At 56.0% G+C, this 57,671-nt stretch carries 47 protein-coding genes (1 of these 47 running past the window's edge); 19 read left to right on the top strand and 28 right to left on the bottom strand.

Translation table 11 applies throughout. The features are described from left to right. Together AAC076_RS08920 and AAC076_RS08915 are read right to left on the bottom strand one after the other, a co-directional pair. Nucleotides 1-384, bottom strand: the 5' portion of a protein-coding gene (locus AAC076_RS08920) for a prenyltransferase (RefSeq protein WP_339844610.1). The gene continues 510 nt to the left of window position 1, outside the view; 384 of the gene's 894 nt are visible here — the first part of the coding sequence; its start codon is at nt 382-384; its stop codon lies off the left edge, out of view. A gap of 90 nt (nt 385-474) precedes the next feature. Beyond that, a complete protein-coding gene (locus tag AAC076_RS08915; protein WP_339844607.1) occupies nt 475-1,440 on the bottom strand; it encodes a putative zinc-binding metallopeptidase in 966 nt (321 codons plus the stop codon). Between the two features lie 129 nt (nt 1,441-1,569). Between AAC076_RS08915 and AAC076_RS08910 the strand changes: the two genes are divergently transcribed. Continuing rightward, nucleotides 1,570-2,748: a magnesium transporter gene (locus AAC076_RS08910; RefSeq protein ID WP_339844604.1), complete on the top strand. Its 1,179-nt coding sequence runs from the start codon at nt 1,570-1,572 to the stop codon at nt 2,746-2,748. A gap of 72 nt (nt 2,749-2,820) precedes the next feature. On the opposite strand, the gene AAC076_RS08905 is transcribed toward AAC076_RS08910, so the two are convergent. The 7 genes from AAC076_RS08905 to AAC076_RS08875 form a co-directional block, all read right to left on the bottom strand. After that, nucleotides 2,821-3,201 carry a phosphopantetheine adenylyltransferase gene (locus tag AAC076_RS08905; protein ID WP_339844601.1) on the bottom strand — a complete coding sequence of 127 codons (381 nt, stop codon included), beginning with the start codon at nt 3,199-3,201 and terminating at the stop codon, nt 2,821-2,823. A gap of 155 nt (nt 3,202-3,356) precedes the next feature. Next, nucleotides 3,357-3,755, bottom strand: a complete 399-nt coding sequence (locus tag AAC076_RS08900) for an MAPEG family protein (RefSeq protein WP_339844599.1) — start codon at nt 3,753-3,755, stop codon at nt 3,357-3,359. Nucleotides 3,756-3,899: 144 nt separating this feature from the next. Further along, a complete protein-coding gene (locus AAC076_RS08895; RefSeq protein WP_339844598.1) occupies nt 3,900-4,391 on the bottom strand; it encodes a hypothetical protein in 492 nt (163 codons plus the stop codon). A gap of 146 nt (nt 4,392-4,537) precedes the next feature. Continuing rightward, complete coding sequence (locus AAC076_RS08890) at nt 4,538-5,023, bottom strand: hypothetical protein (RefSeq protein ID WP_339844596.1); 486 nt, start codon at nt 5,021-5,023, stop codon at nt 4,538-4,540. Nucleotides 5,024-5,632: 609 nt separating this feature from the next. Then, a complete protein-coding gene (locus tag AAC076_RS08885; RefSeq protein ID WP_339844593.1) occupies nt 5,633-6,082 on the bottom strand; it encodes an SMI1/KNR4 family protein in 450 nt (149 codons plus the stop codon). A 120-nt stretch (nt 6,083-6,202) separates the two neighbouring features. Continuing rightward, nucleotides 6,203-6,529, bottom strand: a complete 327-nt coding sequence (locus AAC076_RS08880) for a hypothetical protein (RefSeq protein ID WP_339844591.1) — start codon at nt 6,527-6,529, stop codon at nt 6,203-6,205. A gap of 203 nt (nt 6,530-6,732) precedes the next feature. Beyond that, nucleotides 6,733-7,032, bottom strand: a complete 300-nt coding sequence (locus AAC076_RS08875) for a hypothetical protein (protein WP_339844590.1) — start codon at nt 7,030-7,032, stop codon at nt 6,733-6,735. Nucleotides 7,033-7,610: 578 nt separating this feature from the next. Here AAC076_RS08875 and AAC076_RS08870 point away from each other — a divergent pair. Then, entirely contained in the window at nt 7,611-8,516 is a 906-nt protein-coding gene (locus AAC076_RS08870) for an SDR family oxidoreductase (protein WP_339844588.1), read from the top strand. A 169-nt stretch (nt 8,517-8,685) separates the two neighbouring features. On the opposite strand, the gene AAC076_RS08865 is transcribed toward AAC076_RS08870, so the two are convergent. After that, nucleotides 8,686-9,312 carry an SOS response-associated peptidase gene (locus AAC076_RS08865; RefSeq protein WP_339844587.1) on the bottom strand — a complete coding sequence of 209 codons (627 nt, stop codon included), beginning with the start codon at nt 9,310-9,312 and terminating at the stop codon, nt 8,686-8,688. A gap of 97 nt (nt 9,313-9,409) precedes the next feature. Continuing rightward, entirely contained in the window at nt 9,410-10,573 is a 1,164-nt protein-coding gene (locus AAC076_RS08860) for a type III PLP-dependent enzyme (protein WP_339844585.1), read from the bottom strand. Between the two features lie 567 nt (nt 10,574-11,140). On the opposite strand from AAC076_RS08860, the gene atzF reads away from it, so the two are divergent. The 7 genes from atzF to urtE all read left to right on the top strand — a co-directional run bounded on the left by atzF (nt 11,141) and on the right by urtE (nt 19,570). Next, nucleotides 11,141-12,922, top strand: coding sequence for an allophanate hydrolase (atzF, locus tag AAC076_RS08855; RefSeq protein ID WP_339844583.1), 1,782 nt, complete (start codon nt 11,141-11,143; stop codon nt 12,920-12,922). A 7-nt stretch (nt 12,923-12,929) separates the two neighbouring features. Then, entirely contained in the window at nt 12,930-13,709 is a 780-nt protein-coding gene (locus AAC076_RS08850) for a GntR family transcriptional regulator (RefSeq protein ID WP_339844581.1), read from the top strand. 165 nt (nt 13,710-13,874) lie between these two features. Next, a complete protein-coding gene (gene urtA / locus AAC076_RS08845; protein WP_339844733.1) occupies nt 13,875-15,116 on the top strand; it encodes an urea ABC transporter substrate-binding protein in 1,242 nt (413 codons plus the stop codon). A gap of 98 nt (nt 15,117-15,214) precedes the next feature. Continuing rightward, on the top strand, nt 15,215-16,894 hold the full coding sequence (gene urtB / locus AAC076_RS08840) for an urea ABC transporter permease subunit UrtB (RefSeq protein WP_339844579.1): 1,680 nt from the start codon (nt 15,215-15,217) through the stop codon (nt 16,892-16,894). A gap of 46 nt (nt 16,895-16,940) precedes the next feature. Further along, complete coding sequence (urtC, locus tag AAC076_RS08835) at nt 16,941-18,035, top strand: urea ABC transporter permease subunit UrtC (protein WP_339844577.1); 1,095 nt, start codon at nt 16,941-16,943, stop codon at nt 18,033-18,035. After that, entirely contained in the window at nt 18,035-18,871 is an 837-nt protein-coding gene (gene urtD, locus AAC076_RS08830; RefSeq protein WP_339844575.1) for an urea ABC transporter ATP-binding protein UrtD, read from the top strand. The genes urtC and urtD overlap by 1 nt, the downstream gene beginning before the upstream one ends. Before the next feature lie 3 nt (nt 18,872-18,874). After that, entirely contained in the window at nt 18,875-19,570 is a 696-nt protein-coding gene (urtE, locus tag AAC076_RS08825) for an urea ABC transporter ATP-binding subunit UrtE (protein WP_339844574.1), read from the top strand. Nucleotides 19,571-19,721: 151 nt separating this feature from the next. Here the strand turns inward: urtE and pelG are convergent, their stop codons facing one another. Genes pelG through AAC076_RS08790 form a run of 7 tightly spaced genes read right to left on the bottom strand, consistent with a single transcriptional unit; the run spans nt 19,722 to nt 31,908 of the window. Next, nucleotides 19,722-21,092: an exopolysaccharide Pel transporter PelG gene (gene pelG, locus AAC076_RS08820; protein WP_339844572.1), complete on the bottom strand. Its 1,371-nt coding sequence runs from the start codon at nt 21,090-21,092 to the stop codon at nt 19,722-19,724. Then, nucleotides 21,092-22,630: a GT4 family glycosyltransferase PelF gene (gene pelF / locus AAC076_RS08815; protein ID WP_339844569.1), complete on the bottom strand. Its 1,539-nt coding sequence runs from the start codon at nt 22,628-22,630 to the stop codon at nt 21,092-21,094. Before pelF ends, pelG begins: the two co-directional genes overlap by 1 nt. After that, the gene (locus AAC076_RS08810) at nt 22,627-23,616 is read right to left on the bottom strand and encodes a HEAT repeat domain-containing protein (protein ID WP_339844566.1); all 990 of its coding nucleotides are present in this window, start codon (nt 23,614-23,616) and stop codon (nt 22,627-22,629) included. The genes pelF and AAC076_RS08810 overlap by 4 nt, the downstream gene beginning before the upstream one ends. Next, nucleotides 23,594-24,958, bottom strand: coding sequence for a PelD GGDEF domain-containing protein (locus tag AAC076_RS08805; protein WP_339844563.1), 1,365 nt, complete (start codon nt 24,956-24,958; stop codon nt 23,594-23,596). Before AAC076_RS08805 ends, AAC076_RS08810 begins: the two co-directional genes overlap by 23 nt. Next, on the bottom strand, nt 24,958-25,476 hold the full coding sequence (locus tag AAC076_RS08800; RefSeq protein ID WP_339844561.1) for a penicillin-binding protein activator LpoB: 519 nt from the start codon (nt 25,474-25,476) through the stop codon (nt 24,958-24,960). Before AAC076_RS08800 ends, AAC076_RS08805 begins: the two co-directional genes overlap by 1 nt. Before the next feature lie 29 nt (nt 25,477-25,505). Beyond that, nucleotides 25,506-29,096 (bottom strand): tetratricopeptide repeat protein, encoded by a 3,591-nt coding sequence (locus AAC076_RS08795; RefSeq protein WP_339844558.1) that lies wholly within the window; start codon nt 29,094-29,096, stop codon nt 25,506-25,508. Continuing rightward, nucleotides 29,074-31,908, bottom strand: coding sequence for a bifunctional glycoside hydrolase 114/ polysaccharide deacetylase family protein (locus AAC076_RS08790; protein ID WP_339844556.1), 2,835 nt, complete (start codon nt 31,906-31,908; stop codon nt 29,074-29,076). The genes AAC076_RS08795 and AAC076_RS08790 overlap by 23 nt, the downstream gene beginning before the upstream one ends. A 249-nt stretch (nt 31,909-32,157) precedes the next feature. On the opposite strand from AAC076_RS08790, the gene AAC076_RS08785 reads away from it, so the two are divergent. Next, nucleotides 32,158-36,033, top strand: a complete 3,876-nt coding sequence (locus AAC076_RS08785) for a DUF1631 family protein (RefSeq protein ID WP_339844553.1) — start codon at nt 32,158-32,160, stop codon at nt 36,031-36,033. A 3-nt stretch (nt 36,034-36,036) separates the two neighbouring features. On the opposite strand, the gene AAC076_RS08780 is transcribed toward AAC076_RS08785, so the two are convergent. From AAC076_RS08780 to AAC076_RS08770, 3 genes are read right to left on the bottom strand one after another with little or no spacing between them, the layout of a single operon-like run. After that, the gene (locus AAC076_RS08780; RefSeq protein WP_339844550.1) at nt 36,037-36,909 is read right to left on the bottom strand and encodes an ABC transporter ATP-binding protein; all 873 of its coding nucleotides are present in this window, start codon (nt 36,907-36,909) and stop codon (nt 36,037-36,039) included. A gap of 28 nt (nt 36,910-36,937) precedes the next feature. Continuing rightward, nucleotides 36,938-37,954 (bottom strand): ABC transporter permease, encoded by a 1,017-nt coding sequence (locus AAC076_RS08775; RefSeq protein WP_339844547.1) that lies wholly within the window; start codon nt 37,952-37,954, stop codon nt 36,938-36,940. A gap of 31 nt (nt 37,955-37,985) precedes the next feature. Further along, entirely contained in the window at nt 37,986-39,392 is a 1,407-nt protein-coding gene (locus tag AAC076_RS08770) for a CmpA/NrtA family ABC transporter substrate-binding protein (protein WP_339844545.1), read from the bottom strand. A 417-nt stretch (nt 39,393-39,809) separates the two neighbouring features. On the opposite strand from AAC076_RS08770, the gene glpD reads away from it, so the two are divergent. Further along, nucleotides 39,810-41,342 carry a glycerol-3-phosphate dehydrogenase gene (gene glpD / locus AAC076_RS08765; protein ID WP_339844544.1) on the top strand — a complete coding sequence of 511 codons (1,533 nt, stop codon included), beginning with the start codon at nt 39,810-39,812 and terminating at the stop codon, nt 41,340-41,342. A 50-nt stretch (nt 41,343-41,392) separates the two neighbouring features. Here glpD and AAC076_RS08760 read toward each other — a convergent pair whose 3' ends face one another. Then, entirely contained in the window at nt 41,393-42,652 is a 1,260-nt protein-coding gene (locus AAC076_RS08760; protein WP_339844543.1) for an alginate export family protein, read from the bottom strand. A gap of 58 nt (nt 42,653-42,710) precedes the next feature. Further along, nucleotides 42,711-42,902 carry a hypothetical protein gene (locus tag AAC076_RS08755; protein ID WP_339844542.1) on the bottom strand — a complete coding sequence of 64 codons (192 nt, stop codon included), beginning with the start codon at nt 42,900-42,902 and terminating at the stop codon, nt 42,711-42,713. A gap of 114 nt (nt 42,903-43,016) precedes the next feature. Here AAC076_RS08755 and AAC076_RS08750 point away from each other — a divergent pair, with 114 nt between their 5' ends. The 5 genes from AAC076_RS08750 (at nt 43,017) to AAC076_RS08730 (ending at nt 50,837) form a co-directional block, all read left to right on the top strand. Continuing rightward, a complete protein-coding gene (locus tag AAC076_RS08750; protein WP_339844541.1) occupies nt 43,017-44,600 on the top strand; it encodes a peptide chain release factor 3 in 1,584 nt (527 codons plus the stop codon). Nucleotides 44,601-44,753: 153 nt separating this feature from the next. Continuing rightward, nucleotides 44,754-48,662 (top strand): DUF1631 family protein, encoded by a 3,909-nt coding sequence (locus tag AAC076_RS08745; protein ID WP_339844539.1) that lies wholly within the window; start codon nt 44,754-44,756, stop codon nt 48,660-48,662. 3 nt (nt 48,663-48,665) lie between these two features. Continuing rightward, the gene (locus AAC076_RS08740) at nt 48,666-49,460 is read left to right on the top strand and encodes a TatD family hydrolase (RefSeq protein WP_339844537.1); all 795 of its coding nucleotides are present in this window, start codon (nt 48,666-48,668) and stop codon (nt 49,458-49,460) included. 49 nt (nt 49,461-49,509) lie between these two features. Beyond that, nucleotides 49,510-49,974 (top strand): hypothetical protein, encoded by a 465-nt coding sequence (locus AAC076_RS08735; RefSeq protein WP_339844534.1) that lies wholly within the window; start codon nt 49,510-49,512, stop codon nt 49,972-49,974. Between the two features lie 38 nt (nt 49,975-50,012). Continuing rightward, nucleotides 50,013-50,837, top strand: coding sequence for an SDR family oxidoreductase (locus AAC076_RS08730; RefSeq protein WP_339844532.1), 825 nt, complete (start codon nt 50,013-50,015; stop codon nt 50,835-50,837). A 15-nt stretch (nt 50,838-50,852) separates the two neighbouring features. Here the strand turns inward: AAC076_RS08730 and AAC076_RS08725 are convergent, their stop codons facing one another. The 3 genes from AAC076_RS08725 to AAC076_RS08715 all read right to left on the bottom strand — a co-directional run bounded on the left by AAC076_RS08725 (nt 50,853) and on the right by AAC076_RS08715 (nt 53,774). After that, nucleotides 50,853-51,875 (bottom strand): Glu/Leu/Phe/Val dehydrogenase dimerization domain-containing protein, encoded by a 1,023-nt coding sequence (locus AAC076_RS08725; RefSeq protein WP_339844529.1) that lies wholly within the window; start codon nt 51,873-51,875, stop codon nt 50,853-50,855. Between the two features lie 77 nt (nt 51,876-51,952). After that, nucleotides 51,953-52,507 carry a response regulator transcription factor gene (locus AAC076_RS08720; RefSeq protein WP_339844527.1) on the bottom strand — a complete coding sequence of 185 codons (555 nt, stop codon included), beginning with the start codon at nt 52,505-52,507 and terminating at the stop codon, nt 51,953-51,955. Then, a complete protein-coding gene (locus AAC076_RS08715; protein WP_339844730.1) occupies nt 52,500-53,774 on the bottom strand; it encodes an ATP-binding protein in 1,275 nt (424 codons plus the stop codon). The genes AAC076_RS08720 and AAC076_RS08715 overlap by 8 nt, the downstream gene beginning before the upstream one ends. A gap of 210 nt (nt 53,775-53,984) precedes the next feature. On the opposite strand from AAC076_RS08715, the gene AAC076_RS08710 reads away from it, so the two are divergent. Next, a complete protein-coding gene (locus AAC076_RS08710) occupies nt 53,985-54,689 on the top strand; it encodes an SIMPL domain-containing protein (protein WP_339844524.1) in 705 nt (234 codons plus the stop codon). A 43-nt stretch (nt 54,690-54,732) separates the two neighbouring features. Here AAC076_RS08710 and AAC076_RS08705 read toward each other — a convergent pair whose 3' ends face one another. Further along, nucleotides 54,733-54,948: a hypothetical protein gene (locus tag AAC076_RS08705; RefSeq protein ID WP_339844523.1), complete on the bottom strand. Its 216-nt coding sequence runs from the start codon at nt 54,946-54,948 to the stop codon at nt 54,733-54,735. A gap of 72 nt (nt 54,949-55,020) precedes the next feature. Then, complete coding sequence (locus tag AAC076_RS08700; RefSeq protein WP_339844520.1) at nt 55,021-55,698, bottom strand: energy-coupling factor ABC transporter permease; 678 nt, start codon at nt 55,696-55,698, stop codon at nt 55,021-55,023. A gap of 219 nt (nt 55,699-55,917) precedes the next feature. Here AAC076_RS08700 and AAC076_RS08695 point away from each other — a divergent pair, with 219 nt between their 5' ends. Together AAC076_RS08695 and AAC076_RS08690 are read left to right on the top strand one after the other, a co-directional pair. Further along, nucleotides 55,918-56,094: a DUF3094 family protein gene (locus tag AAC076_RS08695; protein WP_150278030.1), complete on the top strand. Its 177-nt coding sequence runs from the start codon at nt 55,918-55,920 to the stop codon at nt 56,092-56,094. Nucleotides 56,095-56,147: 53 nt separating this feature from the next. Continuing rightward, nucleotides 56,148-57,470: an NAD(P)/FAD-dependent oxidoreductase gene (locus tag AAC076_RS08690; RefSeq protein WP_339844517.1), complete on the top strand. Its 1,323-nt coding sequence runs from the start codon at nt 56,148-56,150 to the stop codon at nt 57,468-57,470. Nucleotides 57,471-57,671 lie beyond the last annotated feature (201 nt).

Raw genomic sequence — 57,671 nt, 5'->3', positions numbered from 1 at the left:
AACACCCAGCAGCCCCACAGGCAGGATCGCAGCACCGTAGTGCATAATAAAGTAGAGGCCGATCAGCACGACTAGAAGCAATGACAGGCCTGCGGACACACGCACAGCCACCGCTGCATCAGGGCAACGTATTAACGCTCCGCTGCCGCCGCTGAAGGGTGTTCGAGAAGTAAGCGCATCCAGCCCGCTACGGAAATCCTGGTACTCGTTCAGGGTATTCACGGCAATATGCGCGGCCAGCGCACCAGCCAATCCCAGCCACAAGTGGAGCCAGATCACTGGCGCGGAGCTCGCCAGCGCTATTGCCCCGCCCAGCAGCACGCAGGCGGGAGTCAACACCAGGAACGGTAAACGCATCGATTGGAATACGGCTTTAAACTTCACCAGGCAACCTCGTCGCTGAAGTCCGGGCGTGGACCCAAGGGTTTCAGCGGCGATACTACCGGAGGCGGTTATAAAGGATATTGCTGCAGGTCAAAGACCCAAAGCACCACGCCGGAGCCAGTCGTGCACGAAAGCGAGCTTTTGCCGGGCGTGCTCCGAGAGCACAAAGGGATATATATCCGACAATCCCATGGAGCGGTTCACGTGATTTACGCCCACGGTGAGCGTCGCAGCAATATGGATCAAGCGCTGAGCGTCGGGCTCCGAGTAGGGATCCCAGCCAGCGTCGGGTATCTGCGGTGAAGAGAGCCCGGTGGCCACAAAGCTGTCGGCTATATCGGTCAGATGGAGCAAGTGAGCTGCCGTCTCGGCCCAATCCTCATGGGGATGAGCGGAGGCATAACTGGTCAGGTAGAACTGCTTCCAGTTCTCCGGCGGACCGTTCTCGTAGTGGTGTTGCAGCGCCCCGTGATAATTGATCATCACGTCACCAAACATGCCCTTGAAAGCCTCCAGAAAGTCCTCGCGCAGACTCAAGCGCCACCAGAGCATATGGGCAATCTCATGCCGCATATGACCGATCATGGTGCGATAGGGCTCATCCAGAGCCTCACGGCGGGTTGTCACCAGAACAGGATCTACCTCCGCCACACTGATGGTTACGACCCCGTCGACATGCCCCATGGGCACCGGCGTTGCACCCTCAGCCAGCAAATGAAACACCGGTCGCGCCCCTGGATCCTCAGGTCTGAACCAGTGCCAGCGCCCCAGGTTGTCCAGCACCCAGCGTTTGGCCGCTTCGGTTTGCGCCCAATTGGGGATGGCATCGGCAATCGACGTATCAGGAGCCAGTCCCGTCATGCTGCAGGAGCGGCAGAACTCGCCTTCCGCTGGCGCTATCCAGTTACAGCCGATGATATCGCGATTGGCACAAAAGGGTGGCGTGGGCAGAAAATTCCGAGCTTGGGGGTCGTAAGCTACGGGCATTCCCTCAGCCGTGGCCAGATTGTCAAACCACAGAGAGCCGGCCCCAACTGGATTGGAAAAAACACGCATGAGCGGGCTCCAGAAAAAGCATTGGCCTACAGCATGGACCCTGAGCGGGTAACTACAAGTATTGGTATTGAATTATCCCGGCGGGACGCCTGCTATAGTCTGAATCAAACAGCAAGGGCAGGCCGAGACATGTCACAGAGTATGGAACTGACTGAGCGAATCAAACATATCCGCAAACTGACGCCACGGGATGCCGCCGAGGAGCTGGTTGGTCTGCCCGCAGACGACATCCAGTTCATCCTCTCACGCCTGCCAACCGAGCAGGCCATGCAGGTAGCCTCTCACCTGGGCGAAGTCGCCGCACCGGGAGAAACGGCCACGCGTGTTGTGCTGTCGGGCATTGAAGAAACCATTGGCGAGCTCATGACTCCCGCTACGGCAACACTCCCCTCCAGCTATACGGTCGCCGAAGCCCTGGCATTCATGGTGAAAAGCGCGGATGTCTCCGAGATCAGCTACATCTTTGTGGTCGAGGAAAACCGTCTGGTGGGCTTGGTGGGCATGCGTGATCTGATTCTCTCAAAACCCTCCGAAGCGCTCGCCAGCATCATGGTGCTCGAGCCCTTCGCGTTCCAGCAGAGCACACCGATCAAAAGCGCAGTGAGCGAAGTACTCTATCGCCACTACCGCATTTACCCGGTAGTGGATGATCAGCAGTGTGTGGTGGGTGAGGTGCGAGGCTGGAAGCTCTATGAACGTATTGTCTCGGAGCTCAGTACCCAGGCTGGCTCCCAGTATGGCGTAGCCAAGGAAGAGCAGATCAACACACCCGTACTGACAGCCTTCCGGATGCGCCATCCATGGCTGCAGGTAAACCTGATCACCGCCTTTGCAGCGGCTTTTGTAGTGGGCATGTTCGAGGGCACCATCGCACAGATCGTCGCCCTCGCCGCCTTCCTGCCTGTGCTCGCCGGCCAGAGCGGCAATACTGGCTGCCAGGCAATGGCGATTACCCTGCGCGGTATCACGCTAGGCAAAATACAAGACTATCCGCTCAGGCAGTTGCTGCGTAAGGAGATACTGCTGGGCGCGCTCAACGGGGCCGCTGTGGGCGTCATTGCCGGCACGGCCATGTATGCCTATGCCCTGCTCACAGACTCCGCGAACCCGGCCATGCTGGGTTTCGTCATTTTTATCGCCATGATCGGCGCCTGCATGGCCAGCGGCCTGTTTGGTGTTGCGGTGCCGTTGCTTCTTAAACGCTTTGGTGCAGACCCGGCCACGGCCAGCAGCATTTTTCTGACCACCTTTACCGACATCATCGGTATGGGTTTGATGTTATTTCTAGCCACATCACTGGTGCTCTAGGGCTAGCGCTCGAAGTGCGAATCAACGTCGGGCGCAAGGGGTCCGCAAGTCGAGGCAAACTGAATAGATTGATTAACTCTGGTTGCGACTAATCAGATGGATTACACCTGCGGCAATGAGCGCGACTATAGCGATAATGTCGGCGATAACGACCTTGCGAAGGGCGTCATTGTAACCACCCACTGACCATGCAATCGCGATGAAAGACACAACGCTGACAAAGCCAGCAATGATTGCCAGCGGCTTGAGCGATGGCTGAAAAGCCGCGTACACCAGGAAAAGGCCAAGCAAACCAAACAACACAGCCCGGTGACGCATCAGGATTTGGATATTGGGCTCGCCCAGCGAAACACCATACAGAACCGCAAGGCGCTCCACCCCAAGAACCCCGGAAACGGGCAAAAGATGAATGATCCCGACCAGCACCAGCAGACCTGTGACAACTTTTTCCATGTTTGACTTTCCTCCTTGAGGTGAAAGCCCGCGTCCGAGGCAACGCTCGTGCTAGGGACGAGCGTCAAAGCGACCATCGCTGCGAGCAGAGCTGATATCTCCAAGGACTCGCGGGGCATTCTACGCTTATCGCCACGACCTTTTAGTCGTCCAGCTCAAGTAGAGACTCCAATAACCAATAGCGCTGCCAGGCAGAGTAGCGAGATGCCAAAAATGACAGACCTCATAATTTGTAGATTTGTGTAGTAGAACAATGCGTACAAGGCTCTCGCGATGACAAAGCCCCAAACTGCATAGGCAGTGTATGTGGGAGCAGCATTGGAAAACATGCAGAAAATCGTTGCGAGAACCAGGATGGCAATGCTCTCGTTGGTGTTCGCAACGGTACGGCTAGTCCGAAAAAGCAGATCGCCGTGACCCGTGTTAACCAATGATCCAGGAACATGCTTGGATCTGATGCCAACAACATCCGCGACAAGCAGCTGCAAGAGCATCAACAACGCCATCGCACCCAGTGCAGAAATTGTATGTGTGTAGGTCTGAACTATATCCATGATATGCCTTAGGTTTGGTTACGGGGCGAGCTTCAGCCCATCTTATTGAGAGTTATGGATGGGTGTCCACTGAAGTGGGGGAAGTCCAGAGTGGACTTGATTACATGATTAGGCCCGAGCTTAAGATATTTGGCATAGCTTTTACTACTTTGCCACCTCTATGATGGCCAACGCTTCAAAACGATTGCCTTTAGTGGATGTGGCAAATATTCTTGCATTCCTTTCTTCACCCAAAAGAATGTTATCTGTAAGTTGACGATCAACCTTTATGACGTCGGAGACGACGAATAATGTCTGTTCACCTGGGGCTAAAACCTTCGGCTCGTTCGCGCCTGCATAAAATGCAAGATTGGGCAGGTCACGGTCCTGATACCCGGCCTCTGTGATTCGGACTGTGGTGCTTCCCATGTTTGTGATAAGAATGGCTGCCTCTAGGTCACTTCTTTCCTCTACTCCACTAATTATTCTTAAGTCGAGTGGGTTTAATGGGGAATTCTGGTGCACCATCTTTAATTCAATTTTCAATTTCTCTTCGACATTGTCTTGCCATGATTGATACTGAAAGTATCCAGTGACAAATGAAGCAATGAGCGCGAGAAGGGAAATCCAAAGGGATACTTTTGAGTGCATTTCCATGAGATCTCTGGCTGGTTAATTGCCTTATAAAAAGGCAGTGAATTATGTGGTTGCTTTTCTGGTTCGGATAGAAGGCATAACGCCCGGCACACGTGCCGATTTGTTGCCGCGAAGCGGTGGAGAAGCGGTCACCGTGCTGCCGCTTGTTATGCATTATTCCTCACAATCCAACGATTGTGTAACCCTGGAAGCCCCAGCAGTATCAAGGGCAGCCCAATGGCAACCAGCGCAAGCAACCCAAGAGGAGTGCTTATAAACAATAGGGTAAAGTCATAAAAATTTAAGGGAAGACCTGCCGAATATTGTAATACCCCAACAATACCAGTCAAAACGAGAGCGCCAATTAAAAACCAAGAAAATGAATACAGATATGTAATATATGCAAGCAAGTATACCTTTGCGGGGTAAATTGCTCGCCATGTCCACAGCACGAATAGCAGGACCGAGAACAGCAACTTGGCTAGTGCAAACTGAATCCCGTTTGTAACGAAGATCAAATAATGGACAAATGAGATATTCTTCAGCAAAGAATAAGCGCCTGGGTTTTGATTATACTTCATGACCAATCCGATATCTGACATTAATACCACCGCAACAATACCCACTGCGAGCAGTGGAAATATCCTGTTCAAGTACTTTCTCCATTAAATGCATAACGTTTGGTTAAGGGGCGGGCTTTAGCCCGTCCGAGCGAGCACAGCGAGTGATTTAAACCAATTGTTATGTGCCTCTATCGGGGGGTAGGGCCCCTGCCGCACGAAGAGAGACCAAGTTTGCAGAGGTCTGTAGTCGAGGTGACAGGAGCATTGGTTTTAGTGAATCTGAAACTGCCGCAGTTAGTGACGTTGCATATGCCGGGGGTATAGTGCTCGCGTGTTCTTCGAGTTCTTCTAATTTCTGGGTAGTGCCTCCACGCATTAAATTCAATATTCGTACTTTTAGGTACTGGGAATGTACCGAAATCATAAATGTACTCATCCTCGTTTTTTCTAAAGCTAAGCGACTTTTGACATTCACCGTTGATGCAGATAAAAAGTCGCATGTCACTTTGCTCTGCTCGCAAAGTGACCTGATAAACATCGGCTTTGATCTCTGCTCTGGACAGTGCCGAGATACTAAAGAGCAAAGGTATTAGTATTAAGTGCTTTTTCATATTTTGCTGCACATAACGCCCGCAGCACGCGCGGCTTTGTAGTGGAGGCGAAGCCGCAACGAAAAAGCCGTCGCTGTGCCTGCGATTGTTAGGCATCTTCGTCACTGGCTAATCCTGCCACAAACTCTGTAAATGATTCTGATAGTAGTGAAATGTTCTCGTCATCGTCAGAACGCTCGTGATCCCAAAAGTAAACTTTGCCAGCATACTCGCCAGCAATTCCAATACAGAAGTAATTGCCTCCAGGGTCACTAGCGAAAGGTATCACACCATTTGGGAGATACTCTTTAATGCCCTCAAAAACATAATCTAAACGAGAATAAGTTGGCCCATCATGAAGGCCTAATGAATCATTCCATACTTCTGAAGGCTCCGATGAGCCCGGCCAACACACCAAATACTTACTAGGAGTTCCACCATTATGCTCTATGAGAAAGCTCCGATAGTCCTCTGGGAGACTGCAAGCAAGGGATTTTTCGAAGCGTTCCAGCGCTTCCATTTTTAAGAAACCATTTCTATTTGAATCTTCGATGTTCATGCTCTTACTGCCTAACGCCCAGTTCAGTTGCGTTTTGGTTGAAGTGGATTTTTGTGCGAAAATTTGCGAAGCAAATGCACAAAAAGGAGCGTAGACCAAAACGTCAACTGGAACTGTTTGTTAGGCATTTTTACTTTCATAAATTTCTACAACTTGCAGCCAGCACCGTTTAATCTCTTTGATAATCGAAGGTTCACCATGTATTGCATTTGGACGAACTGGTGCTGGTAAGTGCTGAAGAAGCCATTCATCCGGCCACCCCTCCCAAACTCCGGCAACGCTCCGAAGATTACCCTCTAAAACAGGATACACCTCATACCAAAGCATCTCTTCAATTTCAGGCAAAGAAAATCTACTTTCTGATATGGTTCGAGCGATATATTTAAAGGTTAATTCATCGACTTCAGTATCAAGGAATAGATCTGATAGAGCTCGCCATATTTTCAATTTCTCTTCCGACCCCAAAGTTCTCTACCTTCCCGGATGATGCCTAACGCCCGGCTAAGCTGGAGTTTTGGAGTGAAGCCTTTTGTGTTATCAAACACAAAAGGCTGAACGGAAAAACTGTCAGCTTGAGCCGCTTGTTATGTGATTTTAGTTTAAACCCATGTCTTTCCATGCGTAGTACATACCTTGGTTAAAACAATGATTTATGTTTTTGCTATTTGCCCAAGGAAACTTTTTGGAAAATATCTGGGCAAATTCCTCTTCGCTAGTTTTTTACCGTGTATCTCGGCCATTGAGTAAACTTGGTCATGACCGAACTTCATTGCCTCTTGAACAACCGAGTTGTAGTGATCAAGTTCTTTTTCATTTAACTGCGGATGTGCCTTAGCAAGCCTTCCTTGAACTGGTTGAAGCCAATCTTTGCCCCAGGCCATAGCCAAGTGAAAAGCCTCATTCAGAAACTCTTCATCTGTGTACTCTTTTTTACGAAATGGCCAGATCATCTTCTTTCACATAACAGTGATTAGACCGCACACGGTGTTAATGCATAACGGATGGTTCGATATAACTCCAAAAAAGCCACAAAGAGCCACCCAATTTTTCTAATAAAAACAAGACTTTACTATCATCTGCCGGCAATAGGACGTATTCGCTTGAGCTCGACATTTCATGAATCCATTACTACTGTATAGACGCCCAGTGTGTGCCGACGATCAGGATAACGTTGGCAAGGCTGAGCTTTCTTCAGGCACGCTACCGCCCTATCCTCTTCACGGACAAGTGGCGGAATTGTTAACGGTGGTTGGCGTGGAATGCAGGCTGTCCGTGCCTGGGGGCGGGATGAAGCGAGCATTCCGTTGCGTTGTCCGAGAATAGTCCAGTCACATTAACAATGTCCAAGCTCATTTTCGGTCCAATCGCTTTGCATATCGTTACCAAGCATTCGGGCTTGAGGCTCGTGTGCTGGTCGTTAACGGCTTATGCTTGGCTATTCAGCTCGCCTGTGGCGCTTGCCGAATTGAAACAAGTGTTTAACACTGGCAGACCTTTTTTTCACCGCCCATATAGATAGGAGCATTTCATGAGCGATATTCGTTTTGACGACAAGGTCGTCATCGTAACCGGTGCCGGTGGCGGCATTGGCCGTGCCCACGCGCTGTTGTTCGCCAAGCATGGCGCTAAAGTTGTCGTTAATGATCTGGGTGGCAGCACCCAGGGCGAAGGCGCGAACAGTGATGCGGCCCTGAAGGTGGTTGAAGAGATCAAGGCTGCCGGCGGTACCGCCGTTGCCAACCCGGACAATGTGATCGATGGTGAGAAGATCGTGCAGTGCGCGATGGACAACTTCGGTCGTGTGGACGTGGTCGTGAATAACGCCGGCATCCTGCGTGACAAGAGCTTTGCCAAGATGACCGATGCCGATTGGGATCTGGTCTACAGGGTTCACGTGGAGGGCGCTTACAAGGTGACCCACGCTGCCTGGCCCTACATGAAGGACAGCAATTTCGGTCGCATCATCTTTACTGCTTCCACCTCCGGTATCTACGGCAACTTCGGCCAGGCCAACTACGGCATGGCCAAGCTGGGTCTGTATGGTCTTACCCGTACTCTGGCGATCGAAGGCCGCAAGAACAACATCTTCGTTAACGCTATCGCCCCCACTGGCGGCACGCGCATGACTGAAGGCCTGTTCCCTGAGGGCGCGTTCGACAAGCTCAAGCCTGAGCTGGTCAGCCCACTGGTGACTTACCTGTGCTCGGAAGAGAGCAAAGAGACGGGTAGCCTCTTTGAAGTCGGTGGCGGCTGGATGGGTAAAGTGCGTTGGGAGCGTTCGCTGGGTATCGGCTTCAACCCCGATGAAGGCTTCACCCCGGAAGACGTTGCTGCCAATTTCGAGAAGCTGTGCGACTTTGAAGGCGCTGTGCATCCGAAGGACAACATTGAGGCACTACGTGAGCTGATGGCTAATATCCAGAAGTTCAGCTGAGCAGGTAAGCCTTAACCAACAAGCTGAAAATCTAGAGCTGGTTGTAGTGTTGTGCTAGCAAAAGCCCGTACTGGAAACAGTACGGGCTTTTTGGTTTTGCCCAGATGAGTCGGCTTTGTTCGAGGTGGGATTCGAGCCCCCCCCCCTGGTGGAGCGTGAGTCCTGGATGTTATTCGCTCGTTGCGTTGAGCCTGTCTGCAGGATACTGGCGCATGAATTCCATGCTGTTGGCGGGTGAGGCTTTTAGCCAGTCGCGGATGACGCCGTTGGGTAGTATGACGACCATGCGTTTTTCGTCTTCCGGGCGGTGATAGTCGCGAAACAGGAGATGCTCTTCGGCGTTGATGGTGAGCATGCTGTAACTGTGAATGCGTTGCCCTGCGGGATCAGTCCATTCCTCCCACAAACCGGCAATACACATCATGCCGCCGTCGGCCCGTGTGAAACGGGTCGGCACGGCTTTGCCTGAGCGCCAGTCCGGTTCATAGATGGCGGCTGCGGGAATGATGCAGTGCTGCGCCTTGCGCCAGGCGTTACGGAAAGAGGGTTTTTCGGCAACGGTTTCAGTACGGGCGTTGTAGGTATGGCGGGCCAGTTTCTGGTCCTTTGCCCAGGCCGGTAGCAGGCCGAAGATGCCTGGCAGGAGCTCGAATTCGGTATCTGGATTCCCTTGTGCTGTACGCACAAAGGCGCCCTGGTAGCCGGGCCAGAGGTCCAGCTGTAGGGCAAGCTGATCCGGGCCGCCGAAGGCGTCTGTCAGATGCTCAGCTGTAGGGGCTTCGTAGTGACTGCACATGGGCGCCTTGGGTCCGCTTTAGGGATAAAAAAGCCCGCGTCTGTTGCCAGGGCGGGCTTTTATACTATCAGCTTGCAGCTTGTCGCTACGCGAAGCGTCAGATGTAAACGGCTTCCAGCGGCGGAAAGCCATTGAACTCGATAGCGCTGTAGCTGGTGGTGTAGGCTCCAGTGGAGAGCCAATACATGCGATCACCGATTGCCAGGTTCAGCGGCAGTCCGTACTTGTAGCTTTCGTACATGATGTCGGCACTGTCACAGGTCGGACCGGCGATCACCACATCTTCCACTTCGCCCTGCTTTTCAGTCCAGATCGGAAACTTGATGGACTCGTCCATGGTTTCGATCAGACCAGAAAACTTGCCCACGTCAGTATAAATCCAACGCTCCAGTGCCGTGTGCGACTTACGCGAGATCAATACCACTTCGCTGACCAGTACACCTGCGTTGGAGATCAGCGAGCGACCGGGCTCGAGGATGATCTCGGGCAGGTCGTCACCAAAGTCTTCCTGCAGGAAGCGGGTGATCTCTTCGGCGTAGGTTTTCATGGTGTTGGTCTTGGTGATGTAGTTGGCCGGAAAGCCACCACCCATGTTGATCATCTTCAGGGTGATGTTGTCCTCTTCCTTGAGCCGCTCGAAGATCACCTTGACCTTGGCGATGGCAGCATCCCAGGCACCAATGTCGCGCTGCTGCGAGCCCACATGGAAGGAAATGCCATAGGGATCCAGACCCAGTTCGCGGGCCAGCACCAGCAGATCCATGGCCATGTCTGTCTGACAGCCGAACTTGCGCGACAGCGGCCAGTCGGCCGTGGTGGAGCCCTCGGTCAGAATGCGTACATAGATCTTTGAACCGGGCGCGGCCTTGGCGATGTTGCGCAGGTCGGCTTCCGAGTCGGTCGCAAACAGGCGTACACCCTGTTCGTAAAACGCACGGATGTGTTTGGACTTCTTGATCGTATTACCAAAGCTGATCTGCTCTGGCTTCACGCCCAGGGCCATGACCTTTTCCAACTCATAAATGGAAGCGATGTCGAAGTTGGCACCCTTGCCTTTCAGCAAACTGAGTACTTCATTGGACGGATTGGCCTTGACTGCATAGTAGACCTTGCCGAAGGGGAAACCTTCGACCAGCTCGTCATAGGCACGATCGATGGTTTTCAGATCGACGACCAGGAACGGCGTCTCGAGTTGATCAGCACGGGCGCGAATACGGCTGAAGGTGTCGCGGTCAAAATATTCGTCAACATTAATAGACATGGCATCGGCTCCAAAGCATGTATTTTTTACGGATCGGGGTGCGAACGTCTGATCAGTATCCCCACTTTGGTTCGCCTACTTCCCAAGGCTGTCTCGTCGTCAGTACTTGAGCCGTATGGATCGTGCCAGCCTCAACGTTCGTGGCGCACCATAAAACCAAGCGATCCTGCGGTCAATAGGGACCTGTCATTTCGTCTATCCTCCCACAGGCCCATGACAATAGTGCGTTGATGCTGCGTGGTTCCACATCAGGTTGTCGGGCCGGCAAAGCATCTGTCTTCGCTAACAATACTAGACCATCGCCAGGGCAACCTTGCTCACAACATTTAACCCGCGCACCAAAACAGGACCACGGGCACCGTTTTGGCCCGTATCCGCGAACGGGCAAACACCTCCCCGCGACCCTTGTACGCCTATCGGCCCTGGCAACATTCTGTATCTTATTGTTCTTAATCGTTTTTATAAGAACCAATGTGACATTGTCATAAATTGGCACGTTCCCTGCTGAAGTAAGTTCAACACCCGCTTGTATACAAGACGGTATTCTCACCCTTAGCAGGAGGCCTGATGGCTCAGCAATCCGGATGGACAATCAACGAGTGGCAAGCAGCCTACCTGACAGGTGATCTCAGTCCACGCGATGCTTTGACCGCGCTGCACGCGGCGCTGGACGAAAAGGACCCGGCATTCATATATGTGCTCTCCACAGACGAGCTGAACGCTCAACTGGATGCCCTCGACGCCCTTCCCGACGCGAGCACTCTGCCCCTGTATGGCATCCCCTATGTAGTCAAAGACAATATCGATGTTGCAGGTCTCCCGACTACCGCCGCCTGCCCCGATTACGCTTACCTGGCCAAGGCCGACTCCACCTGCGTTGCCCGTCTGCGTGATGCCGGAGCAGTAGTGCTGGCCAAGACCAATCTGGATCAGTTCGCCACCGGACTGGTCGGCACCCGCTCACCCTACGGCGCAGTGCCTAACAGCTTCGACAGTAATTACATCTCCGGCGGTTCGAGCTCGGGCTCGTCAGTCAGCGTGGCCCGGGGTCTGGTGCCGTTCAGCCTGGGTACAGACACCGCTGGCTCTGGCCGCGTGCCAGCTGCTTTCAATAATCTGGTCGGACTCAAGCCGACCCGCGGGCGTTTCAGTACCACCGGCGTCGTGCCGGCCTGCCGCAGTTTGGATTGTGTTTCTGTTTTCGCACTTAACGTTGCCGACGCCGAACAGGTGGCCGGTGTAATGGAGGGCTTTGACGCGACTGACGGCTATTCGCGCCAGGCACCCGCTGCAGCCAAGTTGCTACCACTCAAGCCCCGGCTCGGTATTCCTGCCGCCACCCCCTGGTTTGGTGACAGCCAGTATGCAGCCGCCTGGGAAGCCAGCCTGGAAAAATTGCGCGCCATGGGCGTGGAGCTGATAGAGCTGGACTACAGCCCGATGCAGCAACTGGCTGAACTGCTCTACGGCGGCCCCTGGGTGGCCGAACGCTACGCTGCGGTTACTGAGTTCATGGACGCCCATGCCGATCTGATGAACCCGGTAGTGCGCGGTATCCTGGCCCAGGCGCAGAATTTCAGTGCTACCGACACCTACAAGGCCGAGTACCGCCGCGCTGATCTGGCACGCACCATCCAATCGCTGATGGCTACGGTGGATGCACTGCTGGTACCTACGACGCCGCGCATGCCAACACTTGAGGAGGTTGAGCAGGCCCCAGTGCTGGTCAACAGCCAACTCGGCACCTGGACCAACTTCGTCAACCTGGCTGATTGCTCCGCCCTGGCGCTGCCCGCTGGGCTGCGCGAGGACGGTTTGCCCTTTGGTATCACGCTGATTGGCGCTGCCTGGCAGGATGCGTCCCTGGCCGAGTTTGGCCGTCGCTGGGAGGCCTTTGCTCCCTGGCAAGCCGGCGCTACGGGCCGTACCCTGCCCGCCCCTGCTGCTGCCACGCAGGCTCCCGCCGGGCACGTGCGCCTTGCCGTGGTCGGTGCCCACCTGAGCGGCATGCCCTTGAACACCCAACTGACCGAGCGCCACGCACGCTTTGTTGAAAGCACCTTTACCGCCGACAACTACCGGCTATATGCCCTGCCCAATACCACGCCACCCAAACCGGGGCTGATTCGCGCCAGCGAAGGCGCCGCCATCGCCGTCGAGCTGTGGGACGTACCAGTCGATCTATTCGGCAGTTTTGTTGCGCTGGTCCCGGCGCCGCTGGGGATCGGCACCCTGACACTGCAGGACGGCCGCGAGGTAAAGGGATTTATCTGCGAAGGAGCTGCAGTAGACGGCGCTACGGACATCACACACCTGGGCGGCTGGCGCGCCTTTATCGCGTCGCGCTGAGCAGATCATGAGACAGAGTGCAGCCAAGGGTACCGGAGTGCTGAAACTGAATCGCAATACCGATTCTCTTTCGGCGGGCCACATCCCGGAACGTCGGCAGAACCTGACCGAGCGCATTTATGTGCAGCTCAAGCAGAGCATCTTCGACTTCCAGCTGTTGCCCGGTGACCGCTTTACCGAAAGCGAGATCGCCGAGCTGGTCTCTGCCAGCCGCACGCCCGTTCGTGAGGCACTGACCCGACTACAACGTGAAGGATTTGTGGAGGTGTCGTTCCGTAGCGGCTGGCAGGTGCGGCCCTTCGACTTCGAGCAGTACGAGCAGCTGTATGACGTACGAATCGCACTCGAGATGGCGGCGGTCAAGCGGCTTTGCGAGATGCCACAGGCACCTGATCTGGATGCCATCAAGGCTCTCTGGCTGGTCGCGCCGGCAGACCGCCTGACTGACGGTCCTGCGGTGTGTGCCATGGACGAACGCTTTCACGAGCAACTGGTCGAGGCTACCGGCAATGTCGAGATGGCCCGCATTCATCACGAGGTAACCGAGCGTCTGCGCATCGTGCGGCGTATCGATTTCACCAAGGCGCCACGTATCGAGGCCACTTACCTGGAGCACGGCAAACTCCTCGGCAGCATCATTCAACGCCGCGCCGAGGAGGCGCAGCTGATGCTCAAGACCCACATAGAGGAAAGCAAGGCAGAGGTGCGCAAGATCACCCTGCACATGATTTTCGAAGCACGACAAAACCAGAACAACAGCCAGCCGCCGAATACGGCGCCGGGCTGACACAGAAGGGCCGGCGGTATGCCGACCGGCTCCAGCGAAAGAGCGATGCACCCATTGTTTGCAAGCTTGTTTTCACACCTTTGGATAAGTACTTCACACGGAGAAAGACCCATGAAAATCAGAAAAATAGTCAAACAGGCCGGGGCGCTCGGCGTCGCGTGCAGCATGGCCCTTAGCGCGATGGCTGTGCAGGCGGAGACCATCAAGGTCGGCGTTCTGCACTCTCTGTCAGGCACCATGGCCATTTCGGAAACCACGCTGAAAGACACCATGCTGATGCTGATCGAGGAGCAGAACAAGAAAGGCGGTCTGCTGGGTAAACAGCTGGAAGCCGTGGTTGTGGATCCCGCTTCAGATTGGCCACTGTTCGCAGAGCGCACCCGCGAACTGCTTGAACAGCACGAGGTAGATTCGATTTTCGGTTGCTGGACCTCGGTATCACGTAAGTCAGTCCTGCCCGTTATCGAAGAGCTCAACGGCATTCTCTTCTACCCTGTGCAGTACGAAGGTGAAGAGTCCTCGCGCAACGTGTTCTACACCGGCGCCGCGCCAAACCAGCAAGCCATACCTGCTGTTGACTACCTGAAAGACGACATCGGCGTTGAGCGCTGGGTGTTGGCCGGTACCGACTACGTCTATCCGCGCACAACCAACCGCATTCTCGAGGCATACCTCAAAGCCAATGGCGTGGCAGACGAAGACATCATGATCAACTACACGCCCTTCGGTCATTCCGACTGGCAGAACATCGTGTCCGAGATCAAGCGCTTCGGCAGTGCCGGCAAGAAGACAGCGGTTGTATCGACCATCAATGGCGATGCCAACGTACCCTTCTATCGCGAACTGGGTAACCAGAAAATCTCCGCAGAAGACATCCCGGTCATTGCCTTCTCCGTGGGTGAGGAAGAACTGTCAGGTATCGATACCGGTCCGCTGGTTGGGCACATGGCTGCCTGGAACTACTTCATGAGCGAAGACACACCTGAAAACGCCGCCTTCATCAAGACCTGGCACGAGTTCACCAAGAACCCGGAGCGCGTTACCAACGATCCCATGGAAGCGCATTACATCGGCTTCAACATGTGGGTAAAAGCGGTCGAGAAAGCCGGTACCACTGACGTTGATGCGGTAATCGATGCGATGGTTGGCGTGGAAGTGCCGAACCTGACTGGCGGTACCAGCGTCATGCTGCCCAACCACCACATCACCAAGCCGGTGCTGATCGGTGAAATCCAGGATGACGGCCAGTTCCTGACCGTATCCCAGACCGATGATCTGGTGCCCGGCGATGCCTGGTCAGACTACCTGGAAGGCAGCAAGAACCTGATTGGCGACTGGACTGCCCCAATCAATTGCGGCAACTACAACACTGAAACCAAGTCCTGCGTGGGCGCCACTGCCGAGTAATCGGTAGCCGGCAAGCGGCCTCGATCCCGGGGCCGCATTCGGCCACAGGTCCGGCACGGCGCCGGACCTGTCACGACCACCCAAGTGAGAACACCGCAATGAATACACCCTGCCGCGCCATATCCTGGCAAACGCTGCGTGCAAGCTGCGCCTGGCTTTTGCTGCTTTGCAGCCTCAGCTTCAGCGTTGGACTGCATGCGCAAACCGACGAAACAGAGCCAAGCGACGGGACAGTCGATTCTGTTCAGACAACCGCAACAAGTGAATTCGAGGAATTGGTGCACCAACTGGTGCAAGGTAACTTGCCCAACCGCATCAAGACCGTCAACAAGCTCGCCGCCTATGATGATGAAAGGCTGCCAGCCATTTTTACCGCGCTCGCCGCAGGTGACCTGCAGGCCGACCGCAACACACCTCCCACCGTGGCGATACGCAACGGCGATCTGGCAACCGATGCGCTGACGGGCGAGGCGCTTGCCTCGACCGAAGGCCTGCGCCGGGTACCGGTGCATAACGCACTGCGCACCCAGCTACGTGGACTGATTGCGCAGCTCAGCCTCAACAATGCTGACCCGCAGGTGCGCTACGATGCGGTACGCCGGATGATTTACGATGGCATCGATGAAGAAACCGTCGAGCTGTTGCGTGTTCGTGAAGAAGTAGAGGATTCCACCCTGGTACTCGAAGCCATCGAGACCGCACGCGCCCTGTTTCAGCTGAACAGCGAAGATCCAGCTGTCCGAATGGAGGCCGTTCAGGAGCTCAGCGGCTCGCTGGAACGCCAGGCGCGCAACGAACTGGCCGAGGTAGCTGCCAATGACCCTGATCCGCAACTGCGCGCCGAGGCGCAGCAGGCCCTGCAGTCAATCGAGGGCCGGATAAGCTTCTACCGCTTTGTCGAGAACCTGTTCTTCGGCCTGAGTCTCGGCTCGGTATTACTGCTGGCCGCCATCGGCCTGGCTATCACCTTTGGGGTGATGGGCGTAATCAACATGGCCCATGGCGAGCTGATCATGCTCGGCGCCTATACCACCTGGGGCGTTCAGGTTCTGTTTCCCAGTCTGATCGAATGGAGTCTGCTGATCGCCATTCCAGCGGCCTTTGTGATCACTGGTCTGGTCGGGATTCTGATCGAACGCGGTGTGATCCGCTTTCTGTATGGCCGCCCACTGGAAACCCTGCTGGCTACCTTCGGCCTCAGCCTGGTATTGCAGCAGGCGGTGCGGACCCTCTTCAGCCCGCTCAACCGCTCAGTCAGCTCGCCGGACTGGATCAGCGGTACGCTGGTCATCAATCCGGTGCTTTCTATCACCTACACACGTCTGTACATCCTGATCTTCGGTCTGATGGTGTTCTTCGCCCTGTTGCTGGTAATGAAGCGCACCTCCCTCGGACTGAAAGTACGCGCCGTATCGCAGAATCGCGCGATGGCCCGCGCCGTGGGTGTGCGTTCGAGCTGGGTAGACGCGCTCACCTTCGGACTGGGTTCCGGCGTGGCCGGGATTGCCGGGGTCGCGCTGTCGCAGATTACCAACGTGGGACCCAACCTGGGCCAGGCCTACATCATCGATTCGTTCATGGTCGTGGTGTTCGGCGGGGTCGGCAACCTCTGGGGCACGCTGGTCAGTGCCATGAGTCTGGGGCTGATCAACAACTTCCTGGAGCCCTATGCCGGAGCGATGCTGGCCAAGGTCATGGTCCTGATCATGCTGATTCTATTTATCCAGAAACGCCCCAAGGGACTCTTCCCGCAGAAAGGACGCGCGGCGGCAGACTGACGCGCTTACGCGCGCTGCTTAAGCCAATGATTATTGAGAGGGAAGTATGCTGATCCAACGTCTACTACTTAACGACCGAGGCGGTATGGTGGTGCTTGGCCTGGTCGCGCTGATGGCGATCGTGGTGCCGGTGCTCAACCTGGCCGTGCCACCTGAATCGCCGTTCTATGTTTCCAACTTTACCGTCGGACTGCTCGGCAAGTTTCTTTGCTTCGCCCTGCTGGCCTTGTCCGTGGACCTGATCTGGGGCTATGCCGGCATCCTGTCCCTGGGTCATGGTGCCTTTTTCACCCTGGGCGGTTACGGAATGGGCATGTACCTGATGCGCCAGATCGGCGATCGCGGTGTATACGGCCATCCCGAACTGATGGATTTCATGGTGGTGCTCAACTGGGAAACCCTGCCCTGGTACTGGCAGGGTTTCGACATGTTCTGGTTCGCGATGCTGATGGTGCTATTGGTGCCGGGCCTTCTGGCTTTGGTATTCGGCTGGCTGGCGTTTCGCTCGCGGGTGACCGGCGTGTATTTCGCCATCATCACCCAGGCCCTGACCTACGCCCTGATGCTGGCTTTTTTCCGCAACGAGATGGGCTTTGGCGGCAATAACGGGCTGAATGATTTCAAGGATATCTTGGGTTTCAGCCTGAGCGCCGACTCGACCCGTGCCGGACTGCTGATTGCATCTGCGGTGATGCTGATCCTCGGCTACCTGGCTTGCCGTTACATCGTCACTTCGCGCATGGGTAGGGTGATTATTTCGATCCGCGACGCCGAGAGCCGTACGCGCTTTTCCGGCTATCAGGTCGAATCCTACAAGCTCTGGCTGTTCGTCTTCTCGGCGATGCTTGCCGCCGTTGCCGGTGCGCTCTATGTGCCGCAGGTCGGTATTATCAACCCGGGTGAGTTCTCTCCGCTCAACTCGATCGAGATGGTTGTCTGGGTCGCCACAGGTGGGCGCGGCACGCTGTTTGGTGCTCTGGTCGGAGCCTTCTCGGTGAACTACGCCAAGACCTTCTTTACCACGTTCTCGCCTGAAACCTGGCTGTTCATACTCGGCGGCCTGTTCGTGATGGTGACGCTGTTCATGCCCAAGGGCATCGTCGGATTGGCAGAACGCTTGCTGCGCAAGGGAGATAAATAATGAAAACCACCGAGCAATTGCGCGAGACCTGGCGCCGGGATCAGGTGTTCGACTTCGTCCAGCCGCCGCCAGCATTCGACAGCGTGGTAGATACCACCCACGGACCCATCCTGTATGTGGAAAATATCAGTGTCAGCTTCGATGGATTCAAGGCACTGAACAATCTGGACCTGACTATCGACGACGGCGAATTGCGCTGCATCATCGGCCCTAACGGGGCCGGCAAGACCACGATGATGGACGTGATTACCGGCAAGACCAAACCGGACACGGGCAGTATCTGGTTCGGCCAACGTATCGACCTGCTACGTCGTTCCGAACACCAGATCGCCCGAGGCGGTATTGGTCGCAAGTTTCAGAAGCCCACGGTATTCGAAGCCCTGTCGGTATTCGAAAATCTCGAGCTGGCCACAGCATCGAAGAAGAATGTCTGGTACACGCTCAATAACGACCTGACCGGTGAGCAGCGCGACCGCATAGACGAGGTGCTGCGCCAGACTGGTCTGACCGAGCATTATCACCAGGAGGCCGGCGCGCTGTCCCATGGGCAGAAGCAATGGCTGGAGATCGGCATGTTGCTGGTACAGAACCCACGGGTGCTGTTGGTCGATGAGCCGGTGGCCGGCATGACCGGCGAAGAAGTGGAAAAGACCGCTGAGCTGCTGACCTCACTTGCCGGGCGGCATTCGGTGATTGTCGTGGAGCACGACATGGCCTTCGTGCGCTCGATTGCGCGCAAGGTCACCGTACTGCACCAGGGCTCCGTGCTGGCCGAAGGCAGCATGGATCAGGTGCAGAACAATCCACGAGTCATCGAAGTCTATCTGGGAGAGTGAGCCGTGCTGCGTATTGAATCGATCAATCAGCTATATAACCAGAGCCACATTCTCTGGGATCTGAACCTGGAGATCCGCGAGGGCACCTGCGGTTGCCTGCTGGGCCGCAACGGCGTGGGCAAAACCACGCTGCTAAAATGCATCACTGGCCTGCTGCCGGTGCGCGACGGCCAGATCCTGCTCAACGGCCAGGACATCACTCGCATGTCGACCGAGAACCGCGCCCGAGCGGGTATCGGTTACGTACCCCAGGGCCGAGAGATATTTCCGCTACTCACTGTGGAGGAGAATCTGAAGATTTCCCTTGGCGCCAGGGGTGACGGTGCACGGCAGATTCCCGAGCAGATCTACCAATTGTTCCCGGTTCTCAAGGAAATGAAATCACGCCGTGGTGGCGACCTCTCCGGCGGCCAGCAACAGCAACTGGCGATCGGCCGAGCGCTGGTCCTGGATCCCAAACTGCTGATTCTGGACGAGCCTACCGAGGGCATTCAGCCAAACATTGTACGAGACATCGGCGAAGTGATCCGCAAGCTCAATCGTGAGATGGGGCTTACTGTACTGCTGGTTGAACAGAAACTGCCCTTCGCGCGTCGCACGGCGGATGACTTTTTCATCATGGAGCGAGGCAGGGTGATGGCCGATGGGCCGATTGCGGATTTGAGCGATGAACTGGTGCAGCAGTATCTGACTGTCTAACTGGGTAAGAGGCCTGGCCCTTACTTGGCTGAACCCGATAACGTCATCCCCGCTTTCGTAGGGATGACGTTACAGGGGCATTCGTCTTTCCCGCGAAAGCGGGAATCCAGTCGGAGCCTTTAGCCAGCCAGACAGTCTCCACACTGAGAGCTTATCGGCTCAACATGAACGTGTTGTATTCCAGATCGTCCAGCGCCTTGTTCAGACGCATCATCCCCAGCAATACACAGATCGCCAGCGAGACGGTGAACCCGTACCCGTAGAAGCTTGGCCCGAGATACTGACTGAGCAGCGTCAGGGCGATGTTAAGCAGCACAAAGAGTGCGCTCAGCTCCAATACGATGGCGCGCTTGTCGAGGTAGAAAAACACGTTCAGTAGCGCCATGAGCAACATCTGGAAGCTCACACCGATCAGGTCGATGTAGAACAACGGCAGATAGAAGTGGGAAATACCCAACCACTCCAGAAGCTTGGGCGCGAACAGGAACAGGAGTACCACCGTGATGCCCTGTACCTTGCAGATCTCCTGCAGGCCCTGGCGAATGGCGATGGTCATTTCACTCTTGAGCTGCTGAATATGCTGCAGGGTCTGGCCCTCACGTACCGCATCGAACAGCCGCTCATACCACTCGGCAAAATCCGTTTCGATCCGCACCAGGAAAACGGCCATACCCGGAATGATGGACAGATAAGCCAGAAAGATCGGCAGGTCGTAGAGCATCGATGCACGCAGCGGCCCGATAATCTGCTCCGACGTCATCGGGTTGAACCAGAAGATGAACTTGTCGGCCCAGATACCCATGTTGTAGCACACGCCGCTCAGCAGAAGGCTGAGAAATACCTGTTTGCGATCAAGAAAATCAAAGGCAATCAGCTTTTCCGCGCGGTACTCGCGCAGAATATCGAACAGAAACACGAACAGCAGCGTGGCATGGCCCAGCAGCAACGCAAACAGCAGACCATTGAGGCCCCAGGGCCTTAGCAGGAAGGAGCTCACCACCATGAGCGAATATCCGCCCAGCATGGTCAACAAGATCCGGTTGTACTGCTTCATGCCCGACAGAAAGATGATCACCAGCCACAGGTTGCAGAGGGTGACGAAGTTGGTCAGTACCAGCAGGCGATACAGGAAGGGCTGGTCAAAAAGCCACCACAGCAACACAAACGCCAGCAAGCCAGCACCGATGGTTGATATCAGCATGATGCCCAGAAGATTGGGCAAAATAACCTGGGGCTTTTTCTCGAACAGTCGATCGGAGACAAATCGGGTGAAGAATACCTGGAGTCCCCCCGTGACGATCAGAGATGTCGCGAAGAGGTAAGTGGTGGTTACCAGAAACTGTCTGACCAGCATTTCCGGAAAGACCACTCCGATACTCATGATACCGATCAGCATCACACTGATAATAGACAGGACCCAGGGACCCGCACTCAACAGGCCGGCATAAACATAGGCCCGCAGTGTCGATGAATAGGAATCCCGCGCCAGGATCTTGCGCAGCTCAAAACCGATTCCCGCCATTAGAGGGTCCCCATTGAAGTACTGTAAAGCTTGCGATACCGCTCTAGCATAAGCGCCTCGCCATAGTAACGGTTGGCCCGTGCCACACCTGCAGCCTGCGCTGCCTGCCAGCGCTCCGGCTTGCGCAGCAATCTGAGCACGGCATTGGCAGTGGCTTGTGGGTCGGCAATGGCGACAACTTCGCCGGCTTGGCCCAGGTCACGATCTTCAGCGGTTCCGCCTTCGATCAGCTCACGGCATGAACCTACATCAGTACTGACGACCGGGGTACCGGCGCACCAGGCTTCGAGAATCACCAGCGGTTGCGCCTCACTGATCGAGGTCAGGACCATGACTCCCAGTTTGGGCATGATGTCGTCAACCTTCTGAAAACCCAGAAAGCGCACGTTCTTTTCAAGGCCCATACTACTGACCAGACTGTGACACTCGGCAGCGTATTCGGCATCCTCATTTTCCGGGCCGATAATCCAGCCTTCGGTTTCCGGCATTTCGGACACAATGGTCCGCATGGCACGCACAAAGGTTTTTACGTCCTTGATTGGCACAACTCGGCCGATCAGACCTATGACGGGTGCGATGCCAGGGGAGCGTTGTTCCCGCAGGGGATTCCAGCGCGGCAGATCGATACCGTTGGGGATTACCCGGGTGCGATCCGGATCGGCGCCATCGAGCACCTGCCGTTGGCGATTACCGTCATACAAGGCAATGATCGGGTCGGCGTTGCGATACACCATCAAACCGATGCGTTCGAAAAAGCGGATCCACAGGGAGCGAATGTAGCCAGAGCTCGGATCAAGGCTGCTATTGAGTGCTTCGTCGGCGTTCTCGGCGATCCAACTGGCCTGGGCCAGATCGATCTTGCGCTCTTTGGTGTAAATGCCATGCTCACTGAGTATGAACTTGCAGTTCCAGCGATGCTTGAGAATGCAGCCAGCCAAGCCTGCATAACCGGTAGAGATCGCGTGCAGCAGTCTCGCTCTGGGCATCCGCGCAGCAGCCTCGGCAATCATCACCATGGGTGACTGCATGGTGCGCATGGTCCAGAAATAGTTGATAAAGGACGGGTCACTGCAGTGGTTGAGATAACCCTCGGTAATCGCCTCCCAACTGGCTCGGCTACGCAGCACATCCTGCATGGTCAATTGCCCGCTGCTCAGGGCGCCCAATACCGCGTCGCCGGTTATTTCATCCGGTTTGTCAGGGTGATGAAAGTAGCGATACATGTTGGCCAGATCACGTACGGACCCACCAGACGCCTCATGCTCCCCTCTGGGAGCGAAGTGCCACGCGTCCTCGATAAAGACTTCTTCAATATGCGTGACGTTGGGGGGAACGTCGTAGTTGCGCTCGCCGTAGATCTCGCGCTGACCACCGATAAAGAGTACCGAAAAGGTAACTTCTGGAAGGCCGAGAATCATCTGGTTTATCCAGCTCGACACACCACCTCGCACATAGGGCCAGGTGCCTTCCAGCAGCAGGCAGACATCTGCCTGCGCACCATGCGTCACAACCTGCCCTGTCCTGGAATGCTCAGTCATAACCAGTACCTCGCGAGCTCGGCGAATGGCGGCCTGTTAAGCGCATGCTCAGGGAGTCGGGCCAACAAACGTGGCACCTCCTCATACTGGCCTGCAGCAAACGCTGCCTCTGCAAGGAATGGAGCAATTTTCTCGAAACGAATGCCACCAGTCTCAGCGTGCTTGAAAAATGTTCGGGCGGCACTCAGATCGCCCTGCTCGAGGGCAATTCGTCCAGCGAGCAAATGAACCTCCGGGTTGGATTGCAGGGCCAGGGATTGTTCGGCGTGCTTACGCGCCTGCCCAAGAATGTGATCAAGAACACTGCCCTGGGCCAGCCCAAGGTAGGCAAGCTCCCAATACCAACGTGCAAGCCCGACATGGGTAGCCTCTGGACTTTCATCCTCACTTGTACCAAGCCGGTTGAGCAGCCGCTCGATCCGATGGTTGATCCCGCTTTCCTTCTGATCAAGCATCGAGTAGGCGAGCAAACGCACATCATCTGCGGGGTCGCGTAAGGCCAGCTTGAGTATTGGCACAGACTCATGGGAGGGCATGCGACGTGTTGCCAAAAGTGCGTTCAGGCGGCGCTCCGGGTCAGTCGCCAGGTACAACACATCCTGTAGGCCACCGTCCTGAAACATCGGCGAATGCCGGCGCTCCAGGGGGCGAAAAGGGAGTCCGGGGACACCCGTGGTTCGCCACACCTGCTCCTCACGCTTACGCTGCAAGTACAGGGCCGGAAAGACTGCAAAAATGACCCCGACCATGCCCAGCAACGGGATGAAAAAAGCGATGCTGAACAGAAAAAGTGGCGCCCAGGGCAAAGGCGACTTGTAGCGCGTAGGCAGGAACATCCAGAGCGCAACCGCCACGAGTACGCAGGCCACCGCATGCGGTAGCACGACATACAACATGCCCTCGAGTAACGTCGGTTCACGGAAAATCATTGCCCAACTGAGGGACTCGAAAATCAGCGCGCCGCTAAACAGCCACTTGTTGATCATTCAACCCACACTCGTGATAAAGGAAATTGTGCAAACCTTCGCGCCTGCCTGTGGGGTCCATTTCAAAGAAAAAAACCTTCACACCCACATCGTCCAGGGTACGGCCCTGACCGAAACGCTCGGCGAGCTGATACTGCAGGCGAGTCAGGTAGCCACGGGACCCTTCGGTTGACGTCAGCGGCATCAGGACCAGAATGCAGTCATTCCCGCGGGTGTTAATCAGACGTATCTGCAGGTCAAGACCACGCTGACTGTCAGCGAACAGACGAATCAGATCCTGATTCGACTCCGTCAACTCGAACAGACACAAACTGGCGTCAAGATCATGATCTTCAACGTCGATCAGGGACCGCCGCAGCTGTTGCGAGAAGCTTTGCGCATCGGCGTCATGCAACTGCAAAGCGGCTGCATCGCTGCGCAACAGGTCCGCAACGTGACCAGCCAGAAGTGCCAGAAGACTGAGGGTGCGATCATTGAAGACAAAGAATGGCATTTGGCGGATCGCCAGTATGCCCAGGATGTTGTCCTCAGTATCGATCAGCGGAACGCACACCTGCAGTGCAGAAAAATGTTCCTGGTCGCCGCGCTCGAGAAACTCTTCGCGGATACTGATCAGGTCGCCGTTTTCCAGACACAACTTGACCATGCGGTCCTGCGGGTCGAGCTCATCCATATCGCCAAGCGTAGCCAGTGGCCGCGACTGCAACTGCCCATCCCTGACCGCGTACAAACCCGCGATATTCAATGAACCGTACTGTCCGAGCAAGGCGATGATCTGTTGTGCCATCGCTTCCAACGGATCGCCTTGGGGTCTCAGCTCGCGCAGACGCTCTCGGAGAATCAGCAATGAACTACGCAAACTCTGATCACTGCCCGCAACCCGCAGCTCCAACCGGTCATGGGAAATACGCAGAATCTGGTGAGCTCGAGTGAACTCATCCAGACGGTACTGCCGGTACTCGTTAGCCATCTGCAAGCGCTGTAGACGACGATCCCAGAGATCACGGAATTCACCGATCACCATGCTGATTACCAGCATGCCAATGATCCAGCCGCCGGGCATGCGCTCGTACGCCTCCAGACCTGATTCGCGCAGCAGCAGTACCGCTGCAACGAGGATACAGGCACTCACCAGTGCCTTGACGAACCCGTACCGCAGTCCCACCAGCAACGGAGCCAACATTGGCCAGGTAAACTCATGCACCTGCAATGGGTCTTCGGGCATGAAATACATGCCAAGACCGATAGCCAGTGCGGTTAGTAGGACTGTTTCGACCCAGGCGGCGAGTTCACTGGCACGCGCCGCGAGGGTAAAGTCCTTGTACGGGGAGTCAGTGGACATTATTCCAGCCGCAGGTCGTCAGTGAGCTCACGCAGAACTTTCTGCGCGCTACCAGCCAGGCTTTCACGTGACCAGCCCGCCCTGGCTCCGCTATTACTCCAGATTACACGGCCAGTCACTGGCTCCAGTACGCGCAGACTGATACCAACCGCAGGTTCACCATCCAGACCACTCTTGTACTGCCATTCCTCGACGCTGCCGCTGATTACATAGTCGAAACCCTGACTCTGTGCCCACTCCATGCCAGCTGCCAGCCGCTCGCTGTCATCAAAGAGCATGGTTTCTTCCTGCTCTGTCTTGGGATAGACGATGGGCTGCAAGCCGCGCTGGCTCAGGACGCTGAGCAGTATCTGCTCGCTACGTTCACCTGCCTGTGGTGTCTGTGAGTAATTCACCAGGGGCACGAGCCCCCAGCGGGCATCACGCGGCAGAGCTTCGCCACTTTTGCCAGTGAAGGTGCTACAGCCGGTCACCACGGTGAGTGCCAGTATGAGGGCCAGGCCCGCTCTCGATTGCATGATGAATCTCTCCTGTTTGAATAACATAATCAGCGTCCAAATCTCTTGCTATAAGTCAGTTCCAGAATGCCACCCGCCTCTGCATCGGCGCCTTGCGGCTTCGACTGATAACCAAAGGTCAAAGCCAGCTCGTCATCACCAAGGACCCGCGAACCGATCCCGGTGCTCAGACCGTAGGTAAATTGGCTATCGACCCAATCCCACCCTGCCTGCAAATCCACCAGCCATGTGTACTCAGGCTGGCCACGGTTGAGTGCGCCGGGGAAGCCCCTGCGCCATGAAGTACCGGCGTACAACCGGCCGTACTCTTCTTGCAACAGTCCGGACGCCTCTATCACGTCGAACTCGATTGGACCGCCGTCTGCCACGGTAAGCTTGTCGAGCTGGCGACTGCTCAGATTGTTGCGCTGATAGTCAATACCCGCCCTTGCAACCCAGGTCGGTCCTTCAAAACGTTGAATCTGGTTGAATTCCATATTGAACGCAGTGCCGCTGCCCAGGCTGTGCCCATAGCGCGTACCGTAGGCGCGCTGTTCAAGTGACCAGGAAAGCTGATCGCGCGCTGAAAATCCGTGAATTCCCGCAATATAAACCGAATCCTGCGTACCGACGGCGCGCATGAACCCACTATCGAGATTTTCCTGATTCCAGCCCAGCCCCACTTCCAGCTGATCACGCCCACCTATTTGCCAGGTGCGCGACGCGCCTGCACCCACGCGATTTTCATCAGCCCGGCTGCTGCTATCCACCGTCAAAGCAATGCGCCCGTCCTCGAGTTTACGGCTCAGGGTAACGCGGGCATTCTTTTCAGTGCCCAGCACGCTGCTGTCGAGGTCGTCAGCCTTGTAGTCCAAACTCTCGAGATCGACGGTCGTATACCAGTCATCAGCAATATTACCGGCGATGGTTGCATGGGCACCGCTGAGCTCTACTCCGCCCAGGTTGTCGCGGCGCCAACCAATCCGTGCTCCCTGGGGAATACGTGACTGAATGTCTACAGCCTGGCGACGGAGTTGCGTGTCCACGATTCGGGGATTGCCTGCACCGAGATTAGTCAGTGCCAGGCCCAACGCAGCGCTTTCTTCTCCCAGACGATCCAGGGATTCGACGTTCTGTGCCGGATCAAGCTCGCCCTGAGCGACCAGCTTGGTAAGCGTGTCGCGGTTATAGTTGCGCAGCGCTTCCTGCATGGTGTGATAGGCATTGATATCCAGGCCCCGGCTGCGACCCCAAGCCTGCCAGGCGTCCTTCTGGGACGGCTGATTGATGATATCAAGCTGGGTCAACATGCGGTCAAACCAGAGCTGCAGCATGGCCGGCGAACCATCCTGCCACTGCATGGCCTGCTTCTCCGAGCGCAGGCCCGAGTGGCTCGCCGCCAGCAAGCGTAACCATACGGCGTAGCGCTGGGGTGCTACCTCAGGCGACTCGAAGGCCATACGCGGCGTGTTACCCGGACGCGCTTCGAATTCCTCGACCAGTTGATGACGCAGACGCTGGGCAAGCTCGAAACGTTCAGCCGCTTCCAGTCCGTCAACGTAGGCGGCGCGGGCGAGCCAGTCGTAAGGATTTGCACGCAGATGCATGCGATACCATGCGAGGGCTTCATCATGCCGTCCAAGCATCTGGTTGGCCGCGGCAAAAGGAAGCCACATGTTCCCGTTGCGACGGGCGAATGCACGCCAGCGATGGGTCATCAGCGGAAGATCGGCGGTACGACGATGATCAATGAAGAACCACATCAAACGCTCGCGCACCAGCGGGTTACCCGGATATCGAGCCAGGGCAGAACGGTAGATACGTGTCGCGGTATAGAGGTCCTCGTCCCGCTCTGCCAGCCAACCCTTGGCCAGCATGACCTGCGGATGAAGAGCAACCGAGGGTTGCTCATCGGCCTCGCCAAGCAGAGTGCGCAGAAGATCAATATCACCGAGGACGATTGCCATCTCCAGCGCCATCACCAGATAACCCGGATCCCCTCGCTCACGCCAGCCCTCCAGGAGTATGTCCAGTGCCTTGCGAGGTTGCTGCAGACGGTAAAACTCTATCAGTTCATTTTCTTCACTGCTGTTCAGAGCGATGCCCTGGGCCAGCATCTGCTCGTAAGCATTGCGAAGCTCGTCGTCTCGTTCCAACTCCCACGCCAGACCCGCCAAGGTACGCCAATACTCGGGATCATCAATATTGCGATTGTCGATGTCGAGAATATCCCAGGCGCGCTCAGGCTGATGAATACGCCAATAGGCGCTTGCCCATTCAATTCGTTCGGTAATGCTCAGTTCAAAGCGGCGAGCCATGTTGTCCCAGACTACCGTCTGAGCTTCGAACTGTTGCGTATGCTCCAGATTTTGAAGAAGACGCGCCCAGGCCATACGATGACTGGGGTAGCTACGCAAGTACTGACGTAACCAGGCTTCGGTACGAGCGGGTTGACCCAGCGACTCATAGCCAAAGACCAGAGCATCGAGCTTCTCTTCAGATAGCCTGCGGTCACCCGCCGTTGATTCAAGCAGGGCGACACCCTGTTCGTAATCATATAACTGAAATGCCAGACGCCAGGCGTGTTCGCGGGCTTGCGGATCTTCGCGCAGGCTCAGATATTTAACCCAGTGATCGAGGGCCGCACGACTATTGCCGGTCCACTCACCAAGCTGGGCCATCTGGCGCAGAAGATCAGGATCGTCAGGGCGCAGAGCGAGTAACAGATCGCCGGTTTGCCAAGCTTCACGCAAATTACCCTGGGCCAGCTCGAGGCGAAACTGAGCGTCAACAGGTTCTGACCGGTAGGGCTGCAGCTCGCGCGAGCGGGCAACCAGAATTGCCGCGAGGTCCATCCGCTGACTGCCCACCGCCATCTGTACACCTTGCTCGAGCCATTCGGCATCGGACTCGGAATCGATGAGCTCGTCGCGCTCTCTTACCAACAGCCTGGACGCCTGATCACCAGCACCGACCGATAGCAGCGCATCATAGGCGCGGCGCAGATAATAGCGGCGATCCTCGACCTCTTCGCTAGCTGCCAGGATATCCAGATAAACCATGGCTGCCTTGCCGGACTGATTACTGGCCAGATACCAGCGAGCCGCACGTTTGAGGTAAGGCAAGTGCTCTTCCGGAACCCGGGTCGCCAGCGAATGATAAACATCTGCCGCCAACCAGGGCATTTCCATACGCAATGCCAGATCAGCCCAGTTGCGCGCCTGCTCTACGGACAACTGCCTATGATCGAAAGCCATCAACTGGGCGCGGGCCGGTTCCATGCGAGAGGGGTCATCACCATGCATGGCACTGAGGGCATCAATCTGCAGCCGGTAATACTCCATCTGCACGACGTCGGGATTTTCCCAGCCGAGCAGGTGACGCCGCGCACGACTGTATTGTCCGAGATCAACCAGCAGCTGGACCAGATTAATGCGCAATTCATCGTCTTCAGGACGCGAAGCAAGAAGCACCTCTGCGTAGCTCGCTGACACATCGTCAGCCCGCTCCTGCTCATCAGGGAGGAACACGTCCTCGCTGTTATAGCTCAATACCAGGACACCGCCAATTGCCGCAGCGGAAAATGCGAGCGTCCAGGGGCTGACCAGCCGAACGGGTTTACTCGCAGACGAGTTGCGCATCACTCACCTGTTTAGTCGATAAGGTAAAATGCCAGAGTCCGTTCGCCGACCGTCCGCTGACCTTGCGACCACCCACATCCAGGCGACAGGCAGACGAAGAGCGAACAGAGAAGGCGATAGGAAACTCACCAGCAAAAGAAAGTTCGACCCGCCGGGCGTCGAGATAACGCCAGGCAGTCAAGGGTACGTTAGCCTTCTCCAGCGCCGGGACAGTATCGCGCTCGGCCTGCAGTGCAAGCACAGCGCGGTTGTCACTGAGATGCACATAGCGGCCCTGGGGAAGGTCGATCACACCGGCAACCCCTGTGGAAGCCAACATATCTGGCCACCCCATACCGGGATCAATTCTCACCGTGCGCAACCCCTGCAACGCGCTTATCTGCCAGGCGCCACTTGGAGTACGGGCCAGTGATGCAGTGTGCAAACCATGGGCGCGCTGCAAATAATCACTCATCCACAGGGAAATCGGATCCTGGTCGAGCATATGCCTATAGATATCACCCATGACCTTGATCGCCGCAGGCTTGGTACCGGAGTAGAAGTGGTAGTAAAGGTGCAGGCCCCGCATGCGGCGCGGCGTCTCGGTCAGCTCGAAGGTATCTATCACATCGCGAAAGCCGTAATAGGGTCCCTGCCACAAATTGGTATAAACGTTTTCATTGATGATCGGGGCGAAAACCTGCAAACCGCCAGATGTCGGACGCAACAGCGGATACAACCCGGTCAGTGACGGGTCAGCATGGGTGAGCCGAGTCTCACCGCCGTTAACGTTCAACATGCCAGCATCGTAGGCAAGCTCGATAGTCGCAGCGTCGGGTATGGCGTCTCCGCTCCAGAAAATCATGTTGACCGGCTTGTCATCCGGGGCCAGACGGCTCTGTACATAGTCACGCGAACCGGTAACTTCCCGCGGAAAGTCAATCTTGTCATAGCCAGGGATCGGCATCATCAGACCGTAGTCGGCCTGAAAACCCTCCCGCTGACTTTCCCGCTCCGCCTGCCAGAAATAGTGATGGCTGTACGTATGAGTAGCTGGTTCCACTCGCCCGTGCGCGAGTATGCGGCGGGCAAGAGGCTCGAGCTCGCGAGCCAGGTAGGGGTACATACCCTTGGGACCGACCTCGCCTTCAATAAAGGAGACTGAGGTGAGCAGCGGATAGGGCTTGATGAAATCATTCAGCACAACGGTGCCCGCATAAGGGGTGCCGGGAACTTCCGCACGTGACGGAAAGCCATCGCCGTCAATGTGGACAGTGGCGATACGCCGCCCATTTTCAGTGGTTACATCGGGGGCTGGAAAGGTTTCCAACTGGAGGGCCTTTTGCAGGAAAGCAAACGGATCGACAATCCAGCGCCGAGTATCGTCTTCACCGTCGAAGACATAGGGCGCCAAGGCCATTCCGCCCCAGTCGCCCGTAACCACGGGTGTATGCTCACGACCTTTGTCGTCAACGAGTACCAGGGCCGCGTTATCTGAACTGGAGCCCGACTGAGTACCAATCGCTATCATTCCACGGGAGCGCACAACCAGCGGCGCTTCGAATTCACCAATCAGCAACGGGTCGTGACTCACCATTTTCAGACCGGAGACAGGTTGATTGCCATTACGCTGCAGGCCCATCTTGTTGAGAATGGCTGCGTCGTCCACCGGCAAGCCCTGAAAGAAGGCCAGAGGCATGCCCTCCTCCATACGGCTGAGTATCCACCGATTGAACTTACCACTTTGCAGAGGCGCACCGGATGTCATCCAGATGACAACCCCCGCATACAGCCCCCTCATCTGCGAGGCCTGGAGAGAATCGTCTACCGGTATGTAGTCAATACGGTAACCCATGTACTCAAGCAAGCCGCCGAGAGACCTGAAGCCCCCTGTGCGCGTGAGCTCGCCCTCGCGAGGATCGTAAAGCAGCGCAATTCGGCGAGGCTGTACCTCTATACTGCTTAAACCGAGCGTTGCCAGATCGGGCGTACCTACATAGGGCACAAAGTCTTCTTCCACCAGACGCTTGGCAAGCTCCCGAGCCTCGTCCCTGCGATCGGCGGGCAGATAATCAATGGCGACGATGGGAATACCCCGTTCGCGCAGCGGCTGTAGCTGATTGACTATCCAGGCGCGGTCTTCGTCTGGCACTGGATTGTAAGCCTTGGTGCGCGCATTCCAGCCTGCATAAATGGATTCAACCGCTACGGCTGCAACGCCTTCCTGCATATCAGGAAGTACTTCAAAGCCCCGATTGAAAAACAGCTTGAGTTGCGGATGGCGCTGATTGATTTCCTGCAGGGTTGCCAGGAGAGCCTTACGCTGAGCTTCGCGCTGATCTTCCGGAAGCAGCGTGAAGCTGTCCATCGTATCGAGGAACAACCCGCTGTAACCCAGATCAGCGTAATCGGAAGCGCGCTCCAGAAGATGATTTTTCCAGCGGTCGCTGGTGAGATCCATGACACTGCTGTTCCAGCTGTCATTGCGCTCCTCGCTGGCAGCCTCGTCACGCAGGTCCGGATCGAGCTGTGCCTGATACTCGTCAAGCTCACCCACGGATAGATACGCAAAGGGTTTTGAGCCCTGAGAAACAACGAAACGGACGTCTGCAGCCGTGAGATGCGCCGGCTCGAAGACGATCCAATCAAACTGGGAGAGCTCGGAAAGAGGCGGGCGCTCTGCGTACCAGAAGGCTACACTGGCAGGAGCAGAAACACCGGCCTTCGCACTCACCGGAGCGGCAACAGCAAAAAAAGGAAAAAAGAGGGTTATCAGAACGCTGACCGACTTTCCAATGCGCATGATTAACTGGCGAAAACTACAATCGATCATTCCAATCCCTTGATTATTGCATGACAAAACTCCGCTGCCCCATCTGAAACGGCATAGGCGATCGCCAAAAAAAACATAGCTTAGTGCTACTATGCCAAAATATTAACACTTGGTATAAGTATCGCAATCAATACGTCAATAAAACAACAATTTCAGTCCAACACACAGTAATGTAGAAAGATTACAGTCGCGAGAAGACCCTCCCTCGCGTTCGTTCATTGCATTCTATAGTCCCTCCCGGGTGTCGTCATGGAAAAAAGAAGTTGGCCAAGAAAGGCCGCCAGATTTAACGCAAGCCTAAGCTTGTCAGACGGAAATTACCCCTGCGTAATACGAGACTTCAGCCAGACAGGTGTACTTGCCAGCCTGGAAAAGCTGGCATTGAGCTCACTCAGTGGTCGCTCAAATGACCAACCGCTGACGGGCAAACTGCGTCTGGGTAGCGAAGAGAACGGCGCCATCCTCGATGTGGAGCTCGCGCGCGTCACCGACCAAGGAGCAGGCCTACGACTGCTGAATCCTAGCAGCGACCATTATTATGCCTTGCAGCGCGCAGCCGAATTAACCGACAACTCAAAAAGCACAAGCAGCCGGACCCCAACAGGTGCTGGCAGTGCACTCGGTGCTACACAAAGAGAGACGCTCGCCGGGAAGGCAAACACCGCTTTACGTTTCTTCCTCGAAATCCAGCTTCCCCGTTACTTCGACGAGCTCGAGACGGCGCTTGTGCTCGAAACCGATCGTCAGAAAAATCAGAGTGCCCAACAAACGTTTTTTGATGCCGTCGCCCTAATGCGCAAGCAACGTACACGGGTCATGCCTGCGGTGATAAATCGACTCAGCCAGGCCGTTCTGGATATTGCATCAGGCAATCAGGTAACAAAACAGCCGACAATGCGTGAACCCGCGGCGAGCACGACACTGGAACTGGTGGACAAGAGTGACTTCGAAGACTGGCTGGTTATACGGGTAGCTGTCTCACGGGCTGAATCGCTGGTACGCGAAGCGATGATTGAATTGCAGATGCGCTGGGACGTTGCCTTTGACGGCAAGACCGACAATCGCCTGTTCAATCCTTTTTCCCCTGCCTCCCTCTGCCATACGTTATTCGAGGTTATCCGCCCTCTGGGATTGAAAAATGCCGCGCTGGAAGTGGTGTTCCGTGTTTTCCAAAGCGAAGTACTCAATGCATTACCAGGACTGTACGCCGAGTTGAACACCATGTTTGCTGAAGCGAAAGCGCTACCCAAGGGAGATGTGGACCGCTACCTGGCCCACCAGATGCGCTCAGAAGCCCCGCACAGCAACAGGCCCGCCTCTGCGCGAGTAGCAGAGCAACCGGCAAGCAGCGCAACCTCGGGGCCTCAGCTTGCAGATCAAGCCGCCGACACTGAGCCGACGCCAGCGAAGAATGCTAGCGCCTTTAATGTGATCACTCGGCTTAACTCGTTACAGCGACGTCCTGGGCACGGCTCATCGGTATCCGCGGATGTCGATAATGCCGCCGAGCTACAAGCACCCCAAGAGGATAGCTCTGAGCTGACAGTACAGACGCTTGCACAGATAAAGACTCGATTGCTCGACACTGAAATGGCTTCCAGCAGTCTCTCCCTGAGGCAACAACTGATCGAAGCGGCACCGGCTCAGTTTGTAATGGGTGAGCGCGAAACAGAAGCGCTGGAGATGATCGAAGGTTTGTTTCAAAGCATAGCCAGCAGTGAGAGAGTAGCCGACGACTTGCAGGGAGACCTCAACAAACTGCAGATCCCCCTGCTGCGCATCATGCTGACAGACCCCGAACTATTCAATGCACCTGCCCATCCCGCCCGGCAGGCCATGAACCATCTTGCGCTACTGGTCGACCAGGACAGTATAAACCTCAATGCCAATCGCCAACCCATCCGTGAATATATAAAAGAGGTCCTGGGGAGCGATGATGATATCGATGGGTTTGTGCAGATATTGCCCGGACTCGAAGGTCTGGTCCTGCGTGAACAGCGCATCATAGAGCGCAACCGGCAACGTATCAGGGAGAAATGCGTTGGTCAGCAGCGCCTGATTCACGCCACAAGACAGGTAGAGCGCGAGCTTACAAATGTACTGGATCGATTGGTACCCAAAATTGTGGTCGATGTTGTGGAGCAGGGCTGGCGGGAATGGATGCGCCTTGCGTACTTGCGTCAGGGGGCCGAGAGCTCAGAGTTTGCTGGCACGGTAGCCGTTTTGCGGAAGATTCTGCTGCATCTGCAACTCGAGCGTGACCCCGGTCATTCGCCAACCGGCTCCGCGAGCGAGCTGGCCGAACCGGTGGTGGCCGGACTGTCCAAGGTGTCCCAGGGAACGCGCTCAAAGGACGAATTGATTGACTCACTGCGTGAACTGCTAGCGACCGGCATCACGCCAACGACCCCAATGGTGCATTATACCGGCGCCGAGCTGGACAGCGACCTGCTGGAAGAACGTCTGGCGCAACAGACCGACACGGACAAGAACCTCCTGCGCTGGCTCAAGCGTGCACGGGCACTGGATACCGGTCAATGGTTCGAAGCCACATCGGATTCCGCACCCACACAACTTCTGCAATTGTTGTGGGTGGCTGACGACACGGACCAGTTCATGTTCGCCAATCGCCAGGGAACCCGCAGCCTCGCACTCCCCGTTGATGATGTTGCCAAGCGCCTGCGTGACGGTAGCCTCGAACCCGTGCATGAGGCTGCCCTGCCCGCGGTGGACCAGGGTCTGGACGCACTGATTCAGAAAATGTACGACAAGCTGGCGTTCGACTCGTCCCATGATCAACTGACTGGATTACAGACCCGCAAGGAGTTTTCACGCTGTCTAACCGAGTGCATTGAGCAGGCCCGCCAGAATAGCCAGGCCTACACCTTGATTTTTATTGATATCCAACAGTTCAAAGTCATCAACAACACCTGCGGCTACGAGGCCGGGGACCGATTTCTTCGCGAACTTGCCCAGCGTCTACGCTCCATTGCCAGCACAGGGGTAGGCTCAGATACCGACACCGACAATAAAATAATGATTGGTCGGGTCGGTGCAGACCAGTTTGCCTTGCTACTGCCGGTCCGCTCGGACGGTCCGGGCTACCGCGTAGCCGTCGAGATCAAGTCCACTATAGAAACCAACCGTTTTGTCGAGAAGGACCAGAGCTTCGTCATACATGCCGCGATTGCGATGCTCGGCTTTGATCAGCGGAACAAGAAGGGCATGGAGCTCCTGCGTTCGGTCGAGACCGCCTCTGAATTATCCAAGCGGGCGGGATCCAAAGATATTCAGATAGTGCTGCCCGGGGATCAGCGGCTGGAAGAGCTTGACGAGGTAATGACCTGGGTTACCCGCATCAACCGAGCACTCGATGAGGATAACCTCAAGTTGCGCTGTCAGTTGATCGCCCCGCTGGCCAATACCGATGGACCGAAACTGCCCCACTATGAAGTGCTACTCACCGTTATTGACGAACAGGGTGAACACATACCACCCGCTGGCTTTATAAAGGCTGCAGAGGACTTCAACCGCATGGGCTCGGTGGATCGCTGGGTGATCGAGACGGTCCTGCGCTGGATGATGGAGCATCCCGAGCAACTGCGCATGTCTGGCGGATTTTCGATCAATCTGTCCGGACACTCCATGAACGACGAGACCTTCCTCGACTTCATTTTTGATGCCCTTGTGCGCTACCAGGTACCCCGAGACAAGCTGGTTTTCGAGATCACCGAAAGTACCGCTGTTGCCAATCTTGAGGACGCTGCAGACTTCATCTCGGAGATGCGCAGCATCGGCTGTCGCTTCTCCCTGGATGATTTTGGTGTGGGTCAATCGTCCTATTCCTACCTCAAGCGATTGCCAGTGGATTTCATCAAGATCGACGGTACTTTTATTCGGGAGATCACCACCAGCGACGTGGATTTCGCCTTGGTGCGCTCAATAACCGAGATGGGCCACTATCTGCAAAAGCAGGTGGTGGCTGAATACGTCACCAACAAGGAGATCCTTGCAACGGTTACTTCGATCGGCGTCGACTACGCCCAGGGTCACGTGCATGGATTGCCAGTGCTGCTTGAGGACCTCGTGGTCACAGGTTCAGACCTGGACCCTCAGATGGCATGACTCTCAGGCTTCCTCTGGTCGACGCTGCCGCTCATACAGAAACCGCAGGACTTCTGCGCGGTACTGGTTGTAACGTGTATCGCCGGCCAGGCTCAAGCGCTCGCGCGGGCGCTCAAGCTGTATATCCAGAACCTCTCCGATACTCGCAGCTGGACCATTGGTCATCATGACGATCTTGTCTGATAACAGAACCGCTTCATCGACGTCATGGGTAACCATCAGCACGGTGTTCTTCAATTCGGCCTGAATGGCCATGACCGAGTCCTGCAGGTGCGCACGGGTCAGAGCATCCAGGGCGCCAAAGGGCTCATCCATCAACAACAGAATCGGCTCCATGGCCAGAGCTCTGGCAATACCGATGCGCTGCTTCATACCACCGGATATCTCCGAGGGATACTTGTGCATCGCATGATCCATATGCACCAGCCGCAGGTTATGCTCGATCCATTCGCGCATTTCCTTGCGGTTCTTGCGTCCCTTGAAGATGGTCTTAACTGCCAACTCGATATTCTGATAACAGGTCAGCCAGGGTAATAGGGCATGGTTCTGGAACACCACAGCCCGGTCTGGCCCCGGCTGATTAACCTCACGCCCCTGCAGGATCGCCCCACCCTCGGTGGCCTGACTAAGCCCGGCAACAATATTCAGAACAGTGGATTTGCCGCAGCCGGAATGCCCGATAACGGATACAAACTCACCCTTGGCAATTTTCAGATTGACGTTATCAAGGGCGCGAAAAACACCGCCACGGGTAGGAAAATCAATCGATACGCCGCTCAGCTCAAGAAAACCGGTATTGCTGCGCTCGGAAGGAGCGACTGACTCCCGGGCTGGTTCGCCCGGACTCAGTTCGCGGATCATTTGGATAACTGACATGGGGATACCTCTTGTGTGTGGCTACCGTTTACTGGCCAGCCTGCTTGTCATGGGAAAGACACTTCTGCAGCGTCACCATCATCCAGTCGAGCAGATAACCGATAAAGCCGATGGTCAGCACTGCAACCATGATACGACCCAGGGAATCAGAACTGCCGTTCTGGAACTCATCCCAGATGAACTTGCCCAGGCCGGGATTCTGCGCCAGCATTTCCGCGGCGATCAGGACCATCCAGCCGATGCCCAGGGATATCCGCAGACCGGTAAAGATCATTGGCAGTGCCGCAGGAATGGCGATCTTGAATACCTGGCTCGATAACGGCAAACGGATGACCTTGCCGACGTTGATCCAGTCCCGATCAATCGAGCCCACCGCAACGGCTGTATTGATCAGAGTGGGCCACAGCGAGCACAACGTGACCGTGATCGCGGAGGTGATGAAGGACTTCTGGAAGAAAGGATCATCCGATACGTATACCGCGCTCACTACCATGGTCACTATTGGCAGCCAGGCCAGCGGTGAGACCGGCTTGAGTATCTGCACCAGCGGACTGATTGCGTGATACAGCTTCTGGCTCAGGCCACAGGCAACCCCAATCGGAATCGCTATCAGACTCGCGACAACAAAGCCGGCAAATACGGTTTTCAGACTGGTGAAGATCTGGTCGATAAAGGTTGCCTTCCCTGTGTACTCGCGCCAGCGTACCTCTGCTGTAGGATCAGCGGCCAAACGCTCCTCATTACGCACCCGCTGACGCTCGAGAAACGCCTCGCCTCGCTCACGCTCACGCAGGTGGTCGTCGTAGAGGTTACCGGCCTGCTCCCATACCTGTACCGGACCTGGCAGCTCGCCCAGACTGGTCTTGACCTGCGAGGCCGCGCCGGCCCAAAGCAGGAGAAAGATTCCGATGGCAATCAGCGGCAGTCCGAGCTGATTGAACAGATCCAGCGCCTGCTCCCGGCGATTCTCACCCTTGGCGAGCCGAACCACCGGTACCAGCCAGTTGAAGCCGGTCATTTCCATGTAATGAATGATTCTGCTCATGACATAACCTGCCTTGATGGTTGTAGTGGATTCAAATCGACTCATCGCCCTTTAGACCAATCGCCAGACTGTCCAGGTAGGCATTGGGCTTGTTGGCGTCGTAGGGAATACCATCGATGAATTCACTGGCGGTATCGCGTATGCCATCTTCGGTGGCGAAATCAGGAAATTCCGAGGCCTGCATCTTCCCTTCGCTGATCAAGGCAGTAGCAGCCTGGGCATAGATATCGGGGCGATAGACTTTTTTCGCGGTGTCCATGTACCAGCTGTCCGGTTTGCCTTCGGGGATCTGGCCCCAGCGGCGCATCTGGGTCAGAAACCAGATCGCATCCGAGTAGAACGGATAAGTGGCGTTGTGGCGGAAAAACACATTGAAGTCGGGTACTGGCCGCTTATCGCCCTTCTCGTACTCGAAGGTGCCCGTCATGGAGTTGGCAATGACCTCTGCATCGGCACCCACGTAGTAGGAGCGAGAGAGAATCTCCACCGCTTCCTCCCGGTTGGCATTGTCGTTTTCGTCCAGCCATTTCGCCGCGCGGATCAGTGCCTTGACCACGGCAATATGCGTATTGGGATACTGCTCGGCCCATTCATTGCTGACACCAAAGACTTTCTCAGGGTTGTTCTTCCATATCTGATAATTGGTGACGACCGGCACGCCAATACCCATGGCAACTGCCTGCTGGTTCCAGGGCTCACCTACGCAATAACCGTGAATCGTGCCAGCCTCCATGGTCGAGGGCATCTGCGGCGGCGGGGTCACGGATAGCAGCACGTCGGCATTGAGCTGACCCGAGCTGTGGCCTTTGAGTGGCGCATAGAAGCCCGGATGCAGGCCACCCGCCGCCAACCAGTAACGCAGTTCATAGTTGTGTGTAGAAACTGGAAAAACCATGCCCATCTTGAACGGATTACCCTGATTGCGATACTCGGTAACCACTGGCTTGAGCGCGTCAGCGGTGATCGGGTGGACCGGCTTGCCGTTCTCGTGGGCTACATGCGGCTTCATCTTTTCCCACACATCGTTTGAGACGGTAATCGCATTGCCGTTGAGGTCCATTGAGAACGCGGTGACGATATGCGCCTCGGTACCAAAGCCGATGGTTGCACCCAGGGGCTGCCCGGCCAGCATGTGGGCTCCATCCAGCGCGCCGTCAATTACTCTGTCCAGCAGGACCTTCCAGTTGGCCTGTGCTTCCAACGTGACATAGAGACCCTCATCCTCGAAGTAACCTTTCTCGTATGCGATCGCCAGGGGCGCCATGTCGGTCAGCTTGATGAAGCCGAACTTGAGATCCTCCTTCTCCAGGGCGCCCTGCGCCTGGACACTTCCTACCGACAACAGGCCCAGCCCGACAACCAGGCCGAAACCCATGGCTAAGCTGCGGGGGCTGCACCCTGCACCCGATGACAAATTATTTACGGAAAAAAGGTTCATGGTCGGTCTCCTCTGACTTATATGTCTTTCGGCAAAGAGGCTACGTCTGAAAGACGCGCATAAAAAAACGCCCACGGGCATGACCTGAATGGATCATGCCGGTGGACGCCTTTGCCCAAAATGTGATGAAAGCTGTTAAACACCAAAAGTATCGTTAGCTATTGTTTCAGTGAGCAATGGTTATGCCAGAAATCACATGCACTTGATTTGGTTGTAAAAAAACAAAATCATCCGCACCGCCCGCGGATGTAAATGCCTTGCTTCAGTGCAGAAACCGAGACAACGCACCCCTGATGTGCGTCACAAAGCGCGTTGCTACGCTTCTGCCTGCATCGCATTCAGCGATACACATGACCCGAACGCGAATTGATGTGTAGTATTGAAAGACACTTTTCAAACAGCGACCGGGGCCGTTCGATGTTACAACGCCAGCCAACGCAGCAAATTGAGGATGTTATTGTCATTGGCGGTGGCGCCAATGGCAGTGGTATTGCAATGGATGCTGCCGGGCGCGGATTGAAAGTATTGCTCTGTGAGATGGACGATCTGGGGTCGGCAACTTCTTCACGTAGCAGCAAACTGATTCACGGCGGCCTGCGCTACCTCGAGTTCTATGAATTCCGTCTGGTCCGCGAGGCACTGGCCGAACGCGAGGCGCTGCTGCGCAATGCACCTCATATAATGTGGCCCCTGCGCTTTCGCCTGCCCCACCGGCCGCATCTCCGGCCAGCCTGGATGATTCGCATTGGCCTCTTCCTTTATGACCACCTGGCCAAACGCGAGCTGCTACCAGCCTCCCGCAGCTTGCAGTTCGGGGGTGACAGCCCTCTGGTAAGTAGTATTGATCGTGGCTTCGAATACTCAGACGGCTGGGTGGATGACGCGCGCCTTGTAGTTCTCTGCGCCACAGCCGCGCATCGGCACGGCGCCACGATACGTACGCGCAGCCGTTGCATCCGGGCCGAACGGAACGACGGCCTATGGCACGTTACCCTGCAGGACCAGTCGACCGGGGCAACTAGCAGTCATAGCTGCCGCGCACTGATCAACGCTGCAGGCCCCTGGGTCAGTCGCCTGTTCAGTGAAGCACTGCAACAAACCGCGCCCAGACAGATACGCATGGTAAAGGGCAGCCATATTGTTGTGCCTCGCATGGATATTGGCGAGCAGGCCTACATTCTCCAGAACAAGGATGGGCGAATAGTTTTTGTCATCCCTTACGAGGATGACTTCTCGTTGATAGGCACCACGGATGTCGACTATGAAGGCGATCCGTCCGAGGTATGCATATCACCAGAGGAAAAGACCTACCTGATTGACGTGGTTAATGATCACTTTCGCCAGCAACTTAGCCTCGGGGATATCGTCTGGGACTTTTCCGGGGTACGACCACTGATGGATGACGAGTCAGCCAGTGCCCAGAAAGCATCCCGTGATTATTCATTCGAGCTTGACGCCAAGCCCGGAAACGCTCCACTACTGTCTGTTTTCGGCGGCAAGATCACCACCTACCGCAAACTGGCCGAAGCAGCAGTTGATAGTCTCGGTGAATTCTTCCCCCAGGCGGGCCCAGCCTGGACACGCAGCGCCAGCTTGCCGGGGGGCGATTTTGCGGACCATGCATCCCTCACAGCCGATTTTGCCAAACGCTATCCTTGGCTGCCCGCAGACCTGGCCGCGCGCTGGGTACGTACCTACGGCACTCTGTCCCGGGACCTGCTTGGTGAGTGCGGCGTTATAGCAGATCTTGGCGAACATTTCGGTGCCAATCTGTATGCCTGCGAAGTGAAGTATCTGATTAAAAACGAATGGGCTTTAACAGCAGACGACGTTCTCTGGCGCCGTACCAAACTGGGCCTGCGCTTACAACAGATCGACAAAAATGCCCTGACTGCCTTCATTCAGCGGTCGCTGGATAAAATGCCAGACAGGTCACCCTGCCCGGCTTGATCCAACAATAGATCGATACGGCAATCAACTGATCAATCGAAAGTGCCGGACTAGAAGGTCACCTGAGCCATCAACCAGAACTTGCTGGTATCAACGGCGAAATCATCAGCCCGATAGCGCGCGTACTTGGCCAACATGTTTACCCGACCAAAACTTCGTGTCGCTTGAAGGTTGATCTCAGATCCATAGTTGTCACCACCCCGGTCAGCCGAGAAATCATGATAGGCCGCGGCCAAGCCGGTACCGGACAGCGTGCCAGCGAGCTTCAGATAGCTATCTTGCAGGCCATCGGCTGGCGTAACCAGAAACACGTCGGCCCAGCCGTTGAACGCATGCGCGGTGGCCAAGGGGGTGCTGAAGGCACTCCCATCCACACCCAGAACCTCGTGACCTAAACGAGCAGACATACCGCCAAGGGCGGCGCCCAGTTCCAGCAGATAATAATCGGCGTCAATATTCGAAGCACCATCCTTGTAGTCATCCTGCTTGGCGTATTCCAGTGCATACAGCAGTCGCGAGTCAGCACCAAGTGGATAGTCTCCGACGAAGCGCGCCCCCAGAGTTCGGTTGGAGGCTGCAGGGGTATCGACAAACTCAAGGAAATAACCGTAGACACTCAGCTTGCCCAGATCCCAGCCGCTGTAACCCAGATTAAGCAAGTGTGTGCGCATGTCGAACTCACCAATCGGCGAGTCATCGCCAAAAATGCGATTGACCTTGTCAATATAGGCGTAGCTCAACTGAGTATCGGCCAGGGCACTATTAACCAGACTGAACGCATCATAGGTCTGTTCGTTCTGCCGCCATCCAACATTACCGATGAAACGGGCGTTGTCGTAGATAATCCGCTGGCGCCCAAACTTCAAAAGATTGTCAGGCCAGCCTGCATAGCTCAGGAACAGCTGATTGATTTCAGTACTTTCCGGATCGGCGACCACCGAATACTGAGTTTCAGCGCTGGGCAACCGGGTAGCATTGTTGTAGCGTTCCGAGCCGACCACACTGACATCATCGAACTCAATGAAGGCTGCAAGGCCCTGGTAAGTACCAGTGGCATAATTGAGCCGTGTGCGCAGCGTTGATGCATTGGCGTTCTTGCTAGGATTGTCCTGATCCACCCACTCGTAGCGGTAGCGCAGATCCAGTGTTGTCTTGCCCGAAGTGATTGCGTCAGCTAGCGAGCTATTCTGAGCACCGGCAATACCACAACCACCCATCAATGCCAGGGCGATACCCGCTTTGATCAGCCCCCCCATCCCCGTTTGTCGTTTTGCATCCCTGTCTGTGCTTGCGAAGGTCATGATTTTCATTCCGGCTTCCCCAATGGTAAATAACGCGCACAAAAAAAGGCGTCCACAGATATAGCCATTAGATGGATATACCGGTGGACGCCTTTGCCCAATCAATCGAATGAGTGCCGGACAGCTGCGCTGCACGACTTGCCTCATTCGAGCCTTCAGCAATAGCCATACCAACTTTTACATCGCTCTGTTTCTGCTGGAAATATTGTTTCAGAATTATGTCAGCATCGCCTTCCCCTGCTTTATCGCGGTGCAACACAAGCCCATTCTGCACAGAGGATGCACAGTAACCGGTCGGGCATGAGCTCAAGCGGGCTTATGGGGTATAATCGCCGGCCACATCAAACACGCCAGCTATTCAGCAAGGGTCTCAATGAGCAACAACGCCGCCGAAGTCGCCAAACGACGCACTTTCGCCATCATCTCTCACCCCGACGCGGGCAAGACTACGATCACTGAACGTCTGCTACTTATGGGGCAGGCGATCAACGTGGCGGGCACGGTGAAAGCGCGCAAGTCCGATCGACATGCGACGTCCGACTGGATGGCAATGGAGAAGCAGCGCGGCATTTCGGTGAGCACCTCGGTCATGCAGTTTCCCTACCGTGAATGCATGATCAACCTGCTCGACACCCCGGGCCACGAAGACTTTTCCGAGGACACTTACCGCACCCTGACCGCGGTCGACTCGGCTCTGATGGTGTTGGACGGCGGCAAGGGTGTCGAGCCTCGGACCATTGCCCTGATGGACGTATGTCGTCTGCGCGACACGCCAATCGTCAGTTTCGTTAACAAGCTCGACCGCGACATTCGCGACCCTATCGAACTCCTTGACGAGATCGAAGCAGTACTGAATATCAAGGCCGCGCCAATCACTTGGCCCATTGGCTGCTATCGCGACTTCAAGGGCGTCTATCATCTGAGCCGCGACGAGATCATCGTTTACGAGACAGGTCACGGCCACGAACGCACGGTGAACAGAATCATCAGCAAACTGGATTCGGACGAGGCTCGCGAACACCTCGACGACCTCTACGACAGCTTCGTCGATGAGCTTGAGCTGGTGCAGGGGGCCTGTCACGAATTTGATCAGCAAGCCTTCCTCGACGGCAAGATGACGCCGGTGTTCTTTGGCACCGCCTTGGGCAACTTCGGGGTAAGCCAGGTACTCGACGCCATCGTGGACTGGGCACCGCCGCCCCTGCCACGGGCCGCCAACGAGCGCACGGTGGGCCCTGCAGAAGATGCCTTCACCGGTTTTGTGTTCAAGATCCAGGCGAACATGGATCCCAAGCACCGGGATCGTATCGCGTTCATGCGAATATGCTCCGGCCAGTACGAAAAAGGCATGAAACTGCACCATGTACGCACCGGCAAGGAGCTGCGCATACCCGATGCCCTGACCTTTTTCGCAGCCGAGCGCGAGCACCTTGAGGAAGCCTGGGCCGGCGACATCATTGGCCTGCACAATCACGGCACGATCCAGATCGGCGATACCTTCAGCCAGGGCGAGAGCCTGGGCTTCACCGGCATCCCACACTTCGCGCCCGAGCTGTTTCGCCGGGTTCGCCTGAAAGATCCGCTCAAGTCCAAGCAACTGCGTCAGGGACTCCAGGAGCTCGCAGAGGAAGGCGCAACCCAGGTGTTTTTCCCTGAGCGCAGCAATGACATCATCCTGGGCGCCGTTGGTGTTCTACAGTTTGATGTGGTCGCCAGTCGCCTGAAAGAAGAGTACAAGGTTGAATGCATATACGAGCCAGTCACTGTCTGGTCGGCGCGTTGGGTGGAGTCGGACAACAAGAAAAAGCTCGAAGAGTTTGGCAACAAGGCAATGGAAAACCTGGCGATCGACGGTGGCGGACATTTGACCTACCTCGCGCCTACCCGGGTCAACCTGAGCCTTACGGAGGAGCGCTGGCCGGATATTCGCTTCCTCGCCACGCGTGAGCATCACTGAGTTGCAGCTCAGTGCTTTGTAACAAACCACCGAATCCGAACCACCCAAATGAGTGAAAATCAGTTAACTGAAAGCATTTTTGACTGATTTTCCTGCCCAACAGCGCTAGACTGATTCACAAGGGAATTTCTCGGTCGTAATCAGGACTCAGCAGTGGATAAAAGGCGATACGCGCGCCAGAGCGTTTCGATAGACGCAGTATTTCGCGTCGATGATATCGAAGACTTTGGCTGCTCCATCAAGGATTTCAGTCAAGGCGGAATGCTGCTGTCGCTGAATGACGTCCGTCGCACAAGCCAGCTGGATGCGTTGATCAGTGATCGCACCATCAAGACTGCGGTCCTGTTTGGCAGTAAAACTGCTCGAACGCGCATCCCGGTAGATATCGTCCACGCATCCGGAAACGGCATTGGCCTGCGATTCCAGCAGAACAACCCCCCTGAACTGGTCCAACTTCAACGGGCTGCAACGAGCGGGGACGAGACCCAATGGCGCCCCAAACCTGGCCAGCGCCCTCTGACCCATACCCAGCAAGCCAGCCTGATCGGTGCCACAAACCAGGTTGTTCGTCGCTTCCTCGACACGCATATGAGCCGGCTTTTCAAGCGACTGGGAGAGGCGTTTGCGGAAGAAGCTGACGCAGGCAAGACATTCGATGGGCGCCAGAAGCTGCTGGACGCGCGAGCCCTTTTAAATGCGCAGGAGTCGCGTATCGGATCGCAGGTCATCGGCTCAGTTACCAACGAGGCACTTACCCTTACCGGCCTTTCCCAGGATGCCCAAACAGGCGACGAGGACCAGCCCAGACATACGCGGTCCACACTGGCGCTGATCGAAAAGGACGAATTCGAAGATTGGCTTGTGGTTCGCGTATCGATTTCCAAGGCGGAGCTGCATTTGCGTGCAGAGCTCCTCGAGTTGCAACTACGTCTGGATGCTGCCTTCTCAAACGTGCAGACGCCCGAAGTCGGCAACCCCTATTCGCCGTCGGCTCTAGGCCTAGCCCTGGCGGATGCCGTTCGTCATTTGCACCTGGGCAATCAGGCACTCAGGCTTCTCTTTCAAGTCTTTCACGAAATCATCCTACTGGAGCTTGATGACGTCTATGCAACGCTCAACCGCCTACTGATAGACGCCGGCGTGTTGCCGGATCTGAACGTAAGTCGCTACCTGGCCAGCCAGAATGCTAGCTCTTCCCAGAATGAATCCCCAGCAAAGCCGGAAACGACGCAAGAGCCTGTCGCATCAGGCGCAGCCTCCAAAGGTGAGACAAGTGTAAGCACCGTGACGGAGGCACCGGCTGGGGCGAATGGGGCTTCAGACTCCAACTCGGGCCTGTTCTCCGGCATCGGCGACCGCGCGAATTCGTCGAGCAGCCCTGTGGGCCGCATAAAGGCTGCATTCACGGCAGCATCTCGCCTCTGGTCGATGCAGCGCCAGTTGTCTGGCTCGCCCGCCGGCACGACGCGCCCCGAAGTAGAGGACATAACGCCCCAGGGGCCTCCCGAGATTGAGGTACTCGATGCCTTGCATCGGGTGCAAGGTGACGTCCTCAGAGGTACGTCGCGATTGGATGAACCCGGCGCCCTGAAGCATTATTTGCTCCAGGCCGGAGGCATTGATGGCAAGGTCAGCAGTCATGAGTGCGACTCTGCCGACATGGTGGAAGGTCTTTTCGACAATATTGTCCAGAACGAACGGGTGCTTGAAGATCTGCGCCATGAGTTGCGCAAGCTCGAAGTGCCGATTCTCAAGGTCATGCTCAAGGATCCAACCTTATTCTCCGCGGACTTCCACCCCGCCCGCCAGGCGGTCAATTACCTGGCATTGCTGTCGGACCGACGCAGCATCAATATCAATCAGAATCGACCGGTCATTATCGATACGATTTCCAGCCTGCTGGAGGATCAGAGCGACGATAACAGCGGTTTTACCCGTGCGCTCGAAAATCTGGATGAACTGGTTGGCCGTGAAAAACATTTTTTCGAACGCAACCTGACGCGGGTAACCGAGGCTTGCGAAGGACAGCAGCGGATTGTCCAGGCCAACCTGCTGATCGACTGGGAGCTTTACCGACTCCTTGGCGCTCAACCTGTAGCCCAGCCAATAATCGATCTGGTCGATAATGGCTGGAAAGAACTGATGCGTCTGAGCTACCTGCGTGAGGGTGTCTCCAGCCTCGCGTGGGAAATGACTCTGGTGGTGATTGATCAACTGCTGGTGCGAACTGTCCCTGGGGCTTACGACCAGAGCCGCCTGCGCTTCAGCGAACAGAAACTACTGGGGCTGATTGCCAAGGGACTTTCAAAGATCCCGCACTCAGGACTGGGCCACAAGACGCTGGTGCGTAACCTGGAAATCCTTCTGGCCGATCCGGATGATCCATCCATCAGTCATGTACAGTTTGTCAGCCCCTTGCAAGAGGAGACTAATGAAACCGCAACCCAGGACCGCCAGTTACAACGGTGGCTCAAGCGTGCTCGGAACCTGAAAGTGGGACAGTGGCTGGAAGGCCAAGCGCCAAATTCCGAACCGCAACTTCTATATTTGGCCTGGGTCGCAGAAGCCTGCAGCCGCTACGTATTCAGTAACCATCGGGGCATGAAAGCGGCTGAACTGACGCTCAACGAGGTCGCCGAGAAATTGCGCGATGGGCAGCTAAGCATTCTCAATGATGAGAGCATGCCCGCGCTGGAACAGGGCCTCGACGCCCTGGTTCAGAAGGTTTACGACAAGCTGGCGCTGGAAACTGCACACGATCCTCTGACCGGTCTGCGCACCCGCCGTGAATTTGTCCGCTGGCTGACCCAGAGTGTCGACCAGGCCCAGGAAGGAAAGAACCGCTATATACTTATTTTCATCGATATTCTGCAGTTCAAGCTGATTAACAATACCTGCGGCTATGAGGTGGGTGATGATTTTTTGCGGGACATCGCGGCGACCATTCTTGCTGAACTTGAGTCCGACGCTATTGCAGGACGGGTAGGTGTTGATCAGTTCTGCGTGCTCTTGCCTTCCCAATCCCGGCATGCGGATCATCGAACGGCCGAGCAACTGAAAAACGCGGTTGAACGCAATCGTTTTGTCAGTGGGGAGCACAGCTTCACCATTCAGTCGGCCGTGGCAATGATGGCTGTTGATCGTGACGCCGCAGACCCAATGGAGCTACTCAGAACGGTCGAGTCAGCAGCGGATCTTTGCAAAAAATCCGGGCACCGTGATATCCAGACAGTCAAACCCGGAGACACCCGCTTCCGCGAGCGCGACGAGGTAATCTCCTGGGTCACCCGAATAAACCATGCCCTGGACGAGGGACTTTTGAAGGTCCGCTGTCAGAAGATACAACCCATACAGAGCGACCGGGCCATCGACATGCACTACGAAACGCTGCTCACGGTGGTTGACGAAAATGGCGAACACCTGCCTCCCGCTGACTTCATCCGGGCGGCGGAAGAATACAACCGAATGGGCGCAGTCGACCGTTGGGTCATCGAAACAGTACTCAGCTGGATGTCGGCGCACAGGGAGGAGTTGGATCAGTTTGGCGGATTTTCAATCAACCTATCGGGCTGTTCACTCAACGATGATTCCTTCCTCGACTTCATCTTTGCCACACTGGTGCGTTTTGACGTGCCACGCGACAAGCTGATCTTCGAGGTTACTGAAACCGCAGCGATCGACAACCTCGAGGATGCTGCAGATTTTATCAACGAGATGAAAGAGATTGGCTGCCGCTTTTCGCTGGATGACTTTGGCACTGGCCAATCTTCCTATGCCTATCTCAAGCGTTTACCCGTCGATTACATAAAGATTGATGGCACCTTCGTGCGCAATATCGTCACGGATAATTTCGATTACGCACTGGTGCGCTCCATCACCGAAATGGGCCACTTCCTGAACAAGAAAATTGTGGCCGAGTTTGTTTCCAGCCAGGAAATTCTAGACGTGGTCAGCTCCATTGGTGTGGATTACGCCCAGGGCTTCCACATCGGGCGGCCTGTATTGCTGGATAACCTGATTCTGAATCAGAACACCTCATCCAGTGTCACTGCCCCGCGCTGAACCATGCGCTATATCGATACCCATACTCATCTGGATTTCGCTGCCTTTGCCGCAGACAGAAGCGCGGTTGTAGAGCAATCCTGCAACTCTGGCGTAAGTCGGCTGGTGGTTCTAGGGGTGAGCCAGGCCAACTGGGCGGCGGTATGGGACCTCACGCAAACAGAACCCAGCATATATGCAGCGTTAGGGCTGCATCCGGTTTTTCTTGGGGAGCATCTGGATGAACATCTGACAGAGTTGCGTGAATGGCTCGGCCGGCTGGCTGGCGAGCCCAAATGCTGCGCGGTAGGCGAAATAGGGCTGGACTATTATGTAGAAGAACTGGATCGCAAGCGCCAGCATTATCTGTTCGAGACCCAGCTGGCAATGGCCGCTGATTTCAATCTTCCAGCGCTATTGCACGTTCGGCGCGCCCATGCGCCTACCATCGCGCTGCTCAAGCACATGAAATTGCGCCGCGCGGGCATTGTGCATGCATTCTCCGGCAGCCTGGAGGAAGCGCGCGAGTATATCCGGCTCGGCTTCAAGCTGGGTATTGGCGGTGCCGCTACCTGGCCCCAGGCCAAACGAATGCATCGGGTCCTGGCTCAATTACCGATCGAGAGCCTGGTACTGGAAACCGATTCGCCGGACATGGCGCCCGCCTTTCAACCATATGAGCGCAACACTCCGGGCAATCTTCCGCGTATCTGTGAAATACTCGCAGAGATTCGTCACGAACAGGCTGACGTTCTCGCTCGCGCCTGTCTGCATAACAGCTGTGAATTGTTCGGCTGGGACTCGACTGCGATGTGTTGAAGCGTCAGGTCTGATAAAGTCATACCCTTGATCCGTAAAGGAGACTCTCATGCCTCTGGGCATAGTCCTGCTGGTCGCCTGGCTATTTCTGCTATTGCGTTATCCCCGCATCATGCTCCCTGCAAGCGGCGTGCTGGTTGCTCTGGCCTTGGTGCTGGCAGCATTCGTCGGTGTTCGCCAATGGCAAAATGATCAGCATCTCGATCAACTGCACATCAGCATCGACTATCAGCCCGCGGGCTGCGAGTTTGGTAAACCACTGCGTGTACGGATCGATAACCAGAGTGGCCTGATTGCCAGCAATATTGAATGGCAGCTACACGCCAGCCAGGCAGGCCAGCAGAGGAATCTGCTTGATACCAGTGTTACCGGTGCCGAATACCGCGTTGGCGAGCCAATCGAAGCAGGTGGCCAATGGCAACGCTGCTTCAGCTTGCCACCGCTGCGTAGCGGTTATCGCCCCTCAGATATGCGCTATCGTGCGGCGGACCCTAGCGCCTCTTTTCAAAATTGACGAACTCGATAACTGATAACAACAAGGGCTCACATCACATGACACAACCCGTCGCATTGATCACCGGCTGTTCCAGCGGCATCGGCCAGGCTTTGGCCAATGTTTGCCTCGATGAGGGCTATCAGGTCTGGGCCACTGCCCGTAATACGCAGAGCCTCGATGCGCTGGTAGCTAGAGGCGCAAAGGCCATGACACTGGATGTGAACGACGAGTCCCAGGTCCAGGCCTGTGCCGAGCGTCTGCGTGCCGAAGTCGGGCGGCTGGATTTATTGGTAAACAATGCAGGTTACGGCGCTATGGGCCCCATACTTGATGCCGACCGGGCCACTCTGCTCAAGCAGTTTGATACCAACGTATTCGCACCGGTTGCAATGGTACGGGCGGTGAGTGACCTGCTCCGTGACAGCAAAGGCTTGATCGTCAATATAGGCAGTGTGTCGGGCGTAACAACGACGCCCTTCTCTGGCGTTTACTGTGCTTCCAAGGCAGCTCTCCATGCCCTTTCAGATGCGATGCGACTGGAGCTGGCGCCCTTTGGCATCAAGGTGCTGACGGTCATGCCAGGTGCTATTGCCTCGGACTTCGGCAATAACGCCAGTGCAGCCATTACCATCGCAGAGGACTCCTGGTTCAAGCCCTGGGAGAAAGCCGTGCAGGCGCGCGCCAAAGCCTCACAAAAGTCGACCTCCACCAGCGCTGACAAGTTCTCCAGGGAATTGATGAGCTACATCAAGAACCCTTTACGCCCGGAAGTGGCTTTGATAGGAACGAGTAGCCGCAGCATGGTGCGCCTCAAGCGCTGGCTACCCACTTCGATCCTCGACGCCAGACTGCGCAAGCGTTTTGGCCTGGACAAGGGTTGATCACATCGAAGGGCGTCAGTCGCCGTAGATAATTGCTTCGGCCTGGTGGTCGGCTATGTCCGACGGGGAGCGTCCTTCAGCGACGCTCTCGGCAAAAATGCTGTCAAGCCGCTCGCCAATACGACGAACCCGTGCTGCAATCTCTCCGGCGGCGACCCCCTGATGGGTCAACGCGACGTGTAGCAGTCCACCTGCATTGATCACGTAATCTGGCGCGTAGAGGACGCCCCTTGCATTCAGAAGATTGGCCGCGTCCCTGTTGGTCAATTGATTGTTGGCAGCGCCTGCAACGGCAGCACACCGCAACTGGGCAATGCTGGCCGGAGCGAGTACACCCCCCAGCCCGCAGGGCGCGAAAATATCGCAGGACGTTTCGAATACGGCATCGGGGGCGACTGGGGTAGCGCCCAGGTCATCCACGGCCATCCTGACCTTACCCGCATCCAGATCGGCCACAAGCAGATCGGCACCTTCAACTACGAGCATTTCAGCCAGGGCATAGCCCACATTACCAAGGCCCTGCAACATGACTCGCACCCCTGCCAGACTCTCCTGCCCTAGCTGCACACGCGCCGCAGACTTGATGCCCATCAGAACACCGAGGGCGGTGTGGGGTGACGGGTCTCCGGCTTGATAGGTGCTGGTCACATGGTTGGTCTGTTGCGCGATGCAATCCATGTCCTGGCTACTGGTACCACTGTCTACCGCGGTAATATATCCACCACGAAGCGACTCGATACAGCGTCCAAACGATTCAAAGAGCGCGGCCCGATCCGGAACATGAGCCGGACGAATGATGACTGCCTTGCCGCCGCCCTGCTCCAGCCCAGCGAGTGCAGCCTTGTAGCTCATACCTCGGGCCAACCGAATCGCATCTTCGCATGCCGCGTCGAAACTGGCGTAGGGCATATAGCGACAGCCACCGAGCGCCGGCCCCAGCCGGGTATTGTGAATGGCTATGATAGCTTCCAGTCCGGTCGCCTCATCACTGAAAAGATGAAGCGCCTGCATCTTGTCGGAGCGCATTGCTGCAAACATGTGTATCGCCTGTTTTCGGTGTACTTGCTAATACCCTATACGCAAATATGCAAATACGCGAAAACCCAATACAAACACTAGCGTCTAACCGGCCTTTTCTGCAGCTTGCGCTGCAAGGTACGACGATGCATGCCCAGTGCCCTGGCAGTCGCCGAGATATTCCCCTCATGCTCGGCCAGAATGCGCTGAATATGCTCCCACTGCAGACGATCAACCGACATCGGATGTTCGGCTACCAAGGATTCCGGATCGGCCTGCTCGGATAACAGTGCGGTCAGCACGTCATCGGCATCGGCGGGCTTGCACAGGTAATTGCAGGCACCTCTTTTAATGGCTTCTACTGCGGTGGCAATACTCGAATAACCGGTCAGAATGACTACCCGCAGTTCCGGGTACACCTCCAGCAACCGGGGCAACAGAACCAGTCCGGAGTCACCCTCCATTTTCAGATCCAGCAGCGCAAAATCAGGCTGTTCCTGCTTCGCCAGCTGCATTGCCTCCTCGGCATCACCTGCGGTATTCACTCGCAGCCCCCGGCGCGTGAGAGCCCGCGCCAGAACCCGGGTGAAAGTGGGGTCATCATCTACCAACAGCAACAGGGGCTGCTCTTCCTGTTCGATCTCTTCAGTCATGTTCTGTCTCCCACACAATCGGCAGGAGGACCTCTGTCAATGTGCCCCCCGTGTCCTGGTTGAATAATTTGACGCTACCGCCCATGCGCTCGACCGCCGCATGACTGAGAAAAAGACCAAGACCAAAGCCTTTCTTACCCTTGGTCGTCACAAAAGCGGTGCCTATCTGTTCGGCTATATGCAAGGGAACCCCGGGGCCATGATCGCGAATCAGCAGTCGCAGGCGTTTCTGGTCCCACTCCAGGGCAATGGTTATATCATCAGGACAGGCATCAACGGCGTTGTTCAGCAAATTGAGCATTGCCTGACCCAGCTCGGGACTCGCCTTGATCCTCGGTATCGCACCGGGTGGCAGAGGTTGTAACTGCCATGACGCCTCTGGGCGCATTAGTTGCCAGCGGGCCAGGAGGATTTTCATCCAGGCGTCCACCGGTTCAACCTGAATCGGGTGGCTAGGCGTGAGCTCAGCGCGGCGCACCATCTGCTGCAGACTTTCCTTGCATAAACCGACCTGCTCCTGAAGAAGCGCCAGATCCTCCTGAAGAGCCCCTTCCGGGTAGTCGCTGCGCAAATCCTTCAGCAATACGCTCATGGTCGACAGCGGTGTAGAAAGCTCGTGGGCAGCGCCGGCCGCCACGCTGGCGATGCCAAGCAACTGCGCGTCACGGATACCCTGTTCACGTTTTTCGGCCAGGCGCTCGGCATGCTGACGCAGGGCCGCGGCCATGCGTACAACGAAAAAGGTAATCAAACCCGCACTCATCGCCAGGTTCAACCACATACCGATCATATGCAGGTTGATCACACCCCGCCCGATGGTGAACTCGAAAGCCTGCAGAGGCTCGTACCATAGCAACAGCAGGCTATAGGCGAACACCGACAGCCCGGCCAGACAGGCCGTGTAGAACCACGGCAGGGTTGCTGCAGCAATAGTGAGAGGAACCAGATAATAGGACACAAAGGGATTGGTCGGCCCCCCGGAAAAATACAGGAGAATGCTGTGCACCAGCACATCGAAAGCCAATTGCATCCCGTATTCCATATCCGTAACGGGCCAGCGCCGTGACAGGCGCAGGAGAGTCAGAATACTGACCACAGCCGAGGCACCCAGGGTAACCAGAAGCGCCGTCCAGGGTAGCGGGAACCAGCCACTTACGTAGGCCCCCATCACTGACATGCTCTGCGCCAGCAAAACCAGCAGACGAATCAATATGAGCCGCCACAGGTTTTGCCGTGTAGGTGATAACGCAAGAATATTGAAGCCCATTACAGCCCGTCGCACCAAGGGTAAACCTCCGATTATAGGTGGACCGAGGACTAAAACGACGTTGCCTACGGTGCGTCACAGCGTCGCATAAAAAGACGTCCCCTTGTACCGCATGCCATTGAGCAGATGTTGCAGCGTGGATAAGGAAGCATACGCGCTGAATACTGACTACACTTCCTTTTCACGAATTCTCAACACAGGAAGCAAGCCATGCGTCATTTGCCATTCTCCGCTCTGTTACTCGGTCTCACTTGCGTCATGGGTACAACCCAAGCGCTGGCTAACGAACAGCAATATAATCAGGTTTCGCTGCGAGCCGAAGTACAACAAGCGGTCAGCCATGACATTTTGACTGTAAGGATGTACGCAGAGGATCAGGGAAAGGATGCCGGCGAGCTGGCACGACGTATCTCCCAGCGATTGAACGAGAGCTTGAAGACAGCGCGCCAGACCAAGGGCGTCGAGGTTTCCAGTGGCACGCGCAGCAGCCAACCGGTTTACGATGAAAAGGGTGAGAAAATCATAGCCTGGCGCGAGCGTGGCGAAATTGTTCTTGAAAGTACCGATTTCGCCGCGCTGTCTACGTTGACGGGCCAACTCATGACTGATTTGAGTCTGGCCGACATGCGGTTCAGCCTGTCGCCCGAAGCGCGCCGCGAAACTGAAAATCAGCTTATGCGCGAGGCCATTGCAGCTTTCCAGGCGCGTGCCGATATCGCCGCAAAGAGCCTGGGTGGCAGCGGGTATCGGGTGGTCAACCTCAGCCTTGACACTCAGTTCATGCAGCCAATGGCCTACCGCGGAGCAAAGATGGCGACCATGGCCGATTCAGAGTCCGTCACACCGTCGGTTGAGGGCGGCCAGGCCGACGTTACCTTGAATGCCAACGGCACAATTGAAGTAACCATGCCCTGAGCGATCACTGCAATCCAGCCCGACTCCTGCGACCAGTCAGGAGTCAGGGCCGCATAAAGGCGTAGTCGGTATCCTCGTCGAGATTGTCGGCGAGGAAGTTCAGCTCGTGTGCTATGTCGATCATTGAACGCTCGCGCTTGTACACATTGAGCACTTCAGCCATCAGCGCCCTGGCCAGGTCCTGCTCACCATATCCGGCATGCTGCGCCTGCTCGATGCCCTCGATAACTATTTTTTCAGCCAGCTTGTAGACAGACATTGCAATTCTCCGTGCAAAAAGCCTATTCCAGCACATCAGACATGGCAGGTTATTGACCTGGGGCAGGGTCGATCATGGTTTGTCGAACGGTTCTTGCAAGTAGCGATCCGTATCGAATGTTTCAAGCCAGTCGGGACAGAAAACCACCAGAGCACTGATCACCGTGCCATTGATGAAGGCTTCTGGAAACGCGACCAGCAGTAAGTAGCCAAAAGCATCCATAAGACTCGAAGGGGCCGATAGCTCTCCCGACCAGGCCAATAGTCCCATTCCAAGAAGAATCACCGCCGCCGCCGCGGCGGCGGCGGCGAAGAAGCCACTGACGAATATATAGGCAAACAGGTTGCGCGGCTCAAGCCGCTCCAGACCTCGGCTAATGAGCACAGTCACCAGCACCGGCACCAGTACCCGCAGAATACCGTTGACACCAAAAGCTTCGGCATCATCCAGCCCCAGGAGTACCAGAGCCAGCTGTGCGAGAGCGCCGGCGATCACTGCCAGTGGCCAGTCGAGCAGCAGCGTAACCGCAGTCAGTCCAATAAAATGAAAAGTCAGTCCATTGTCGAAATCGCGGCGCACCAGCCAGAGCACGAACAATACGAAAATACTGCCAAAGCAAAGGTGCTGTCGGCGCTCATCGGCGAGCAACTCAACCCAGGACACTCTGGCCAAAGCCCAGAGAGCCGCCAGGGCAAACAACACAAGGCCGAGTATCAATTGCACAGGAGTCAACAGGGCGACTGAGAGCATGGGGTAACCTCGTACGGATGACCACGCGAGCATAGCACCAAGGCCTTTGGTGCTCACGGCATTGAATGATGCACTAACATGACGAAATACTATGGGCGTAGGCCCAATTGTGCACAAAAGAGGCTGATGCAATCTGCGGCAGCAGGGACTAGAATAAGATCATCGTTAGTCAAGCCAGCCCCCGCAGCCAAGCGTTGCGCCAAAGCCAAAGGTGCCAGCATGCCCAGCCGCCTCTACCCAGAAGACCAGGAACGCGTTGATGCGTACCTAAATCAGCCGGCTAACCGCGTCGAGCGCAAGCCTTTCAATGTCTGGCTGTTGCTCGGAGTTATTCTTGCCTCAGTTATTGGCATGGGGCTGATCGCACGCATGCTCGCCTCACTGGTGCTTGTGTAAAGGGCGCCCCTGGCTTGACCGACCCGGATCATTCTTTGTGTCGAGTCTCTCCCATGTCCCATGTAGCAACATCCGAATCTCTACCCCGCATTCTGGTCGTGGGTGGTGGTGCCGGCGGCCTAGAGCTGGCTACCCGTTTAGGTCGCAAGCTGGGCAAGCGCAACAAGGCGCTGATCACCCTGGTTGATACCAACATGACTCATATCTGGAAGCCATTGCTCCATGAAGTGGCGGCTGGGTCACTGAACTCCAGTGGTGATGAACTCAACTATGTAGCCCAGGCCAAGTGGAACCATTTTCATTTCCAACTGGGTGCCATGGACGGTATCGACCGCGAGAGTCGCGTGATCTACCTGCGGTCAATCCAGGACGAAAACGGCGAGGAACTCATTCCCCCACGGGAAATCGCCTATGACTATCTGGTCGTCTCGGTAGGCAGCAACACCAATGATTTCAACACCGAAGGCGCCGCAGAACATTGCCTGTTTCTCGACACGCGAGAGCAGGCCGAACGCTTTCACCGGCTGCTGCTCAACCAGTACATGAAGGCCCAGGCCAGCAGCGCAGGTCAGATCAGCGAGAAGATCAACGTCGCAATTATCGGCGCTGGCGCCACAGGGGTAGAGCTGGCTGCCGAATTGCACCACGCAGCACGCCTGTTGCAGGCATATGGTCTGGACCGCATTCGACCTGAGGATCTGCACATCAACCTGGTTGAGGCCAGTGGACGTGTTCTGCCCGCTCTTCCTGAGCGCATCAGCGAGCCGGTGACCCATACGCTGAAAGAACTGGGCGTACATCTGCACACCGGCTCTCCAGTCAAGGCGGTAACGGCCGAGGGGCTGCTCCTGGCAAACGGTGAGCATATCGCTGCCTCACTGAAGGTGTGGGCTGCGGGCATAAGAGCCCCCGCCTTTCTTGCCCAACTGGGCCTCGAGACCAACCGGATCAATCAACTGGCGGTGTACACCACGCTGCAGACGACCCTGGACTCACGCATTTTCGCATTCGGCGATTGCGCAGCATGCCCCACCGGCGAGGACGGACGTTTCGTTCCGCCGCGTGCGCAGGCAGCTCATCAACAGGCCTCCCTGCTGGCAAAAAACCTCAAGCGGGCTATCGAAGGCAAACCATTACAGGAATACGTTTATCGGGATTACGGGTCACTTATTTCCCTCTCGACCTTCAGCGCAGTGGGCAATCTCATGGGCAATCTCACAGGCAGCGTGATGCTTGAAGGCAAGTTGGCGCGGATGTTCTACGTATCCCTCTACCGTATGCATCAGATGGCGCTCTACGGCGTTCCACGCACCTTGATGCTGATGCTCAGCGACAGAATCGGCAGCAGCACGGCGCCCAGGCTGAAGCTGCACTAGGGGGCGCGTTCTGTCAGGCGGGCGTGGCTACTGAGAGTGGCACGTCCGAACAGGCTCAGCCGACCGGACAGGAAAATCAGACACACGAAGAACCGGCAAGGTGCCGATGCAGTGCTGATTGGTATGGGGACTTTCTACTGAAGGGATTTGAGTGGTGGGTCGTGTAGGATTCGAACCTACGACCAATTGGTTAAAAGCCAA

Origin of the sequence: uncultured Halopseudomonas sp., assembly GCF_963977355.1 — a bacterium.
GTDB lineage: Bacteria > Pseudomonadota > Gammaproteobacteria > Pseudomonadales > Pseudomonadaceae > Halopseudomonas.
This window is presented reverse-complemented; position numbering and strand designations above follow the sequence as displayed.

Excerpts from the sequence above, each read along its gene's own strand:
- AAC076_RS08915 (WP_339844607.1), bottom strand. The coding sequence starts at position 1,440 with ATGCGTGTTTTTTCCAATCCAGTTGGGGCCGGCTCTCTGTGGTTTGAC.
- AAC076_RS08910 (WP_339844604.1), top strand. The coding sequence starts at position 1,570 with ATGTCACAGAGTATGGAACTGACTGAGCGAATCAAACATATCCGCAAA.
- AAC076_RS08905 (WP_339844601.1), bottom strand. The coding sequence starts at position 3,201 with ATGGAAAAAGTTGTCACAGGTCTGCTGGTGCTGGTCGGGATCATTCAT.
- AAC076_RS08900 (WP_339844599.1), bottom strand. The coding sequence starts at position 3,755 with ATGGATATAGTTCAGACCTACACACATACAATTTCTGCACTGGGTGCG.
- AAC076_RS08895 (WP_339844598.1), bottom strand. The coding sequence starts at position 4,391 with ATGGAAATGCACTCAAAAGTATCCCTTTGGATTTCCCTTCTCGCGCTC.
- AAC076_RS08885 (WP_339844593.1), bottom strand. The coding sequence starts at position 6,082 with ATGAACATCGAAGATTCAAATAGAAATGGTTTCTTAAAAATGGAAGCG.
- AAC076_RS08875 (WP_339844590.1), bottom strand. The coding sequence starts at position 7,032 with ATGATCTGGCCATTTCGTAAAAAAGAGTACACAGATGAAGAGTTTCTG.
- AAC076_RS08870 (WP_339844588.1), top strand. The coding sequence starts at position 7,611 with ATGAGCGATATTCGTTTTGACGACAAGGTCGTCATCGTAACCGGTGCC.
- AAC076_RS08865 (WP_339844587.1), bottom strand. The coding sequence starts at position 9,312 with ATGTGCAGTCACTACGAAGCCCCTACAGCTGAGCATCTGACAGACGCC.
- AAC076_RS08860 (WP_339844585.1), bottom strand. The coding sequence starts at position 10,573 with ATGTCTATTAATGTTGACGAATATTTTGACCGCGACACCTTCAGCCGT.
- atzF (WP_339844583.1), top strand. The coding sequence starts at position 11,141 with ATGGCTCAGCAATCCGGATGGACAATCAACGAGTGGCAAGCAGCCTAC.
- AAC076_RS08850 (WP_339844581.1), top strand. The coding sequence starts at position 12,930 with ATGAGACAGAGTGCAGCCAAGGGTACCGGAGTGCTGAAACTGAATCGC.
- urtA (WP_339844733.1), top strand. The coding sequence starts at position 13,875 with ATGGCCCTTAGCGCGATGGCTGTGCAGGCGGAGACCATCAAGGTCGGC.
- urtB (WP_339844579.1), top strand. The coding sequence starts at position 15,215 with ATGAATACACCCTGCCGCGCCATATCCTGGCAAACGCTGCGTGCAAGC.
- urtC (WP_339844577.1), top strand. The coding sequence starts at position 16,941 with ATGCTGATCCAACGTCTACTACTTAACGACCGAGGCGGTATGGTGGTG.
- urtD (WP_339844575.1), top strand. The coding sequence starts at position 18,035 with ATGAAAACCACCGAGCAATTGCGCGAGACCTGGCGCCGGGATCAGGTG.
- pelG (WP_339844572.1), bottom strand. The coding sequence starts at position 21,092 with ATGGCGGGAATCGGTTTTGAGCTGCGCAAGATCCTGGCGCGGGATTCC.
- pelF (WP_339844569.1), bottom strand. The coding sequence starts at position 22,630 with ATGACTGAGCATTCCAGGACAGGGCAGGTTGTGACGCATGGTGCGCAG.
- AAC076_RS08810 (WP_339844566.1), bottom strand. The coding sequence starts at position 23,616 with ATGATCAACAAGTGGCTGTTTAGCGGCGCGCTGATTTTCGAGTCCCTC.
- AAC076_RS08805 (WP_339844563.1), bottom strand. The coding sequence starts at position 24,958 with ATGTCCACTGACTCCCCGTACAAGGACTTTACCCTCGCGGCGCGTGCC.
- AAC076_RS08800 (WP_339844561.1), bottom strand. The coding sequence starts at position 25,476 with ATGCAATCGAGAGCGGGCCTGGCCCTCATACTGGCACTCACCGTGGTG.
- AAC076_RS08795 (WP_339844558.1), bottom strand. The coding sequence starts at position 29,096 with ATGCGCAACTCGTCTGCGAGTAAACCCGTTCGGCTGGTCAGCCCCTGG.
- AAC076_RS08790 (WP_339844556.1), bottom strand. The coding sequence starts at position 31,908 with ATGATCGATTGTAGTTTTCGCCAGTTAATCATGCGCATTGGAAAGTCG.
- AAC076_RS08785 (WP_339844553.1), top strand. The coding sequence starts at position 32,158 with ATGGAAAAAAGAAGTTGGCCAAGAAAGGCCGCCAGATTTAACGCAAGC.
- AAC076_RS08780 (WP_339844550.1), bottom strand. The coding sequence starts at position 36,909 with ATGTCAGTTATCCAAATGATCCGCGAACTGAGTCCGGGCGAACCAGCC.
- AAC076_RS08775 (WP_339844547.1), bottom strand. The coding sequence starts at position 37,954 with ATGAGCAGAATCATTCATTACATGGAAATGACCGGCTTCAACTGGCTG.
- AAC076_RS08770 (WP_339844545.1), bottom strand. The coding sequence starts at position 39,392 with ATGAACCTTTTTTCCGTAAATAATTTGTCATCGGGTGCAGGGTGCAGC.
- glpD (WP_339844544.1), top strand. The coding sequence starts at position 39,810 with ATGTTACAACGCCAGCCAACGCAGCAAATTGAGGATGTTATTGTCATT.
- AAC076_RS08760 (WP_339844543.1), bottom strand. The coding sequence starts at position 42,652 with ATGAAAATCATGACCTTCGCAAGCACAGACAGGGATGCAAAACGACAA.
- AAC076_RS08750 (WP_339844541.1), top strand. The coding sequence starts at position 43,017 with ATGAGCAACAACGCCGCCGAAGTCGCCAAACGACGCACTTTCGCCATC.
- AAC076_RS08740 (WP_339844537.1), top strand. The coding sequence starts at position 48,666 with ATGCGCTATATCGATACCCATACTCATCTGGATTTCGCTGCCTTTGCC.
- AAC076_RS08735 (WP_339844534.1), top strand. The coding sequence starts at position 49,510 with ATGCCTCTGGGCATAGTCCTGCTGGTCGCCTGGCTATTTCTGCTATTG.
- AAC076_RS08730 (WP_339844532.1), top strand. The coding sequence starts at position 50,013 with ATGACACAACCCGTCGCATTGATCACCGGCTGTTCCAGCGGCATCGGC.
- AAC076_RS08725 (WP_339844529.1), bottom strand. The coding sequence starts at position 51,875 with ATGTTTGCAGCAATGCGCTCCGACAAGATGCAGGCGCTTCATCTTTTC.
- AAC076_RS08720 (WP_339844527.1), bottom strand. The coding sequence starts at position 52,507 with ATGACTGAAGAGATCGAACAGGAAGAGCAGCCCCTGTTGCTGTTGGTA.
- AAC076_RS08715 (WP_339844730.1), bottom strand. The coding sequence starts at position 53,774 with ATGGGCTTCAATATTCTTGCGTTATCACCTACACGGCAAAACCTGTGG.
- AAC076_RS08710 (WP_339844524.1), top strand. The coding sequence starts at position 53,985 with ATGCGTCATTTGCCATTCTCCGCTCTGTTACTCGGTCTCACTTGCGTC.
- AAC076_RS08705 (WP_339844523.1), bottom strand. The coding sequence starts at position 54,948 with ATGTCTGTCTACAAGCTGGCTGAAAAAATAGTTATCGAGGGCATCGAG.
- AAC076_RS08700 (WP_339844520.1), bottom strand. The coding sequence starts at position 55,698 with ATGCTCTCAGTCGCCCTGTTGACTCCTGTGCAATTGATACTCGGCCTT.
- AAC076_RS08695 (WP_150278030.1), top strand. The coding sequence starts at position 55,918 with ATGCCCAGCCGCCTCTACCCAGAAGACCAGGAACGCGTTGATGCGTAC.
- AAC076_RS08690 (WP_339844517.1), top strand. The coding sequence starts at position 56,148 with ATGTCCCATGTAGCAACATCCGAATCTCTACCCCGCATTCTGGTCGTG.